This window comes from Pseudomonas sp. JC1203 (assembly GCF_056175065.1).
Genome location: NZ_JBWCAM010000017.1, coordinates 47872 through 104992, shown reverse-complemented (window position 1 = coordinate 104992; position 57121 = coordinate 47872). Strand labels below are relative to the sequence as shown.

Below are 57121 nucleotides of genomic sequence, written 5' to 3'. Positions count from 1 at the left end.
GGCCTGGCCATTATCGGCGGGCTTATCTTCAGCCAGATCCTGACCCTGTACACCACCCCGGTGGTCTACCTCTACCTCGACCGCCTGCGCCACCGGGTCAACCGCTGGCGCGGCGTGTGTACCGATGCATCCCTGGAAACCCCGCTATGAACAAGCCGACCGTGCTGCTGCGCCCCTTGACCTGCCAGATGGCCACCGCCCGTGGCTCGCGCCTGCTCAACCTGGGCCTGAGCGCGCTGATGCTCACTGGCCTGCTGCTGGGCGGCTGCGCCGTGGGGCCTGACTATCAGCGCCCTGGCGTGGCCGCGCCGGCCCAGTTCAAGGAAGCCCAGGGCTGGCGCCAGGCGCAGCCCAGCGATGCCCTGGCGCGCGGTGCCTGGTGGGAACTGTACGGGGACACCCAATTGAATGGCCTGGTGGAACGCCTGAACCACTCCAACCAGACCGTGGCCCAGTACGAGGCCCAATACCGCCAGGCCCAGGCCTTGGTGAAAAGTTCGCGCGGCGCGTTCTTCCCCACCGTCGACCTCAGTGCCAGCAAGACCCGTTCGGCCCAGGGCGCCGGCAGCAGCAGTTCCAGCCTGAGCAGCGCCAGCAGCGGCATCCGCAATACCTACAGCACCCAGGCCAGCGTCAGCTGGGAGGCCGATGTGTGGGGCAAGCTGCGCCGCGGTCTGGAAGCCGACAAGGGCAGCGCCCAGGCCAGCCTCGCCGACCTTGCCGCCATGCGCCTGAGCCTGCAATCGGAGCTGGTGCAGAACTACCTGCAACTGCGGGTCATCGACCAGCAGAAGCGCCTGCTGCAGGCCACGGTGGAAACCTACCAGCGCTCGCTCACCATGACCCAGAACCAGTACAGGGTCGGGGTCTCGGGCGCCGACGCCGTGGCCCAGGCGCAGACGCAGCTGCGCACCACCCAGGCCGACCTGGTGGACCTGGCGTGGCAGCGCGCACAGTTCGAGAACGCTATCGCGGTGCTGATGGGCGTGCCCCCGGCCGACTTCAACCTGGCCGAAAGCCAGGCCATCCCGGCGTTGCCGCAAATTCCCGTGCAGGTGCCATCGCAGTGGCTGGAACGGCGCCCCGACATCGCCGCCGCCGAGCGCTCGGTTATGGCCGCCAACGCCAACATCGGCGTGGCCAAGAGCGCCTACTACCCGGACCTGAGCCTGAGCCTGTCGGGCGGCTACAGCAGCAGCACGTTCGCCAACTGGCTGACCCTGCCCAACCGCTTCTGGTCGGTAGGCCCGCAACTGGCCGGCACCTTGTTCGACGGCGGCCAGCGCTCGGCGGAGGTGGACCGCACCGAGGCAGTCTACGACCAGACCGTGGCCCAGTACCGGCAGACCGTGCTGAACGGCTTCCAGGAGGTGGAAAACTACATGGTCCAGCTCAAGGTCTATGAAGACGAGGCCCAGGTGCGCCAGCAGGCGCTGGAGTCGGCGCGCGAATCCCTGCGCCTCACCACCAACCAGTACAAGGCCGGGCTTATCGCTTACCTGGACGTGGTCACCGTGCAGGCCACCGCTCTGAGCAACGAGCGCAGCGTGCTCAATGTGCTGCAGAGCCGGCTGGTGGCCAGCGTGCAACTGATCGCCGCCCTGGGCGGGGGCTGGGACGGGCAGATGGATTTGAGCCGTGCGCCTTGATGCCGTCCGTCTGAAAGGTTAAGGTCTGCGGCGGCCCTGTACAACGCTGTACAGGCGCCAGACCCTTGTAGAAGCTGGATTGGGTAGTGGCCACGCGATATCGCGTCAAGGCCCCGTAATCAGGCGCTCTTCGCAAGCAAACAAACGTTTAATTGCGTACAATCCCGCGCAGATTTTCCGCAGGGAACGCGTCGGATTTGCAGGTTTAGAGAGTCGCATGCTGATTGGTAGTTATTCCCCCTCCCTGGTTGTCATCTCACTGTGCGTGGCCATGCTGGCCTCTTATACGGCGCTGGATCTGGTCGGCCGCATCGCCACTGCCAAGGGGCGGGCGGTGTACTTCTGGATGGCCGGTGGCTCGCTGTCCATGGGCGTCGGCGTATGGTCGATGCACTTCATCGGCATGCTCGCCTTCAGCCTGCCCATCGCCCTGGGGTACGACCTCAAGCTCACCGCGCTGTCGCTGCTGATTGCCGTGCTGTCCTCGGGCTTTGCCATGTGGCTGGTGAGCCAGCCGCGCCTGCCGTTCAGGCAATTGGCCTTCGGCGCGCTGATCATGGGCAGCGGCATCGCCACCATGCACTACACCGGCATGGCCGCCATGCGCATGACCCCGGGCATTCAGTACGACCCCGTGCTGTTCATCGACTCCATCATCATTGCCATCGGCGCCTCGGCGGCGGCCCTGTACATAGCCTTCCGCCTGCGCCACGCCGCGCCCCACGTGGTGCTGGCGCGCGGCGTGGCCTCGGTGGTGATGGGCATTGCCATCGTCGGCATGCACTACACCGGCATGGCCGCGGCCATGTTCCCCGAGGGCAGCGTCTGCGGTGCAGCGGGCGGCCTGACCGGCAAGGGCCTGGACTACATGGTGCTGATCACCAGCCTGGCGGTGTTGGGCATCACCCTGCTGACCTCGGTGCTGGATGCGCGCATGGAGGCGCGCACCGCGGACCTGGCCAACTCGCTGCGCCTTGCCAACCGCGAGCTGACGCAACTGGCCCTGCACGACAACCTCACCGGGTTGCCCAACCGCGTGCTGCTGGCCGATCGGATCGAGCAGGCCATCCAGCGGGTGGACGAAAGCGGCGGCTGCTTTGCGCTGATGTTCATCGACCTGGACGGCTTCAAACCGGTAAACGACGCCTTTGGCCACTTCACCGGCGACGAACTGCTGCGCGCCGTGGCCCTGCGCCTGCGCGGCAATCTACATGGCCAGGAAACCCTGGCGCGCATCGGCGGCGACGAGTTCGTGCTGCTGGTGGCGCTTGGCGAGCCCAACGACGCCCCCACCGTGGCGGCGCGCCAGGTAGGCCTGATCGCCCAGCCGTTCCGTGTGGCCGAGCAGAACCTGCAGATCTCCGCCAGCATCGGCATCGCCATGTACCCCGGCAACGGCAGTGACCAGCACACCCTGCTGATGAGCGCCGACGCCGCCATGTACCACGCCAAGAGCGCCGGCAAGAACGGCTACAGCTTCTTCGACGGCTCGATGAACACCAACGCCCGCAAGCAGCTGCAACTGTTGCAGGACCTGCGCGTGGCGGTGGAGCGCGGCCAGATGCGCCTGCATTACCAGCCCAAGTTCGAGGCCAGTACCGGCCAGCCGGTGGGCGCCGAGGCGCTGCTGCGCTGGGAGCACCCGGAAATGGGCCTGCTGGCGCCCGACCGGTTCATTGACCTGGCGGAAAAGACCGGGCTGATCATCAGCATCGGCGACTGGGTGCTGGACGAGGCTTGCCGGCAAATGCGCGAATGGGCGTTGCAGGGCTACGGCCATTGGCGCATCGCGGTGAACCTGTCGGCGCTGCAGTTCTGCCACGTGGGCCTTGTGGCCAGCGTCGCGGCAGCGCTGGAACGGCACCAGCTGGCGGCCAACAACCTGACCCTGGAAATTACCGAGACCACCGCCATGAACGACGCCGACGCCAGCATGAGTGTGCTGCGCCAGCTGTCGGACATGGGCGTGGACCTGTCGATCGATGACTTCGGCACCGGCTATTCAAGCCTTATGTACCTCAAGCGCTTGCCGGCCAACGAGCTGAAGATAGACCGCGGCTTTGTCCGCGACCTGGAGCAGGACAGCGATGACGCCGCCATCGTCTCGGCCATCGTCGCCCTGGGGCAGGCCCTGGGCTTGCGCATCGTCGCCGAAGGGGTGGAAACCGATAACCAGCAAGACTTCCTGACCCGCCTGGGTTGTGACTCGTTGCAGGGTTTTCTGCTCGGTCACCCCTTGCCTGCGGAGCGTTTCATGGCGGATATTCACGCGGCCGAAAACGTGCAGCGCGCGTCGGGCACCTGAATTTCGTACAATAGCCAGCGTTCAACCCTGCAATCCCCATGAGGAGTGTACCGAGGTCCATGGATAAAGTTATCGTCATCACCGGCGGCAGCCGTGGCATCGGTGCCGCCACTGCGCGCCTGGCCGCCCGCCAGGGGTATAGCGTGTGCATCAACTACCTGTCCGATGAACAGGCGGCCCAGGCTACCCTTGCCGAGGTCCGCGAACTGGGCGCCCAGGCCATTGCCGTGCGCGCCGACGTCAGCGTCGAGGACGAGGTGGAGCACTTGTTCAGCCGTGTCGATGCCGAGCTGGGCAGGGTGACCGTGCTGGTGAACAACGCCGCGACCGTGGGGCACACTTCACGGGTGGACGAAATGTCCGAATTCCGCCTGTTGAAGCTGCTCAAGAACAACGTTGCCGGCCCCATCCTGTGCGCGAAGCACGCCATCCTGCGCATGTCCACGCGCCATGGCGGCCACGGCGGCAGCATCGTCAACGTCTCCTCGGTGGCCGCGCGCCTGGGTTCGCCCGGCGAGTACGTCGACTACGCAGCTTCCAAGGGCGCGCTCGACACCTTCACCGTGGGCCTGGCCAAGGAATTGGCTGGCGAAAGCGTGCGGGTCAATGCGGTGCGGCCTGGCTACATCTATACCGAGTTTCATGCCCTGAGCGGTGACCCGGACCGGGTGAGCAAGCTGGAGCCGGGGATACCGATGGGGCGGGGTGGGCAACCGCATGAAGTCGCCGAGGCGATTTTGTGGTTGGCGTCCGAGCAGGCGAGTTATACCACTGGTAGTTTCCTTGACCTGGGCGGCGGCCGTTAAGGTGCCGTTGTAGCCGCTGCCGCCAGGCTGCGCTGGCCGGTGCTGCCACCACAACACTCAAGCGAGGCAGCTGTTGCTTCCGTGCGGCCTTTGATCTTGATTGTGGGCCCCATAAAGCGCCAGGGCCGACTGGAGTAATGGATATGTTCGCGGATTCTGTATCCCGCTTCGGCGATTTCGAACATATCCATTTTCGCGGTGCGACCACCGACCGTTTCGGCCTTACGCCGACTCACTTTTTTTCAGACGCCAAAAAAAGTAAGCAAAAAACGCTTGCCCCTGCTTGGGCCCTACGCTGCGCTACGGGTCCCCTCCTTCCGGCATCGCTCAACGGGCAGACGGCACCCGCTATAGAAGCCTGCGGGTTATCGTCTCTTCGGCCTGCGGCCTCGGCCCTTCGGGCAGCCCGTTGATCGACGCCTCCAGTCGGCCCGGGCGCTTTACGGGGCATACAATCAAGATCACAAGCCAGATCAACAGCAGATCAACAGCCAGATCAACAGCTGGATCAAAAGCTGTTGGGTATGAAAAAGCCCCGGGTTCTCATCGAGCCCAGGGCTTTTTCTTGGAGCTTGAAGCTTAGAGCTTGAAGCTGCCCCTCACTTCACCGCTTGTGTACGCATCTGCAGGTAATCCTTCTTGTCCATTTCCTTCGCATCACGCTTGCCCAGATCAGCCATCGGAATCCGGTAGGTTTCCTTCGCCGCGTAAGCTGCAAGGGCGGCAACGATGGTGATGCTGAACGCCATCAGGCCAACGGTCATCGGGATGTTGTCCGAGCCTGGCGGGGCGATGGCGGCGAACAGGGCCGGCAGCAGCGCGGTGATCATGGTGCCGACGTTTTGCGAGATAGCCATGGCCGACACGCGGTAGCGGGTCTGGAACAGCTCTGGGTAGAAGCTTGGGAAGATGGCGTTGTAGCCCTGGTAGACCACGCCCCACATCAGCAGCGACATGGCGAAGGCCATGGGCACGCTATGGATGCTGATGGCGTACAGGTAACCGAAGGCCAGCAACCCTGAGCCCAGCGCGCCACCGATGATCATCGGGCGGCGGCCTACCTTGTCGGACCAGTTGCCCACGAACGGAATCACAGCCACGGCGACGATGTTGCCGATTACCGGGATCCACAGGTACACGCTCTTCGAGAAGCCGATGCCGTAGGCGGGTTGCACCGCATAGGCCGCACCGAAGATGGTGGCCACCACCGGGATCACGTTCATCAGCGCCATGCAGGTCACCAGGCACATGTTGCGCCAGTTGTTCTGGAAGGCTTCGACGATGGGCGCTTTCGGCAGTTCGGTGCTGGCTTCTTCCTTGACGAAGGCCGGGGTCTCGTGGACTTCTTTACGGATGATGTAGCCGGCAATCAGCACCACGGCGCTGAGCAGGAACGGAATCCGCCAGCCCCAGCTGTTGAAGGCCTCGTCAGGCATGAAGTAGGCCAGTGGCAGGAAGATCGCCGCGGCGAAGATCTGCCCGGCCTGCACACCTTGCAGGGTGTAGCTGGCGTAATAGCCCCTTCTGCCGAAGGGCGCATGCTCCATGATCATGGAGCTGGCCCCGGAAATTTCCCCGGCCACCGCGAAGCCCTGGATCAGGCGCAGGATAACCAGCAGAATCGGCGCCAGCATGCCCACTTGCCCGTAGGTAGGCAGCAGGCCAACGGCCATGGTGGCGAAGCCCATCAGGAACATGCACAACAGCAGCACGTTCTTGCGGCCGCGGGTGTCACCCCAGTGGCCGAGGAAGGCCGCGCCGATAGGACGGGCGATGTAACCCACGCCATAAGTTGCCAGCGAGGCGACAATAGCGATTTTCGGGTCTTGGGACGGGAAGAAGATTTGCGGGAATATCAGCGCCGCAGCCTGGGCGTAGATGAAGAAGTCATAGTATTCGAGCGCCGAGCCAATCCAGCCGCTGGCGGTCGCTTTTTTGGTCTGTTGTGAGCCTTGGGACTCGGTGGATACTTGATCCATGGGTGTCTCCGTTGTTTTTATTATAGAGCAATATCGTTTTTGGTAACGCTGGCCATCAGCTGGTCAAGACCAAAACTAACTGGATAGTTAACAAATATCAGCCGCCATGATCCGTGTCAATACGGCAACCCGCCGGGCAGTGCGAACCTGTGCGATTGCCGGTCATTATTATGGCACCTGTGAAATAATTTGTGCAGCGAAACGCACCAGTGGTGCGTCTGGCGCAAGGCTTGGCGCCCGGTTGGTCCGATGGCGCTTGCTTCCAGTAGTGGCACCGCGCTATATGTTCGCCCGGCCCTGCCGATAAAGTGGTTCTGCGACTGTCCGTTCTGTTGGAGCACCTTCTTGAACTTCCCTGTTTTGCCCGACGATTCACGCCTGCCGCCGGGCGAACAGACGGCCGCGTCCATAGAAGCAGTATTGGCCCGCGCCCGCGCCTGGCCCAAGGCGTGCGCCTGGGTGTGGTACCGCGATGGCGCGCCCTTGCACCGGGCGGCCCAGGGCGGCGCGTTCTGCCAGTGGCCGGCAAGCCTGGCCGCAGAGGATTTCGACGCGTTCTGCCGGGCCGAAGGCTTGCACCGCTGGCCCACAGGCCAGGGCGAGCATGCCTTGGGCTGGGTGTTGGCGGCGCGCAGCGAGGCGCACAACCCCAAGCTTGCCGAACTGGCCCGGGAGCTGGGCACCCGGGTGCAAAGCGAGGCGCTGGCGCGGGCGCAGATCACCCAACGCGTGCTGTATGAAATCACCTACCTGGCCAGCTCCACCCGCGACCGCGCGGCGTTCCTGGAGGGGGTGCACCGGCAGTTGGCGACGTTGATCGACGCCGAGAACTTCTACCTGGCGCTTTACGACGCCCAGAACGGCAAGGTGTCGTACCCGTATTACATCGATATCATCGACACTGACGCCATCGAGGCCGAGAGCCACGAATACCTCGACCCCGAGTGCCTGTCCCTGACCGGCTATGTGCTCATCAGTGGCCAGCCGCTGATGGTGGACGCCGCCGGCATGCGCCGCGCCGAGCAGGAAGGGCGCTTCGCGCCGCTGGGCCACCGCCCGGAATTCTGGATGGGCGCACCGCTGAAAAACGCCTCGGACGAGGTGTTCGGCATGCTCGCCATGCAGGTGTATGAAGTGTCGCGCATCTACAGCGCCGAGGACCGCGAGCTGTTCCTGGTGGTGGCCCGCCACGTGGCCATGGCCCTGGACCGCATCCTGCACCGCGCCGACCTTGAGGAAACCGTGTCGCGGCGCACCCAGGAGCTGTCCGAGCTCAACGACGCGCTGCGCCAGGAAGTGGTCGAGCGCGAGCGCGCCGAGCACCTGCACAGCGCACTGTTCCAGATCGCCGAGCTGTCCAGCCAGCCGGGGGACATGGCAGAGCTGTTCCAGAGCCTGCACAGCATCGTCGGCGACCTGCTGTTCGCGCGCAATTTCTATATCGCTCTGTTCGAAGTGTTCACCGGCGAGGTGACGTTCCCTTATTACATTGACGAACAGAGCGCCGCCATCCCGCCGCCGCGTCGTGGCCAACGCGGCCTGACCGAATACGTGATCCGCCAGCGGCGGCCGTGCCTGATCGACTACGACGACGCCAGCGCCCTCATGGCCAGTGGCGAGATCACCCACAACCCCGGGCCCATCCGCTCGCAGTCGTGGTTGGGCATCCCGCTGTTCGAAGGCACCCAGGTGCGCGGCGTGCTGGTGGTGCAGAGCTATTCGCCGGTCATCCGCTACAGCCAGCGCGATCAGGAGTTGCTGACCTTCGTTTCGCGCCACATCGACACCGCGCTGTCGCGGCGCAGCGCTGCCGAGGCGGTGCATGCCGCGAACCTGATGCTGGAGGCGCGGGTGCAGAGCCGCACCCGCGAACTGGACCACGCCAACGCCAAACTGCAGCACGAAAACGCCCACGACGCACTGACCGGGCTGCCCAACCGCAGCCAATTGCAGCAGCGCCTGCAACAGGCCTGGGGCGATTTCTGCGAGCAGCAGCAGCCGCTGGTGGTGATGTTCATCGACCTGGACCGCTTCAAGATGGTCAACGACAGCCTCGGCCACCATTTTGGCGACCTGCTGCTGACCCAGGCCGCCACGCGCCTGCGCAACTGCCTGCGCCAAGCCGACCTGCTGGCACGCCTGGGCGGCGACGAGTTCGCCGTGCTGGCGCCCAGCGCCGACCTGGACGTGGCGGTGGACATTGCCGAGCGCATCCTGCTGGCCTTCGACCTGCCGTTCAATATCGACGGGCACGGCGTGTTTTCCTCGTGCAGCATCGGCATCGTCAGCGCCGACGCGCAGTTCCACCATGAGCCGGCGGACCTGCTGCGCGACGCCGACACCGCCATGTACCGGGTGAAAAATGCCGGCCGTGACAGCTTCGCCGTGTTCAACCAGCAGGTGCGCCGCGAGGTCACCGACCAGATGGAACGCGAGGGTGCATTGCGCAACGCGCTCAAGCGCGATGATGAACTGCTGGCGTATTTCCAGCCCATAGTCAGCGTCGAGACCGGCGCGGTGGTGGCCCTGGAAGCCCTGATTCGCTGGCGCCAGACCGATGGCCGCATCACCGCCCCGGGGCATTTCCTGCCGGCGCTGGAAGGCCTGCGCCTGATTGGCCGGCTGGACCTGTACATGCTCAACCGCATCGCCGGCATCCTGGCGCAACCCGAGCATGCGCATTGGCCGCCGGTGCACGTCAACTGTTCAAGCTACAGCATCACCCGCCCCGAATTTGCCAGCGAAGTGTTGGCCCTGCTCCAGCGCCATGGCATCGCCGCCCACCGCCTGTGCCTGGAGCTGACCGAAGGCGGCCTGGTGGCCGAGCCCGAGCGCGCCCGCCAGACCATGCAGCAACTGGCCGAGCACGGCCTGAGCGTGATGCTCGACGACTTCGGCGCCGGCTTCTCCTCGCTCAGCTACGTGCACCAATACCGTTTCAGCGGCCTGAAGATCGACAAATCCTTCATCCTCGAATTGACCGCCAGCGAGCGCAGCCGCGCCATCGTCCGCGCCATCGTGCGCATGGCCGATTCGCTGGGGTTGCCGGTGGTGGCGGAAGGGGTCGAGGACGAGGCCACCTTGCAGTTGCTCAAGGAAATGGGCGCGTCGCAGGCACAGGGGTATTACTTTGCACGGCCGATGGCGATGGAGTTGCTGGAGTTGCCACGATGAGGCAGTTGCGGATGTTAGACTGATCATACCGAGCCGCCCAAAGGAACGTTTGCCATGCGCCCATCCGATGCCCTTCTCAACAAGGAAGCTGCCGTCCGCGAGGTCGTGGGGCGTTTCCGCACCGCCAATCCACGTGTTTTTGGCTCTGTGCTGCAAGGTACCGACCAGGACGGCAGTGACTTGGACCTGCTGGTAGATGCGTTGCCGGGTGCAACCCTGTTCGACCTGGGTGGCCTTCAGGCCGAATTGGAAGACTTGTTGGGGGTGGCGGTCGATGTGCTCACACCGGGTGATCTCCCGATCAAATTCAGGGAGCGAGTAGTCGCTCAGGCACGCCCGGTATGACCGAGCAACGGCTTGATGAATACCTCGGGCCGCCTGAATTCGTCGCCGCACACCCCCAGGTACCTTGGCGCAGTATGAGGACGATGCGCAACCGCATCGCCCACGGATACTTTGACATCAACCTTGAAATCGTCTGGCAGACGGTGAAGTCCGCGCTCCCGGATTTGCTTGACGTGCTGCCAGCGCAGGGCCACCACTGACGCCGCCTGCGGCAGCTGCTACAGGGGCGCGCGGAACCCGCCGGTCGCGTCGTCTGCATCGCGGCCAAGGCCGGCTCCTACCACGCACGCGGTAGGAGCCGACCTTGGTCGCGATGCAGGCATCGCGGTTTCCGTACCAGCAACTGTCTTGTGGGAGCTGGCTTGCCAGCGGTTTTTATGGCCCCAACAGCTCGCTGGCAAGCCAGCTCCCACAGGATGTAGCAGCGGCGGGGCGGCCATCCGCCGCAGGCCGCGTCACGGGCGACGGCAATCATTCCCATTAGACCGCAACCTTCGCGCGCGCGTAGCATCCGTGCGGCCACCGGCTAGGCTGAAAAGGCTTCCCCGTGTCGGCCCCTTCACCCAATCGGAATACGCCTAATGGAAGAGAACCGCCGGCCCATCAGCACCCGCTCTGCGGGTTGGGCCAAGCGCATCACCGAGGTGCTGGTGCGCAGCAATATTTCCCCCAACCAGATCTCCGTGGCCAGCATCGGCTTCGCGCTGCTGGGCGCGGTGGCGCTGCTGGTGGATCACGGGGTGCTCGGCTCGCTGCTGTGCATCGTTGGTATCCAATTGCGCCTGTTGTGCAACCTGTTCGACGGCATGGTGGCGATCGAGGGTGGCAAGAAGTCCGACATCGGCGTGCTGTACAACGAATTCCCCGACCGCATCGCCGACAGCCTGCTGATCGTTGCGCTGGGCTACGCCAGCGGTTACCCCGACCTGGGCTGGTTCGCAGCACTCGCTGCGGCGCTGACCGCCTACGTGCGGGTTTTCGGCGGTTCGCTGGGGCTGGCGCAAAGCTTCATCGGCCCCATGGCCAAGCAGCACCGCATGGCCACCATGACGGCCGGCCTGGCGGTGAACTTGCTTGAGCAGGTTTCCCTGGGCACGCGCTATGCGCTGGCCATCAGCCTGTGCCTGATCGCGGTGGGCGCCGTGGCCACCTGCGTGACGCGCACGCGGGTCATTGCCCGCCAGTTGCAGGAGACGCCCCATGTGGATCAGTAACGCCCTGATTGCTTTCCTGCGCCTGTTGATCGGCGCCAGCGCCCGCTGGGAAAGCCCGCCTGACCTCAGCCGGCAGCGCATCTATTACGCCAACCACACCAGCCATCTCGACACCCTGGCCATCATCGCCGCCTTGCCGCGTGAAGCGCGGGTCAACGTCAAGCCCGTGGCAGCGGCGGATTACTGGGGCAAGAATCGCTTCCTGGCCTACATCTCGCAAAAAGGCCTCAACGCGGTGCTGATCGACCGCCACCCCGAAACCGGCAAGAACGTGCTGGAGCCGATTTTCGAAGTGGTGCAGGCGGGCCACTCGATCATCTTCTTCCCTGAAGGCACGCGTTCGGCGCAGAGCCTGCCGGGTGAATTCAAATCCGGCCTGTACCGCATGGCCGAGCGTTTCCCCGACGTGGAACTGGTGCCGATCTACCTGGAAAACCTGCATCGTTCCATGCCCAAGGGCAAGCACGTGCCACTGCCTATCCTCTGCACCATCCGCATCGGCAACCCGCTGCCGCGCATCGCCGGTGAAGACAAACAGACCTTCCTTGCCCGCGCGCGGGACGCCATCGTGAGGCTTGCGGCATGACCGTTCAGGACAAATTCATGTGGTTCTTCGGGGCCATCGCCGGGTTGCTGGTGCTGGCGTCGCTGATTGGCTGGGTGTTGGCCAAGCGCGCCAGTTCGGATTCGTCGCGCGCCACCATCGATAACCTCAACCAGCGGGTCAATGCCTGGTGGGGCATGGTGGTGGTGTTTTTCGTTTCCTACCAGCTGGGTGGTAACGCCACCGTGGTGCTGTTCAGCTTCATCTCGCTGTTTGCGTTGCGCGAGTTCATCACCCTGACGCCCACCCGGCGGGGCGACCACAACGCCTTGTTCGCTGCGTTTTTCATCCTGATCCCCTTGCAGTACATCCTCATCGGCACCCACTGGTATTCGTTGTTCACGCTGCTGGTGCCGGTGTACGCCTTCCTGCTGCTGCCGGCCATCGCCGTGCTCAGCCAGGACACCGAGGCGTTCATGGAGCGTACGGCGAAGATCCAGTGGGGGGTGATGATCTGCGTGTACTGCATCAGCCATGCGCCGGCGCTGCTGCTGCTCGACCTTGAAGGCTTTCGGGGGCAGAACGCGTTGCTGCTGTTCTACCTGATGTTCGTGGTGCAGATGAGTGACGTGTTGCAGTACGTCTTCGGCAAGCTGTTCGGCAAACGCAAGGTGGCACCGCTGGTCAGCCCGTCGAAAACCGTCGAAGGCCTGGTGGGGGGCGGCCTGGCGGCGACACTGGTGGGTGGCTGCATGTTCTGGATGACGCCGTTCAGCTTCTGGCAATCGCTGCTGATGTCGCTGGTCATCGTGGTGATGGGTTTCATTGGCGGCCTGGTGATGTCGGCAATCAAGCGCAGCCTCAGTGCCAAGGACTGGGGCACCATGATCAAGGGCCATGGCGGCATGCTCGACCGCATGGACTCGGTGTGTTTCGCAGCTCCCATCTTCTTCCACCTCACGCGCTACTTCTTCTCGGCGTAGCAGCTGCCGAAGGCTGCGTCCGGCCGGGGACGCAGCCTTTGGCAGCTGCTACGGTGCTGGCTCAGATAAGCGAGCCGGGCACGCTGGCCTTGACGTGATGGCGGCCGTCCACCGCGCCGGCCACGGTCAAGGCATCGGCCTCGGCCTCGGTGATGGGCACGCGGTGGCCATTCAGCTCGGCGATGGACATGCGCAGCTGGTCGTCGGTGGTAATGCGCACGTCGGTCGCCAGGCCTTCGCAACGCATGTCGGCCTCGACCAGGGTGCAGCGTTGGGTCTGGGCGTTGATTTCCACGGACATGGCTCCTCTCCTTGTTCTGTTGGGCACTCAAGGGTTTGACAACTGCCTTGCAGCGCAGGCCCATCACGCTGATCAACGGTCAGGCCCGGCACTTCCATGACATTCGTGGGGTCAATAGCTCACCTCCCCCCGCAAAGGCTCACCCCATGAACGCCTGGTGGCACGAAGCCTGGAACACCCTGGTCGCCGAATTCGCCGACATCACCGATGCCTCGCAACTGACCCGCGTCGCCGTGCGCCTGCTGATGGCCGGCGTGTTGGGTGGCATTCTTGGTTTCGAGCGCGAACACAAGGGCAAGGCTGCCGGTGTGCGCACGCACATGCTGGTGTCCCTGGGCGCCGCGCTGTTCATCCTGGTGCCGCAAATGGCCGGCGCCGACCCGGCGGCCATCAGCCGGGTGGTGCAGGGGCTGGTCGCCGGTATCGGTTTCCTGGGGGCAGGGACGATTCTCAAGGGCCATGCCGAGGACGCCCATCACGTGAAGGGCCTGACCACTGCCGCGGGGCTATGGATGACGGCGGCCATCGGCGTGGCGGCCGGCATGGGCCGTGAGGCCACGGCGGTGCTGAGCACGGTGCTGGCGCTCGGCGTGCTGGGGCTCATGCCGATGGTGGTGGGGCGGTTCGAAGACAAGGATCCGCCACCCCGCGACCGGTAACGCGGGAAAAAAATCATGACCCAACGGTCACGCTTATTCCCTGCGCATCTATGCTCTCTAGTCGCTATCGCGAATAAATCCGTTCATAGCTGCGCGGGCGGCTCCTGGCTGGGTGGATCGCCCACGGTAGGCGGCACGGTAGGCTTCACCGGCAGTTCATCCGGGTCCACGTTAGGGTCGGGCGGCGGCAGGGTCGGGTCGTCGATATTGGGGTCCGGCGTTTCGGCGGGGATAGGGATATTCATGGGGTTCCTCGCAGTTTTGGGGGCACTCAAGGATCTGGACAGCAGGCAGCCGCCGATGACTCCCGGGCATCACTGCTGCTGAACTTTCAGAACCCCCATGGCTCGGAACTTAAGTCAGGCGTTGGCACCCCTGTGCCGGCGTTAACGGTAATGGATGAGCGTCCTTGGGGCGTGGAGGAGATGCTCGATGACCGCGGATCAACCCTTCGAAACCGGCCAGGCGGCCGAGCAGAGCAACGAGCAGGCGCTGAGCCTGTCCCAGGCCCTGCTGTTGCCACGAATCGTGATCGAAAACACCACGCCCGCCATCGACGGCGGCCACTTTGCGGTGAAGGCCGTCACCGGCCAGAGCCTGACGGTGAGTAGCAAGGTCTACGCCGACGGCCACGACAAGCTGGCCGTGGTGCTGCGTTGGCGCGCGCTGGGTTCGGACAGCTGGCACAGCGTGGGCATGAAGGACCTGGGCAACGACAGCTGGCAGGGCCAGTTCAGTGTCAGCCAGGTGGGCCGCCATGTGTTCAGCATCGAGGCCTGGATCGACCAGTTCGCCACCTACCGCTACGAGCTGGAAAAGAAGTACGCCGCCGGCGTGCCCATCGGCCTGGAGCTTGAAGAAGGCCGCCTGCACCTGGTGCACAGCGCCGAGAAAAGCGAAGAAGGCCTGCGCCGCCAGCTGATGCACATTCATGACCAGTTCCAGGCGCTGGACCAGGACGGCCAGGTGGCGCTGCTGCTGCAGAAGGACACCGCCGCGCTGATGAACCTCGCCGACCCCCGGGCCTACCTCAGCAAGAGCCAGCTGTTCCCGGTGGAAGTGGAACGCGAGCGCGCCCAGTTCGCCAGCTGGTACGAGCTGTTCCCGCGCTCGATCACCGACGACCCGGCCCGCCACGGCACCTTCGATGATGTGCATGGCCGCCTGCCGATGATCCGCGACATGGGCTTCGATGTGCTGTATTTCCCGCCCATACACCCCATTGGCCGCAAGCACCGCAAGGGCCGCAACAATTCCCTGGAGGCCGGCCCGGACGACCCCGGCAGCCCGTACGCCATCGGCAGCGCCGACGGCGGCCACGACGCCATTCACCCGCAGCTGGGCAGCCGCGAGGACTTCCGCCGGCTGGTGGCCGCTGCCGCCGACCACGGCCTGGAGATTGCCCTCGACTTCGCCATCCAGTGCTCCCAGGACCACCCGTGGCTGGTGGAGCACCCGGGCTGGTTCAGCTGGCGCCCGGACGGCACTATTCGCTACGCGGAAAACCCGCCGAAGAAATACCAGGACATCGTCAACGTCGACTTCTATGCCGCCGACGCCATCCCCAGCCTGTGGCTGGCCCTGCGCGACGTGGTGGTGGGCTGGGTGGAAGAGGGCGTGAAGATTTTCCGCGTCGACAACCCGCACACCAAGCCGCTGCCATTCTGGCAGTGGCTGATCGAGGACGTGCGCCGCGAATACCCCGACGTGATGTTCCTCGCCGAGGCCTTCACCAAGCCGGCGATGATGGCGCGGCTGGGCAAGGTCGGTTACTCGCAGAGCTACACCTATTTCACCTGGCGCAACACCAAGGCCGAGCTCACCGAGTATTTCACCCAGCTCAACCAGCCGCCGTGGTCCGACTGCTACCGGCCGAATTTCTTCGTCAACACGCCGGACATAAACCCCTTCTTCCTGCATGAGTCCGGGCGTGCCGGCTTCCTCATCCGTGCCGCCCTGGCCACCATGGGCTCGGGGCTGTGGGGCATGTATTCGGGCTTCGAGCTGTGCGAGTCGGCGCCCATTCCCGGCAAGGAAGAGTACCTGGACTCGGAGAAGTACGAGATACGCCCGCGCGACTACAACGCGCCGGGCAACATCATCGCCGAGATCGCCCAGCTCAACCGTATCCGCCGGCAGAACCCGGCGCTGCAGACGCACCTGGGCCTGGAAATCTTCCAGTGCTTCAACGACAACATCCTCTACTTCGCCAAGCGCACCGCCGACCGCCGCAACTACATTCTGGTGGCCGTCAGCCTTGACCCGCACAACGTGCAGGAAGCGCATTTCGAGCTGCCGTTGTGGGAGCTGGGCCTGGACGACAGCGCCGCCACCGCCGGTGAAGACCTGATGACCGGCCACCGCTGGACCTGGTACGGCAAGACCCAGTGGATGCGCCTCGACCCCGGCTACCAGCCATTCGGCATCTGGCGCATCAGCGCGGCGCTCTGAAAAGGACCTGACCCATGGCGAAGAAACCCCGCACGGCCGCGTTCATCAACGACCCCCTGTGGTACAAGGACGCGGTCATCTACCAGGTGCACGTTAAGTCGTTCTTCGACTCCAATAACGACGGTATCGGCGATTTTCCCGGGCTGATCGAAAAGCTCGACTACATTGCCGAGCTGGGTGTGAACACCATCTGGCTGCTGCCGTTCTACCCCTCGCCGCGCCGTGACGACGGCTACGACATCGCTGAGTACAAGGCCGTAAGCCCCGACTACGGGACCATGGCAGACGCCCGGCGCTTCATCGCCGAGGCCCATGAGCGCGGCCTGCGGGTGATCACCGAGCTGGTCATCAACCACACCTCCGACCAGCACCCCTGGTTCCAGCGCGCCCGCCACGCCAAGCCCGGGTCGCGGGCACGGGACTTCTACGTGTGGTCGGACACCGACGACAAGTACGACGGCACCCGGATCATTTTCCTCGACACCGAAAAGTCCAACTGGACCTGGGACCCGGTGGCCGGCCAATACTTCTGGCACCGTTTCTACTCGCACCAGCCGGACCTCAACTTCGACAACCCGCAGGTGATGAAAGCGGTGCTGGGGGTGATGCGCTATTGGCTGGACATGGGCATCGACGGCCTGCGCCTGGACGCCATTCCGTACCTGATAGAGCGCGACGGCACCAACAACGAGAACCTGCCCGAGACCCACCAGGTGCTCAAGCAGATCCGCGCCGAGATCGACGCCCACTACCCCGACCGCATGCTGCTGGCCGAGGCCAACCAGTGGCCCGAGGACACCCAGCTGTACTTCGGCGACGTCAAAGGCGACGACGGCGACGAGTGCCACATGGCTTTCCACTTTCCGCTGATGCCGCGCATGTACATGGCCGTGGCCCAGGAAGACCGCTTCCCCATCACCGACATCCTGCGCCAGACCCCGGAAATTCCGCGCAACTGCCAGTGGGCGATTTTCCTGCGCAACCACGATGAACTGACCCTGGAAATGGTCACCGACCGCGAGCGTGATTACCTGTGGAACTATTACGCCGCCGACCGCCGCGCACGCATCAACCTGGGCATCCGCCGGCGCCTGGCGCCACTGCTTGAGCGGGACCGGCGGCGCATCGAACTGCTCAACAGCCTGCTGCTGTCCATGCCGGGCACGCCCACCCTGTATTACGGCGACGAAATCGGCATGGGCGACAACATCTACCTGGGCGACCGCGACGGGGTGCGCACGCCCATGCAATGGTCCATCGACCGCAACGGCGGTTTCTCCCGCGCCGACCCGGCCAGCCTGGTGCTGCCGCCGATCATGGACCCGCTGTACGGCTACCAGTCGGTGAACGTCGAGACCCAGTCCAACGACCCTCACTCGCTGCTGAACTGGCACCGCCGGCTGCTGGCCGTGCGCAAGCAGCAGAAGGCCTTCGGCCGCGGCACGTTGAAGATGCTTTCGCCCAGCAACCGCCGCATCCTGGCCTATATCCGCGAATACACCGGGCCCGATGGCAAGACCGAGCTGATTCTGTGCGTGGCCAACGTGTCGCGCGCAGCCCAGGCCGCCGAGCTGGACCTGTCGCAGTACGCCGGCATGGTGCCGGTGGAAATGCTCGGCGGCAGCGCGTTCCCGCCCATAGGCCAACTGAACTTTCTACTGACGCTGCCACCTTATGGTTTCTACTGGTTTTTGCTGGCGTCCGCCGCGCAAATGCCCAGCTGGCACGTGGAGCCGGCGCAGCCGTTGCCCGATTTCCTCACCCTGGTGTTGAAGAAACGTATGGAAGAGCTCCTGGAAGAACCGTCGCGCAGCAGCCTGGAGAACAGCGCGCTGCCCCAATACCTGCCTAAACGCCGCTGGTTCGCCGGCAAGGACAGCGCCATCGAACAGGTTCGCATTGCCTACGGCGTGCGCTTCGGCACGCCCACCGCCCCGGTGTTGCTCAGCGAAATTGAAGTGCGCAGTGGTGGCACCGTCAGCCGTTACCAATTCCCCTTTGGCCTGCTGGGCGAAGACCAGCCCAGCAGTGCGCTGCCGCACCAGCTGGCGCTGTCACGGGTGCGGCGCAACCGCCAGGTGGGGCTGATCACCGATGCCTTCGTGCTGGAAAGCTTCATTCGCGCGGTGGTGCAGGGCCTCAAGGCCAACACCGTGCTTACCTGCGACGAAGGCGAAATCCGCTTCGTGCCCACGCCAGAGCTGGAGCGCCTGAACCTTGCGGACGAGCCGGAGATTCGCTATTTGTCGGCCGAGCAGTCCAACAGCTCGGTGGTGGTCGGTGGCAGCATGGTGCTGAAAATGATCCGCAAGGTCAGCGGCGGCATCCACCCGGAGCTGGAAATGGGCGCCTACCTGACCGCCGCCGGTTTCGCCAACATCTCGCCGCTGCTGGGCTCGGTGAGCCGCGTGGACGCCGAGGGCCTGCCGCACCTGCTGATGATTGCCCAGGGCTACCTGAGCAACCAGGGCGACGCCTGGGCCTGGACCCAGAACAACCTGGAACGGGCGGTGCGCGATGAAATGGCCATGGCCCGTTCCGACCAGGAAAAACACTACAACGCCCTGGGCGAGCTGGCCGATTTCGCCAGCCTGCTGGGCCAGCGCCTGGGCGAGATGCACCAGGTACTGGCAGCGCCCACCGACAACCCCGACTTCAAGGCCAGCCCCAGTGGCAAGGCCGACGGCCAGGCCTGGAACGCCAGCGTCAGCGGCCAGTTGAAGCGCGCGCTGCAGCTGCTGGAACAGCACTACGACGAATTGGTGGAGGACGACCGCGGGCTGGTGGACGAGTTGCTGCAGCAGCGCGAATCGCTGCTGGCGCACATCAATACCCTCAGCCAGCAGGCCGTGGGTGGGTTGATCATGCGCGTGCATGGCGACCTGCACCTGGGCCAGGTGCTGGTGGTGCAGGGCGACGCCTACCTGATCGACTTCGAGGGCGAACCGGCACGGCCGCTGGACGAACGTCGGGGCAAATACAGCCCGTACAAGGACGTCAGTGGCGTGCTGCGTTCCTTCGACTACGCTGCCGCCATGGCCATGCGCGGCGCCGAGGAAGTGGACGACTCGGTGGAAGCCGAACAGGCCCGCCAGCGCGTCGCCAAACGCTATTTGCATGAAGCCCGGCACGCCTTTATCGAGGCCTACGGGTTGGCCACGGCCAGCCTGGCCCACGCCTGGCAGCACAGCGACGGCGAACGCGCCGCGCTGGAGCTGTTCAGCCTGGAGAAGGCCTGCTACGAAATCGCATACGAAGCCGAGAATCGCCCGGGTTGGCTGGCCGTGCCTTTGCATGGGCTATTCGGGTTACTGAGTACCAGGGGAGAGTAGTCAATGAACGCGCACAAGGAACAGGGCAAGGTCGGGGCTTTTCCGCACAAGGCGGACATCGAGGCGCTGATCCGTGCCGACCACCGCGACCCGTTCGCGGTACTGGGCCCGCACCCGGACGGTGCGGGCGGGCAATATATTCGTGCCTACCTACCTAATGCCCTTAGCGTGCAAGTGCTCGACAAGGACAGTCAGCAGGAACGTGGCGCGTTGGAACAGGGCGAGGTGCCCGGTTTCTTCGTCGGCCATTTCCACGATCAACGTCCGTACCTGTTGAAGGTGCAATGGGCGGGCGGCGAGCAGGTCAGCGAGGACCCCTACAGCTTTGGCGAGCTGCTGGGGGAGATGGACCTCTACCTGTTTGCCGAGGGCAACCACCGTGACCTCAGCAGCGCGCTGGGCGCGCAGTGCGTGACCGTCGACGGCGTCGAAGGCGTGCGCTTCTCGGTGTGGGCGCCCAATGCCCGGCGGGTGTCGGTCGTGGGTGACTTCAACATCTGGGACGGCCGCCGCCACCCCATGCGCCTGCGCCATCCTTCGGGGGTGTGGGAGATTTTCGTGCCGCGCCTGCAGCCGGGCGAGACCTACAAGTATGAGGTGCTGGGCCAGGAAGGGGTGCTGCCGCTCAAGGCCGACCCGCTGGCGCTGAGCACCGAGCTGCCGCCGTCCACCGCCTCCAAGGTGGCGCGGCCGCTCAGCTACCAGTGGGGCGATGACGACTGGATGCAGCGCCGCGGCGAACACCATGGCATCGACAAACCGCTGTCGATCTACGAGCTGCACGCCGGTTCGTGGCAGTGCGAAGTCAACGAAGAAGGCGGTATCCGCGCCTACAACTGGCACGAACTGGCCGAGCGCCTGGTGCCTTATGTGCAGCAGTTGGGCTTCACCCACATCGAGCTGATGCCGATCATGGAGCACCCGTTCGGCGGCTCGTGGGGCTACCAGCCGCTGTCACAGTTCGCACCGTCCTCGCGCTACGGCTCGCCGGAAGATTTTGCCGCCTTCATCGACGCCTGCCACAAGGGCGGCATTGGCGTGATCCTCGACTGGGTGCCGGCGCATTTCCCTACCGACACCCACGGCCTGGCGCGCTTCGATGGCACCGCGCTGTACGAATACGACAACCCGCTGGAAGGCTTCCACCAGGACTGGGATACGCTGATCTACAACCTGGGCCGCACCGAGGTGCACGGCTTCATGCTGGCTTCGGCGTTGCACTGGCTCAAGCATTTCCACGTTGATGGGCTGCGCGTGGATGCGGTGGCCTCAATGCTGTACCGCGACTATTCGCGCAAGGCCGGGGAGTGGATTCCGAACCGCTACGGCGGCCGCGAGAACCTGGAGGCCATCGACTTCCTGCGCCACCTGAACGACGTGGTGGCCCTGGAAGCCCCCGGCGCGCTGGTGATCGCCGAGGAATCCACGGCCTGGCCGGGCGTGAGCCAACCTACTCAGCAGGGCGGCCTGGGCTTTGCCTACAAATGGAACATGGGCTGGATGCACGACACGCTGCACTACATCCAGAACGACCCGATCCACCGTACCCATCACCACAATGAAATGAGTTTCGGGCTGATCTACGCCTATTCCGAGCATTTCATCCTGCCCATTTCCCATGATGAGGTGGTGCACGGCAAGCATTCGCTGATCGACAAGATGCCCGGCGACCGCTGGCAGAAGTTCGCCAACCTGCGCGCCTACCTGACGTTCATGTGGGCGCACCCGGGCAAGAAACTGCTGTTCATGGGCTGCGAGTTCGGCCAGTGGCGCGAGTGGAACCACGACAGCGAGCTGGACTGGTACCTGCTCAAATACACCGAACACTTGGGTGTGCAGAAGCTGGTCAGCGACCTCAACCGGCTGTACCGCGAGTACCCGGCCCTGCACCAGCAGGACTGCGTGCCGCAGGGTTTCCAATGGCTGATCGGTGACGACGCGGCCAACAGCGTGTTCGCCTGGTTGCGCTGGAGCAAGGCGGGCGAGCCGCTGCTGGTGGTGGCCAACTTCACCCCGGTGCCGCGCAACGGTTACCGCATCGGCGTGCCGTTTGCCGAGCGTTGGGAAGAGGTGCTCAACAGCGACGCCGAGATCTATGCCGGTTCCAACGTTGGCAACGGTGGCGCGGTGACTACCGAGGCGGTGCACAGCCATGGGCAGCCGCTGTCGCTGTCGCTGGATTTGCCGCCGCTGGCGGTGCTGATCCTGCGGCCGGTGTAACCTCGGACGCAGCCTTGAACCCGCGTAGCAGCTGCCGCCAGGCGGCGTCCGGCTGCGGCGCGGTATGCCTGGGAATGCGCGGCGCTTGCGGACGCGGCCTTCGGCCGCTGCTACGGCTACGGGTGCGGAGGGGGCGACTGCTGTGGCCGCTGCCGCCAAGCTGCGCAGGGCCTGGCGTGCACTGAAGATTTTCAGCGTGGAAAAGGGCCAGCGCAGCCTGCGGCAGCGGCTACACCGAACCCGCGTAGCAGCTGCCGCCAGGCGGCGTCCGGCTGCGGCGCGGTATGCTGGGGAATGCGCGGCGCCTGCGGACGCGGCCTACGGCCGCTGCTACGGGGGCGGTGGGCGCGACTGCTGTAGCCGCTGCCGCCAGGCTGCGCTGGCCCCGGCGTGCACTGGAAATTTTCAGCGTGGAGAAGGACCAGCGCAGCCTGCGGCAGCGGCTATACCGAACCCGCGTAGCAGCTGCCGCCAGGCGGCGTCCGGCTGCGACGCGGTATGCTGGGGAATGCGCGGCGCCTGCGGACGCGGCCTACGGCCGCTGCTACGGGACCCCGTGTACCTCGTCGATCGCGGCGCCTGCATCGCGGCCAAGGCCGGCTCCTACCACGAACGGCGTAGGAGCCGACTTTAGTCGCGATGCAGACGACGCCGTTTCAAAACAGTTGCTGCTACGCAGGCCGCGTCACGGCTCACCAGCGTACCCGCACACCCAAGTCGCCAATCAACCCATTCAGGTCATTCTGGTCGCTGGGGCTGCTGTAGTCGGCCGTCACGAAGAAACTCACCGTGGGCGTCATGCGCGCCACCAGGCCCAGTCCTACTTCGATAGAGGATGAGTTGCGGCTGCTGCTGATCTTGTCCACTTGCGCCAGGGCGATAGTGTTGTCGTTGTTGAAGGTGTACGTCAGGCTGGTGCGCAGGAAGGGCTCGACGGTGGTGCTGCCCAATTGGTAATGCCCTGCCAGCCGAGCCCCTACGCGGCCGCTCCAGCTGGGTTCGCTGTCACTGCCTTGCAGGCGTGGGCCCTGGCCGGCGGCGCCGGGCACCAGTTGCTGGTTGATCAACTGCGCCTGGGGTTCGAACGACCAGTTTTCCCCCAGCACGAACGCCACTGTGCCGCCCATGGCCACGGCCATGGAGCGGGCGTTATCCGGGCGGCCGCTGTCCTGCACCTGTGAACTGACGCTCCAGGCCACGCCCATGCCCTTGGCGAACACGGTGAATAGCCCGGCGTTGCTGGCCGGGTTCGACACGCCGGTGCTGGTCAGGGTGCGGTTGCTAAGGTCCAGCGGGCCGAGGGGATCCTCCCGTGGCTCGGCGGCCACTGCCGGGGTGGGGGCGGCCAACAGCAGGGAGGTGCAGGCGGCATAGAAAAAGCGTGCTTGAACAGTGTGCATGGCGTGGCTCCTGTGTCGTGGGCCTGGCAGGGGAGTCGCCGTGTGCGTCGCATCAGGGGCAGGGCAGCCGAAGCCAGCGCCCCAGGCCCTGCCGGGCGCGCTGAAAGGCGCGGAGCAGAGGCCTGGGCCGGTGTTTTATTGTTGTGTTGTGTTACCTGTAGCTAAGGAGAGGAGGGGGGTTGCGTCAAGAAAGTGGACGGTTTCGTTAGGTTGCTAATCAGGGCTGGCAAGTGGTTGAAAAACAGCCGCTAATGCAATCTTTAAGCACAGGCGTATCTATCGCGCGGGCCGCGCTATTCCAAAACAATCCCTACAGGTGCACTTCCACCGTCAGCGGCAGATGATCGGACAGGTGCGTCCACGGCTTGTTGCCGAGGATCACCGGTTCATGACTGGTGGCGTTGCGTAAATACACCCGGTCCAGGCGCAGCAGCGGGAAGCGTGCGGGGTAGGTGCGGGCCAGGGCGCCGTGGTGCTGTTCGAACGCCTCGTGCAGGTCCTGGGCGCGGGTCAGGGTGGCATTGCCGCGCAGTTTCCAGTCGTTGAAGTCGCCGGCAATGATCACTGGCGCGTCGTCGGCCAGCGAGTCGAGCAGTTGGCGCAACAGCGCGAGTTGCTGTTGGCGGTGGCTTTCCAGCAGCGACAAGTGCACGCAGATGGCGTGTACCTCATCGTGCCCCGGCACTTGCAACACGCAGTGCAGCAGGCCACGGCGCTCGGGGCCGGTGATGGACACATCGAGATTGCGGTAGCGCAGGATCGGGTATTTCGACAGCAGCGCGTTGCCATGGTGGCCGTCGGGGTACACCGCGTTACGGCCGTAGGCGTAGTCACTCCACATGCTGTCGGCGAGGAATTCGTACTGCGAGGTCTGCGGCCAGTTGTGGTGCCGTTCGGCGTGGCCATCGTGCTCGCCCAGCACCTCCTGCAGAAACACCAGGTCGGCGCCGGTGCTGCGCACCGCTTCGCGCAACTCGGGCAGGATGAAGCGGCGGTTGAAGGCGGTAAAACCCTTGTGGGTGTTGACGGTCAGGATGCGCATGCGATGCACCGCCAGCGGGTGCTCGGGAGGGCGGTTGCGGTGGGCCTGGCCGGTGGGTTCGGCGGTCACGGTCACTCCTTGAATCGGTTGGGCTTACTGGTTGGGACCGGTGCAGTTCGTCCTCGGTTCCCCGCGCGTCACCGCCGTAGCAGCTGCCGAAGGCTGCGTCCGGGCGCCGCCGCAGTGGTTCGGGCGAACGCGGCGCCTGTGGACGCGGCCTGGCGGCCGCTGCTACGCGATTACCGCAGGCTTTCGTGCTCGGCCACTGACAACGGGTCGCGGCTCCACAGCTGCAGCACGAAATCCTTTTCGCGGTGCGCCAACAGCTCGGTCATGCCCAGGCCTTCGCTCAGTTGCCGGTGCACGGCATCGCCGTCCAGGCTGCAGCCGTCGATGGCGGCGCGCCAGTGGCAGGCCAGCACCTGGCCGTCGGCGGTGAGGCTGTGGCGGCAGGCCTGGATCAGCGCAGCCAGCGCTGCACCGTCCAGGTAATAGCACAGCTCGTTGAGCACGATCAGGTCGAAGCGCTGGACCGGCCACTGGGCCGGCAGGCGCCATTGCTCGACGCGAGCGTGGGGGGCGTCGGCCAGTTGCTGGCGGGTCAGGGCCACGGCGCGCTCGGCGGTGTCGCAGCACAGCAGGCGGTCGCAGCGGGCGGCCAGCACTGCGCTGGTGGCGCCGTTGGCGCAGCCGGGTTCGAACACGCTGGCGTAGCGGGCGCGCGGCAGGCAGGCAGCCAGCAGGGCGCGCTTGCGCTGTTCGTACCAGCGCTGGTGCATGGCCCAGGGGTCGTCGTTGCCGGCGAACAGTTGGTCGAATACCGCGTCGTCGACACTCACAGGAACACCACTTCGTAGGGTTGCAGCAGGCGTTCCAGCACGTCCGGCGGCAGCACCGGCGCCAGGCCCACGTCGGCGTCGCCCACCAGCTGGCTGGTGAACGCCTGCGCGGCATGGCGCTTGCGCGCGACCATGGCCGGGCTCAGGGCGATTTTGCGCGCGCGCTGCCAGGGCACCCGCGGGTCCTGGGGGCGCGCCCAGTGCCAGGTCCAGATCGGCACTTCGTGGCAGCAGGCGCCCACGGCCTCGGCGGCGGCGCGGCTGGCCTGGCCCACGGCTTCGTGGTCACAGTGGCCGTCGTGGCTCCAGGTGGCGAACACCACGTCGTCGGCGTGCAACTGCGCTTGCAGCACTGCCTGCAACTGCGCCCGTGCGGCAGGCACCTGGCTGTCGGCCAGGCCCAGGCGCAGCCAGCTCAATTGCTCCGCGTCGGCGCCCAGGCGCCGCAGGGCTTCGGCGCTTTCCAGCGGGCGTTCGGCACTCAGGCGGGCCACCGGCCAGCGCCGCGAACCGGGGTGGCTGGCGGTGCCGTCGGTGACGGCGATCAGCAGCACCGGCCGTCCCAGGGCAATCAGATGTTGCAACAGGCCGCCGCTGCCCAGCACTTCGTCGTCGGGGTGCGGCGCGACAATCACTGCCCGCGCGCCTTGCGGCACCAGGCGGTCCACTTCGATGCGTGGCAGCTGCGCCAGTAGCGGGCAGGCCTGCCAGGCCGCCAGCGGCGTGCCGTTGCCGACAATGGGGTTGGCGTTCATAGGTTCCACTCACTGGAAAGGGCGTGGCGGGTCAGGTCGCCCAGCACTGCCAAATCACGTTCGGCGTGGCTCTGGCGCAGGAACACCGGCAGGTCGGCGGCCAGGCGGGCGAAGTGGCCGTCCTTGCAGTAAGGGCCGGCGCCCAGGGCGCGGCCGACGTGGCTGAGCACCTGTTCACAGCCGTGTTCAACCACTGCCCGCGCGCGGCGTGCCAGCCATTGGCAATCGTCGGTTGGGGCCGCGTCGATGGCGTCGCTGGCCTGCTGCAGCACCGCCCGCATGGCCGCCAGGGCCGTGTCCACCGCACCCAGGTGCGCCAGCGCATGCGGGTCATCGCGTTGCAGGCAGTGGCCGTGCAGGCGCTGGGCCAATTGCTGGGCAGCGCCGTACCAGCAGGCGGCAATGCCGATGCCGCCCTGCCAGAAGCCCGGCCGGGCGATGTATTGGCCGGGCGCGCCGACCGGGGTGCCCTCGGCCTGTTCGAACAGCACCTCGACGCTGCCGGTGGCGGCCATGCCCACGGCGTCCCAGCCCAAGTCGGTGACGATCACTCCCGGTTGCCTGAGCGCCACGGCCACCAGTTGCTGCTCACCGCCTTCATCCCAGGCGGTCAGCAGCGCGTGGCTGACGGTGCCGGCGCCCGAACACCAGGCCTTGCGCCCGTCCAGCCAATAGCGCCCTTGGTGATGACGCACACTGAGGCGCGCATTCGGCGGCTCGGCCGCCCACATGCCCCAAGTAGTAGTGGGCGCCGGCTGCAGCGCCGCCAACTCGGCCATGATCGCCAGGGCGTCGGTGTGCCCTTCGTACAGTTTACACAGGCCCAGGTCCTGCCCGGCTACCCACGCCAGGCAGCGCCAACGCTCCAGCGTGCGGCCACTGCCGGGGCGCGGCAACTGGTCGAGGCCCTCGGCCACCAGGGCGGCGAGGGCGTCGTGCAGGGCACTGGCGTCGGGGTAGCCCCCGGGCGGACGCTTGAGCGTCGCCGCCAGCACCCGGTTCATTCCTCCACGTCCCGGTGCAGTTCGAACAGCAGCAGCGAGCGGCCGGTAACCAGGAAGTCACTGCCGAACGGCAGCTGTTCGCGGTCGCGCAGTTCGGGGCGGTTGGTGTCGATCAGGCAGGTCCAGTATTGCCCCTCCGGCACCTCGGGCAGCACGAAATTGACCACGTCGTGGTGGGCATTGACGATCAGCAGCAGGGTGGCATCGGCCCCAGGCTTGCGGATGCCGCTGGGTTGCGCGCGGCCGTCGAGCAGCATGCCCAGGCAGCGGCCGTGGCTGTCGTGCCATTGCTCGGTGGTCATCTCGCTGGCGTCGGGGGCCAGCCAGGTGACATCCTTGACGCCGATGTCCTCGTTGTAGGTGCCCACCAGGAAGCGGTTGCGGCGCAGGATGGGGTAGGACATGCGCAGGCGGATCAGCCGGCGCACAAAGCGCAGCAGGCCCTTGCCGTCCTCGTCCAGGTCCCAGTTCACCCAGCCGATCTCGCTGTCCTGGCAATAGGCGTTGTTGTTGCCGTTCTGGGTGCGGGCGAACTCGTCGCCGGCGACGATCATCGGCGTGCCCTGGGAGAACAGCAGGGTGGCGAAGAAGTTGCGCATCTGCCGCAGGCGCAGCTCGACGATCTCGCGGTCGTCGGTGGGGCCTTCGACGCCGTGGTTCCAGGACAGGTTGTTGTTGCTGCCGTCCTGGTTGTTCTCGTCGTTGTCTTCGTTGTGCTTGTCGTTGTACGACACCAGGTCGCGCAGGGTGAAGCCGTCGTGGGCGGTGATGAAGTTCACCGAGGTGTAGGGGCGCCGGCCGCGCTGATTGAACAGCTCGCCGGAACCGGTCAGGCGCCCGGCAAAATCGGCCAGCTGGCCGTCGTCGCCTTTCCAGAAGGCGCGGGCGGTGTCGCGGAAACGGTCGTTCCATTCTGCCCAGCCGGGGGCAAAACCGCCCACCTGGTAGCCGCCGGGGCCGCAGTCCCAGGGCTCGGCGATCAGTTTGACCTGGCGCAGCACCGGGTCCTGGCGGCAGGCCACGAGGAAGCTGTGACGCTCGTCGAAGCCTTCGTGGTAGCGGCCCAGAATGGTTGCCAGGTCGAAGCGGAACCCGTCCACGTGCATTTCCGTGGCCCAGTAGCGCAACGAGTCGGTGACCATCTGCAGCACGCAGGGGTGGCTCAGGTCGAGGGTATTGCCGGTGCCGGAATCGTTGATGTAGAACCGCTTGTTGTCGGGCATCAGCCGGTAGTAGCTGGCGTTGTCGATGCCGCGCATGGACAGCGTGGGGCCCTGCTCGTTGCCTTCGGCGGTGTGGTTGTAGACCACGTCGAGGATCACCTCCAGGCCGGCGTCGTGCAGGTGCGCGACCATCTCCTTGAACTCGGCGATCTTGCCGTTGGCCAGGTAGCGCGGGTGCGGGGCAAAGAAGGTGATGGTGTTGTAGCCCCAGTAGTTGTTCAAGCCCTTCTGCAGCAGGTGCTGGTCGTTGACGAAACCGTGAATGGGCAACAGTTCGATGGAGGTCACCCCAAGCTTTTTGATGTGCTCCACCACGTCGGGCACCATCAGGCCTGCGAAGGTGCCGCGCACGTCTTCGGGCACCGAAGGGTGGCGCATGCTGATGCCGCGGGTGTGGGTCTCGTAGAAGATGGTCTTGTCCCATGGCACGTTGACGCGCTGGTCGCGGCCCCAGGTATAGGCGGGGTCGATGACCCGGCACTTGGGCACGAAGGGCGCGCTGTCGCGTTCGTCGAAGCTGAGGTCGCCGTCGGGGTGGCCGATGGTGTAGCCGAACAACGATTCCGACCACTTCAGCTCGCCTACCATCTGCTTGGCGTAGGGGTCGATCAGCAGCTTGTTGTGGTTGAAACGGTGGCCGTTCTCGGGGTCGTAGGGGCCATACACACGGTAGCCGTAGGTCAGGCCCGGATGGGCGTCGGGCAGGTAGCCGTGGAAGATCTCGTCGGTGTATTCAGGCAGCTCGATGCGCTCCAGCTCGGTCTCGCCGCTGGAGTCGAACAGGCACAGCTCGACCTTGGTGGCGTTGGCCGAGAACAGCGCGAAATTGACCCCCAGGCCGTCCCAGGTGGCGCCGAGCGGGAAGGGCAAGCCTTCACGAATGCGGGTCGGGTCGGTACCTGGGGCGGGGGTAAATGCTTTTTGGCGGGCCATGAGAAGTTCCTTGCACTGCAAATTCAGGGCGATAGCGGGCCGTTCCGGCGCAATGCCCGGTGAACGGGGGCGTTGAAGAGGTACTGCACACGGGCACCCCGGGCAGCGCGTGGGCGCGAGCCGGGGGCCGGGAGCGTTGGCTGGATCAGCTGGCTGGCGGCTTTTTCGCCGTGGCCCGGGGCTTTTTCTCGGCCGCAGGCTTGTCGGCGGCGGCCTTCACCGCAGGTGCCGGCTTGGCCTTGGGCGCGGCAGCAGCGGCGGGTTTCGCCGCCGCAGGCTTGGCCGCAGCAGTCGGCTTGGCCTTGGCTTCGGTGGCACTGCCAGCCTTGGGCTTGGCGCTTGCCGCCTTGGCCTTGCCCGGCTTGGTGGGGGCTAGCGCTTCGGCTTCGGCGAGCTTGCGCGCCATTTCCCAATGGCGGTCTTCATGCCCTTCGGGTTTGCCTTCCGATTCCCATATCTGGTAGGCGAATTCACGTATACGTTTGTCGTCAGCACTCATTTCAACGCTCCTGATCACAAGTCACTTTGTACTAAGAGATTGACCGGAAAATCCTTCAGCGCAGCGTTCAGCCACACTTCCTTATTGGGTGTGACTGCCACGTCTGAAAAAAGTCCCTTAAATGTAGGCAGAGTGTAGTTAGTCGGTAGCACCACGCGGGTATCTCCCCACTTGGGTGCCTCTATCAGCGGCTGGGTGCTGTCGCCCAGCAGTTCGCTGGCCAGGCGTGGCACGATGACGATGGCCAGCTCGTCAGCGTGTATCCGGGCGAAGGCCAACACGCGGTCGGCCTGTTCGCCCTGCACGGGCAAGGGTTGGTAACGGCCGCGGGCAAACAGTGCGGCATGCTCGGCACGGCGGCGCAGGGTGCGGGCGATCAGCTGTTGCTTGATATGCCCGCTGGCCCAGTCCTGCACCAGTTCGGCGGGGCTGCGCGTGGCCTGCAGGGCCTGCTCACGGGCAGCGTAGTCCACCGGGCGGCGGTTGTCCGGGTCCACCAGGCTCAGGTCCCAGAATTCGGCGCCCTGGTACAGGTCGGGGATGCCCGGCACGGTCATGCGCAGCAGGGTCTGCACCAGGCTGTTCAAGGCGCCGGCGGGGCTGATGCGCTGCACCGCGGCCACCAGCGAGGCGCGCAGCTGCTGGCATTGCGGGTCGAGCAGGAGCTTTTCCAGGTACGCCTTGCAAGCCTGTTCATAAGGCTCGTTGGGGGCGCTCCAGCTGCTGGCCAGCTTGGCCTCGCGCAGGGCCTTTTGCTGCCACTGGTACAGGCGTTCGGCGTAGGCGGCCAGGCCCTCGCTGTCGTCGGCGGTCAGCCCCAGCGGCCAGCTGCCGAGCAGGGCCTGGAACAGGATAAGTTCATCGCCCGGCCCAGGCGCGGGATTGTCGCCGACGCTGCCACGCAACGGTTCGGCCAGCTCCAGCCAGTGGTTGACGCGGCCGGGGTACCAGCTGCTGCGCTCGCTGAGCACGGCCAGGCGCGCGCGGGTGTCTTCGCCGCGCTTGTGGTCGTGGGTAGCGGTGGCCAGCAGGTTGTCGGGGAAGTGCGCCAGGCGCTGCTCGCAAGCCTGGTGGAACACTGCGGGCGGGGCGCTGAAGTGTTCGGCATCGAAGCCCACGTCGTTGCGCGACAGCAGCACGGCGGAGCGGTAGAAGGCGGTGTCTTCCACCGCCTTGGCGGCAGTGGGCGAGGTCAGTTGCTGGAAGCGCACGCAGGCATGGCGCAGCAGCTTGCGCGGGCGCCCTGGAGGCAGATCACGCCAGCGCTCGCCGCCCAGCCAGCGTGCGAGGTAGTCCAGCACCGGCCAGTCGGCCTCGCTGAGGCTGGCGCGCGCACCTTCCAGCGCCTGCTGGAAGAAACCCTCGTCTTCGGCGGGGCGCCCGCAGGCATTGATGTAGGTGCGGTACACCGGGTAGTGCACCACCAGCGCCTGCAGGGCGCGGCGGATTGCGCCCAGGGTCAGGTCGCGGCTCATCAGGTCGCCACGGGCCACCTGCAGCAGCGCCTGGGCCACCGACTCGCAGTCGCCGGCCAGGGTGCCATTGATCACCAGGTGGCGGGCGGCGTGGGCCTCTTCCTCGAACACCGCCGGGCGGCCGCTGAGGCTGCTCCACAGCTCGGCCAGCGGCTCGGCGCCGGCCGGGTCGTGTTGCAGGCGCGACACCTGGTTCATGAATTCGTAGCCGGTGGTGCCGTCCACCTGCCAGTCGCGGTGCAGTTGCTCGTCGGCGCCCAGAATCTTCTCCACGTAGATGGGAAAGTGCGCCAGGGCGGCCTCCGGCGGGCGCGTTGCCAGCAGCCCATCGACCCGCCGGCGCAGTTTGCGGCAATAACCGCGCGGGTCGGCCAAGCCGTCCACATGGTCAATGCGCAGGCCGTCGATCAGGCCCTGCGCCACCAGTTCGAAGATCTTCGCGTGGGTGGCTTCGAACACCGCCGCGCGTTCCACGCGCAGGCCGCCCAGTTCGTTGACATCGAAGAAGCGCCGCCAGTTGATGTCGTCGGCGGCGGTGCGCCAGCTGGCCAGGCGGTAGTGCTGTTTTTCCAGCAGCCGGTGCAGGCGCTTGAAGCCGTCTTCGGTGGTCGAGTCAAAGCGCTGCAGCAGGGCGTCCAGCGCAGCTTTGTGGCTGTGGCTCAAGGCCGCCAGCTCGGCGCGCAGTTCGCCCGCCTTTTCATAGGCGTGCGGGTCTTGCTCGAGGGCACCGAAGCGGCCGCCCAGGCGGCTAAGCACCGGGTCGTCGGCGGGGCTGAGCAGGTCGGCGTAGTCAGGCGGCGACACCGGGAAGCGGTGCTCGTAATGCTCGATGTAGAACTGGCCTGCGCTGGCGTCCAGGCGTACCGGAATGTCGCCGGCCTGCAGGCAGGCGCCGTAGTCGTTGCCCAGGAACGGCAGCAGCAGCTGGCCTTCCAGCAGTGGGTCGGGGGAGTGCCACTGAATGTCGAAGAATTCTGCGTAAGGGCTGCGCCGCCCCCACTCCAGCAGGTCCAGCCACCAGGGGTTGTGGCCGCCGCCCACGGCCATGTGGTTGGAGACAATGTCCAGCACCAGGCCCATGTCGTGGGCGCGCAGGGTTTGCACCAGCCGCCGCAGCGCCGCCTCGCCACCCAGTTCGGGGTTGATGCGGGTGGGGTCGACCACGTCGTAGCCGTGCATGGAGCCGGGCCGCGCCTTGAGGATGGGCGAGGCGTAGACGTGGCTGATGCCCAGCTGCTTGAAATACGGCACCCGTGCGGCGGCGTCGTCCAGGGTGAAGTCCTTGTGAAACTGCAGGCGGATACTGCCGGTCATGGCCTTCATCGGTCACGCTCGCTGGCTTGTTGGCGGGCGCAGGCCAGCAGCTCCAGGCGCCGGGCCGCGTCTTCGTCGTCCAGCAGTGCCTGGCTGTCACCGTTGAAGCGGCGGCGCCAGTTGGGGTGGCTGTCGATGGTGCCGGGCAGGTTGGGCTGCTCTTCAACGCCCAGGGCGTCCTCCACCGGCAGCAATACCAGCGGCGCGCGGGTGTGGCCGAGGAAGCGCACGCAGGCGTCGATGACCTGGTCGGTTTCTTCGCCGTCACCGACGAAGTTCTGGCTGTCCTGGCCCAGCACGTGGCGCAGGCCGCGGCGCTCGTGCTCGCGGGTTTCGCGCCAGTGGCGCTCGGTGTGCTCGTCGATCAGGCTGAGCTTGTGGTTCCAGTCGATGTCGCGGGCCTTCCACCAGCCGTGCAGGGTGGGCAAGTCGTGGGTGGTGCTGGTGGCCAGGGCGTTGTCGGGCCAGTTCAGTACCGGGTGGAAGTGCCCCGGGTGGGCCTGTTCGAACAGCAGCACGCGCATGCCCAGCATGTGCCGGGCGCTGAGTTTTTCGCGCAGGCCATCGGGTACGGTGCCCAGGTCTTCGCCGAGGACGATGGCCTGGTGGCGGTGTGACTCCAGCGTCAGCAGGCGCAGCATGTCGTCGATGGGGTAGTGCAGGTAGGCGCCCTCGCTGGGCAGCGAGCCCATGGGTATCACCCACAAGCGCTGCAGGCCCATGACGTGGTCGATGCGCAGGCCGCCGGCATGGGCGAAATTGGCCCGCAGCATTTCGATGAAGGCGCGGAAGCCGTTGCGCACCAGGCCTTCGGGGCTGAAGGCGGAAATGCCCCAGCCCTGGCCGGAGCGGTTGAGGATATCCGGTGGTGCGCCCACGGTGAGGTCGGCCAGCAATTCGTCCTGGCGGCTCCAGGCCTGGCTGCCAGCACCGTCTGCGCCCACTGCCAGGTCGGCTATGAGGCCGATGCGCATGCCGCTGGCCTTGGCGGCGTTCTGCGCGCGCTCCAGGCTGCGCGCCACCAGCCATTGGCAGAAGGCGTAGAAGCTGACCTGGTCGCTGTGGTCGCGGGCAAACTCGGCGACTGCCGGGCTGTAAGGGTCGTGCCACTCGGCGGGCCACTGGCGCCAGTCCTGGCTGGCACCGCGTGCGGCGCAGTCGGCTTGCAGGGCCTCGAAGCGGCAATGGTTTTCCAGCGCTTCGCCGCCGGCATGGCGGAAGCTGGCGAAGTCGGCGGTCAGTGGGTGGTCGCCGTGGCTGAAGCCGTTGTACAGCGACTGCAACAATGCGAACTTGGCGTCGGCGGCGGCTGGCCAGTCCACCAGCGGCAGCTGTTCGAGGTGGCTCAGGGTTTCTGTCAGGCCGGCGTCATCCAGGGCCACGCGCAGCGCACGCTCGCCCAGAATGGCGCCGGGGGCTGCGTACAGGCAGTTGAGGAACAGCCGGCTGGACGGTGAATAGGGGCTATAGCGGTGGGCGTCGCTGCTGAACATGGCGTGCATGGGGCTGATGGCCAGGGCATCGCAGCCGCGCTCGCCGGCGCTGCGGGCGAAGGCTTCCAGCGCCTGGGTATCGCCGAAACCGCCGTCGCCGCTGCGGCGCAGGCTGTACAGTTGCACGCTCAGGCCCCAGGCCCGGGGTGCCGCTTCGCCCAGGGCGTCGCCGACGCTGTAGCAGCGCGGCGGGGCCACGGCCAGGGTAAATTGCTGGCCTTCGATGCGCACGTCCTGGTAGCCCGCCGGCAGCAGGCCGGGCAGGGCCGCGTGGGCGTCCAGGCGCAGGTCCAGGGTGGCGCCGTCTTCCAGGAACACCTGGCACGGGGTGTGGGCCGGGAAATAGCGCCCCAGGTCCAGGGGCTGGCCGTGGTCGACGGTCAGCAGCGGCGGCAGGTGGGTGTCGCGCCGCACGCGGTTCAAGTCTTCAAGGCTGGCCTCCACCGCCTCGGCGGTGTCGGCGGGGTGGCCAAGGCCGGCCAGCACCTTGCGCAACACCGGGTCGGCCACGGTCTGTGGCCGACCGTTGGCGTCGGTCCAGTGCACGGCCAGGCCGGCATGCTGCGCTAACGTCCGCAGTCGCTCATCACTCATGCATCATCTCCGGCAGGGGTCAGGCTGACCAGGGCGCTATAGGGGGGAAGGCTGTCGGCTGGCGCCTGTTCGGCCGCCAGGCGGCTGTCGAACAGGCGATGGCGTGCATCGGGCAGGTCGGCGGCCACGGGCTGGGCGCTGAGGTTGAGGTCAATGCGCAGTTCGCTGCCGTCGTTGAGCTGCCAGCGCGCGCTGACCGCACCTTCGGCCAGCACCTGCGCGCCCAGCGAGCGGCTGCCGGGCAGGTGCTCGGTGAGGTATTCGCGGCGCAGGCCCAGCAGGGTCTGGTACAGCACGGCCCACGGCGCCTCGGCATCAGGGAAGCGTGGGCGCGAGGCGGCAAAGGTCTGTTCAGCGTTGGGGTCGGGGATGTGTTCGCGTTTTTCTTCGTCGGCGAACACCGCGAAGCTGGCGAACTCGTTGCGCCGCCCTTCGCGCACGGCCTTGGCCAGTTCGCCATGGTGGTCGGTGAAAAACAGGAACGGCTCGCTGGCCGCGCCTTCATCGCCCATGAACAGCAGCGGCACCATGGGTGACAGCACCAGCAGGGTGGTGGCCGCGCGCAGGGCGTCGGTGCTGCACAGCTGCGACAGGCGTTCGCCAAAGGCGCGGTTGCCGACCTGGTCGTGGTTCTGCAGGAACAGCACGAAGGCATTGGGCGGCAGGTGGCCACTGGGTTCGCCGCGCGGTTCGCCGTGGCGGTTGCGTTCGCCCTGGTAGATGAAGCCCTCGCTGAGGCAGCGCGCCAGTTTCTGCGTGGGTTGCTCGGCGAAATCGCCGTAATAGGCCTCGGTCTCGCCGGTCAGCAGCACGTGCAAGGCGTTGTGGCCGTCGTCGTTCCACTGCGCGTCGTAGCCTTCCTCCAGCAAATGCGCCTGGTTCAGCTCGTTTTCCAGGGTCAGCCACACGTGGCGCGGGGCATCCACCTGCTGGCGGATGCGCGCGGCCATCTGCTTGAGGAAATCGGGGTCTTCGATGGCGTGCACGGCGTCGAAGCGCAAGCCGTCGAAGCGGTACTCCAGCAGCCACATCAACGCGTTGTCGATGAAGAAATCACGCACCTGCGGGCGGCGGAAATCGATGGCGTCGCCCCACGGGGTCTTCTGGTCGTGGCGGAAGAAACCCTTGGCGTAGCGCCCCAGGTAGTTGCCGTCAGGGCCGAAGTGGTTGTAGACCACGTCGAGGATCACCATCAGGCCGTGGCCGTGGGCGCTGTCAATCAGGTGCTTGAGCTGCTCGGGCGTGCCGTAGGAGGACTGCGGCGCATACGGCAGCACGCCGTCGTAGCCCCAGTTGCGCTGGCCGGGGAACTGCGCCAGGGGCATCAGTTCGATGGCCGTCACGCCCAATTCGGCCAGCCGCGCCAGGTGTTTCTCGACGCCGCCAAAGCCGCCCAGGGCGCCCACGTGCAGTTCGTAGATGACGGCTTCGTGCCAGGGGCGGCCGGCCCATTCGGGGAACTGCCAGTGGTAGGCGTTGGGGTCGACCACCAGGCTTGCGCCGTGCACGTCGCCCTGCTGGGCGCGGGACGCGGGGTCGGGCACGCGCAGCTCGCCGTCGATCTGGTATTGGTAGGCCGTGCCGGGCGGGCAGTGCGCCTTGATCACGAACCAGCCGTCGTCCTGGGGCAGCATGGGAAGTGACTGCCCATCCCCCAGTTCAACGCTGACGTGGAAGGCGTCGGGCGCCCACAGCGCGAAGCGTGTGAGGCCCGAATCCAGAAGCAGTGCACCGTGTGACCAGGTTTCAGGAGTCGGTAGCGGCATCGATGAAACCTCTTCCGTTAGTGTCTACCTGATACGGCCACCGATTTGTGCACGAGTTCCGAGTAAAGTTTGGCGTAGGGTTCCACCGCCTGGCTCCAGTTGAACGGCTGGGTCATGGACAGGCAGCGCATGGCGTTGAGCAGGTCGGGCTTGCTGTACACGTAGAAGGCCCGGCTCAGGGCTTCCTCGTAGCTGGCCACGGTGGATTCGTTGAACAGGAAGCCGGTGACGCCGTCCTCGATGGTGTCGGCCAGGCCGCCGGTGTTGCGCGCCACCGGCAGCGAGCCGTAGCGCTGGGCGTACATCTGGCTCAGGCCGCAGGGCTCGTAGCGCGACGGCATCAGCAGGAAGTCGCTGCCGGCGAACATGCGGCGCGCATCGGTTTCGTTGAAGCCGATGCGCACGCTGATCTTGCCGGGGAAGCGTTGGGCCAGCTCGCGCATGGCCTGTTCCTCTTCCGGTTCGCCACGGCCGATGATCGCGATCTGGCCGCCCTTGTTGACGATGTACTCGGCCACACCCTGGGTCAGGTCCAGGCCTTTCTGGTACACCAGGCGCGAAACCACGGCAAACAGCGGGCCTTCGGACTCGTCCAGCTCGAACAGTTCACGCACGTGGTCGGCGTTCACCTGTTTGCCTTCCCAGTCATTGAGGCTGAACGGGCACACCAGGTGCGGGTCGGTGGCCGAGTCCCAGCTGTCGTCGATGCCGTTGGGAATGCCGCCCAGCAGGCCCTGGTAGGCCTTGCTGCTGAGGAACCCGTCCAGGCCGCAGCCAAACTCGGGGGTGGTGATTTCCTCGGCGTAGGTGGCGCTGACGGTGGTGATGTGGCTGGAGTAGGCCATGCCGGCCTTGAGGAACGAGAGCTTGCCGTAGAACTCCATGCCTTCCTGCTGCAGCGCATGCTCGGGCACGCCCAGCTCGGGGCAGCAGGCACGGCTGACCACACCCTGGTAGGCCAGGTTGTGGATGGTGAACAGGGTAGGGGTGCTCAGGCCGCGCCAGTGCATATAGGCAGGGGCCATGCCGGCGGGCCAGTCGTGGGCGTGCACCAGGTCAGGCTTCCAGTGCACCATGCCCAGGCCGGCGGCAATGTCGGCGGCGGCCAGGCCCAGGCGGGCGAAGCGGATATGGTTGTCTGGCCAGTCGCGGCCATTGTTGGCGCCGTAGGGGGTGCCGTCGCGCTCGTACAGCTCGGGGCAGATCAGCACGTAGATGACCAGGCCATCGGCCAGGTCCATGCGGCCGATCTTGCACGGGGGCAGGGCCGCGTGGCCGCCCAGTTCACCCACCAGGTGGATGGGGTTGTCACTGTTGAGCACCTGCGGGTAGCCGGGGATCAACACCCTTACGTCGTGCAGCGGGCTCATCGCCCGGGGCAGGGCCTGCGACACGTCGCCCAGGCCACCGGTCTTGACCAGATCGGCGATTTCCGACGTTACGAACAGTACTTTCTGACGCTGAGAATCGCGACGCGCCTCGGTGTTGAGTGCCTTGCCCGTCGATGTGATCTGCGCCAGTTCAGTCGGCTCGCTTTCCTGCTGTGTAAAACGCTCTCCATGGATTTCGACAGCGGCACTGATCATTGTTCTCTCCCGTGCATTAATGCATGTGTGGCAAGCACCTGATTTGATTCAGCGACCCCACGGCCAAGCGCACAAGCGCGACGCGCGCCGGCGATCCTGCCGGTGGCGAATTGACTGGGTGGGGTGGGTCAGCCGCTGAAATGAACTTCACATCCGCGGCCTACCTTTAACCTGACCTGCCGCTATTGCGGAAGTTTCGACTTTTTACAGTCGAGCCTCCCGAGCGGTGTGCGGGCTGAGTTTTGAGTGTAGGAAAATTTTCAGACTTCGTGGTCACGGCACGACTGACGGAAGGTCGGGATGCGGTGGTGGGTTGGACCGGTTGGGGGCGGGGCCTTGAAATACGCGGGTTTGGCGGGGTGGCGGGGTTAGAATGAAATTTCTAGAAACACATCGGAACGTTGGGTTGTACGACGTTGTTGTGGGAGCTGGCTTGCCCCCCAGGCGGTTTTGGCACGAAAACAAACCTGGCAACACACACCCACCACAACTGTGTTGTGGGAGCTGGCTTGCCAGCGAGCTGTTGCGGCCCTAAAAACTCGCGGGCAAGCCAGCTCCCACAAAGTACAGTTGTTTCTCCGGAGCGTTCAGGCCGCGTCCGGAATGGGTCAGCCCTGCGGCATCAGCGACGAGTGATGGCTGCCGATCAGCCACTGCTTGCCATCCCAATCCCACGTATAGCTGTAGCGCGCCTGCACGGTTTCGCCGGTGGCGGCGAAGGTGAACTCATACACCCCGGCATCCAGAACCGTGTCGCACTGGCTGCGCACGCTGCGGCTGACGATGCGGCCTGTGGGGCGCTTGTCCAGAAAGTGCTGGAAATACTCCAGCCGTTCGGTGGGCGTCAGGCGTACCTGGTTGGACAACGTCGGCAGCAGCACCGCATCAACGTGGTAGGTAGCTGCAACCACGCCTGGGTCGCCGCTTTGCAGGGCGCTGTTCCAGCGGTCGAACAGTTCGCCCACTTGCGTTTCACTGGCGGTTTGGCACGCCTGGGCGGCGAAGGGGGATAACAGCAGGGCCAACAGGGTAAATCCTTTCATGCCAATCTCCACGGGAGGCCACCGCTGGATGCGACGCGCTCGGGCCAGGCACTCTAGGAGCCAGGCAAGTGGGGTGGTATCGGGAAAGAATTCCGGCGTTGGCCGGCAGGGCGAACCCCTGCCGGTACGGGGAGGGACAGAATCAGGCGATCTTGGCCTGGGCGCCACCGGCAATGCCGGTGTCCTGCTGGGACTGCAAGAGCATCATGGTTAGATGGGCGACCTTCTTCTGCAACCGGTCGCGTTCTTCTTTCAATTCGCGCAGTTCGTCACGGCGCACCGTGACATAGAGGGTTTGGGGGGGTGTTGCTGGCAGTAAAGTTCCCATTGCTCACCTCGCAAATGGCATGTCTCACAGTGAGGATAGCCGACCTTGAGCGTTTGCCAGGTCTGTCTGTACCTCTGTCGGCGCGGATTTTGATTTCTTTCGGGCGCCAAGGGAACTTTTTTATTTTTCATGGTCACCGTGTCTTTTTCTTCATGTGGCGGCAAGTGCCCGCAGGCGTTGAAGAAGGCTTGATGACAGAGGGTTTGAAGAAAAAAGTGCACCGACGAACGGCTAAAGTCGAAACTAACTCTGGCAACCCTGTACTAAGCTTTGAGACCATTAGCGCTTTGAAGGTGTGACACACCTATTTACGCATCAGTGGAGCACCGGCATGCAATTGGGAATCGTGGGACTGGGCCGCATGGGCGGCAATATTTCGAGAAGGCTGATGCGCGGAGGCCACCAGACCGTGGTCTGGGACCGTGATCAGTCTTCCGTGGCAAAACTGGGTGAAGAAGGCGCCGTAACAGCGACTGACCTGGCAGACCTGGTGCGTCAGATGGACGCACCCCGTGCTGTCTGGGTGATGCTGCCTGCGGGCGCGCCAACCGAAGACACTATCCAGCAACTGGCTGGCCTGCTGGAACCCGACGATGTGATCATCGACGGCGGCAACACCTTCTACAAGGATGACATTCGTCGCGCCAAGGAACTCGCCGAGCGCCAGATCCACTACGTCGACGTCGGCACTTCCGGCGGCGTGTGGGGCCTGGACCGCGGTTTCTGCATGATGATCGGCGGCGAAACCGCGATCTTCAACCGCCTCGACCCGCTGCTGGCCTGCCTGGCCCCTGGCGTGGGCGACATCCCGCGCACCAAGGGCCGCGAAGGTGAGCACAACAACGCCGAAAATGGTTACATCCACGCAGGCCCGGCCGGTTCCGGCCACTTCGTGAAGATGATCCACAACGGCATCGAATACGGCATGATGCAGGCCTTCGCCGAAGGCTTCGACATTCTGAAGACCAAGAACAGCACCGCGCTGCCGGAAGACCAGCGCTTTGACCTGAACCTGGCCGAGATCGCCGAAGTATGGCGCCGCGGCAGCGTGGTGTCCTCCTGGCTGCTGGACCTGACCGCCGACGCGCTGGTCGGTGACCCGGCGCTGGACGGCTACTCGGGCTCGGTGTCGGACAGCGGTGAAGGTCGCTGGACCATTGACGCGGCAGTGGAGCAGGCAGTACCGGTACCGGTGCTGGCAGGTTCGCTGTTCGCACGTTTCCGTTCCCGCCAGGAAAGCACCTACGGCGACAAGCTGCTGTCGGCGATGCGCTTTGGTTTCGGCGGCCATATCGAGGTTCCTAAATGACACGGGCAAAGTCCAAGGTAGACGCAGCACCCCCCACTACGCTGTTTCTCTTTGGCGCCCATGGCGACCTGGTAAAGCGCCTGCTCATGCCGGCGCTGTACAACCTGAGTCGTGACGGTCTGCTGGACAATGGCCTGCATATCGTCGGTGTCGACCACAACGAGGTCAGCGATGCTGACTTCGCTGCCAAGCTGCACGATTTCATCATCGAGCAGGCGCGCGCGAAAAACCCGGAGGGGGCCGAAAAGGCCCTCGACCCGGCGCTGTGGGCCAAGCTTGCCAAGCGCATCAGCTACATCAGTGGCGATTTTCTCGACGATGGCACCTACCAGGCGATTGGCGAGCGCATAGCCGCCAACCGCACCGGCAATGCCGTGTTCTACCTGGCCACTTCGCCGCGCTTCTTCAGTGAAGTGGCGCAGCGGCTGGGCCACGCCGGGTTGCTCCAGGAGCAGCCCGACGCCTTCCGCCGCGTAGTGATCGAAAAACCCTTCGGTTCCGATCTGCCTACCGCCGAGGCCCTCAACGCCTGTTTGTTGAGCGTCATGAGCGAAAAGCAGATCTACCGGATCGACCACTACCTGGGCAAGGAAACCGTCCAGAACATCCTCATCAGCCGTTTTTCCAACGGCATTTTCGAGGCTTTCTGGAACAATCACTATATTGACCACGTGCAGATCACCGCGGCGGAAACCGTCGGGGTGGAAACACGGGGCAATTTCTACGACAGCACCGGCGCCCTGCGCGACATGGTGCCCAACCACCTGTTCCAGCTGCTGGCCATGGTCGCCATGGAACCGCCGGCCGCCTTCGGTGCCGACGCGGTACGTGGCGAGAAGGCCAAGGTGGTCGGGGCTATCCGCCCCTGGTCCAAGGCCGACGCGCTGAAGAACTCGGTGCGTGGCCAGTACACGGCGGGCGAGGGCGGCAAGCCCGGCTACCGCCAGGAACCCAAGGTCGACCCGGAAAGCCGCACCGAGACGTTCGTGGCACTGAAGGTGATGATCGACAACTGGCGGTGGGTGGGCGTGCCGTTCTACCTGCGCACCGGCAAGCGCATGAGCGTGCGTGACACCGAGATCGCCATCTGCTTCAAGCAGGCGCCCTATGCGCAGTTCCGCGACACCGAGGTGGAGCGCCTGGCGCCCAACTATCTGCGCATCCAGATCCAGCCCAACGAGGGCATGTGGTTCGACCTGATGGCCAAGCGGCCGGGGCCGGCACTGGTGATGGAGAACGTCGAGCTGGGCTTCGCCTACAAGGATTTCTTCCAGATGCAGCCGTCCACCGGTTACGAGACGCTGATCTACGACTGCCTCACCGGTGACCAGACGCTGTTCCAGCGTGCCGACAACATCGAGAACGGCTGGCGTGCGGTGCAGCCATTCCTCGATGCCTGGCGTGACGGTGGCAAGATTGACACCTACGCCGCCGGCGAGGATGGCCCGGAGTCGGCCGAGGAACTGTTGGCCCGTGACGGCCGCTCCTGGCACAGCCTGGGATGAGTGAACCGTCGAACGACCTCATCCGTTTGGTGCTCAGCGACATGGACGGCACCTTGCTGCTGCCCGACCACACCGTGGGCGACCGTGTGCTGGCAGCCATCAGGCAACTGCGCGAGGCGGGCATCGCTTTCAGCCTGGCCAGCGCGCGCCCGCCCCGGGCGATGCTGGCGATCGTTGAACAGTTGGGCATCGACGTGCCGTTCGCGGCGTTCAACGGCGGCACCCTGGCCAACCCCGACGGCAGCGTGGTGGCACGCCACTGCGTCGACCGGCGTGCGGTGGAGACCAGCCTGGCGCTGTTCGCCCGGCACCCGGTGGCGGTGTGGCTGTTCGCTGACGACGAGTGGTACCTGACCAACCCCGACACTCAGTACCTGGGCAAGGAGCTAGACGCCCTGGGTTACGGCTACGTGCAGGTCGACGACTTCACCCCGTACCTGGACCGTGTCGACAAGATCGTCGCCACCTGCGCCGACTTCGACTTGCTGGCGCGGCTGGAGCACGAGCTCAGCGGCCTGATCGAGGGCCAGGCCCTGGCGGCCCGCTCGCAGAACTACTACCTGGACATCACCGCGCTGCTGGCCAACAAGGGCGAGGCCCTGGCTGAGCTGGCCGAGCACCTCAAGGTGCCGCTGGCGCAGACGGCAGTGCTGGGCGATGGCGGCAACGACGTGGCGATGTTCAACCGCGCCGGGCTGTCCATTGCCATGGGCCAGGCTGAGGACGGGGTCAAGGCGCACGCCGACCACGTCACCGGCAGCAACCGCGAGCAGGGCGTGGCCGATGCCATCCGCGACCTGATCCTGCCGAGGGCGCCGCACACCCGCTGAATTTTCCCGCACAAGGTTGACCCCACCATGGCCGCATTGATTGAAGACTATGCCTTGCTCGGCAATTGCAGGACTGCCGCGCTGGTCGACAAGCAGGGCTCGCTGGACTGGCTGTGTTTCCCCCGTTTCGACGCACCCGCCTGCTTCGCCGCCCTGCTGGGCGACGAGCATAATGGCCGCTGGCGCCTGGCACCCAGCGAGCCGTTCGAGGTCAGCCGCGCCTACCGTGACGGCACTCTGGTGCTGGAAACCACGTTCACCACTGCCAGCGGCCAGGCGCGGTTGATCGACTTCATGCCGCCAGGTGAGCACAGCAGCGTGGTGCGCATTGTCGAAGGCGTCAGCGGCACGGTGGCGTTCGACATGGAGCTGATCATCCGCTTCGACTACGGCAGCAGCGTGCCCTGGGTAGAGCAGGCCCATGCGCAGGTGCTCACCGCCGTGGCCGGCCCGGAGATGCTGGTGCTGCACAGCGCCACGCCGCTTGAGGCAGTGGACCACGCCACCGGCAGCCGTTTCAGCGTGGCCGCTGGCGAGCGGCGGGTGTTCGTGCTGACTTACCAGGACTCCATCCTGCCGCTGCGCGAGGCATTCGACGGCGAGGCGGCGTTGGCGGAAACCGAAAGCTTCTGGCGTACGTTCACCGACCGCTGCCCGGACGTGGGGCCTTACACCGAACAGGTCAAGCGTTCGCTGATCGTGCTCAAGGCCCTGACCTACGAACCCACCGGCGGCATCGTCGCCGCGGTGACCACCTCGCTGCCGGAATTCCTCGGTGGCGAGCGCAACTGGGACTACCGTTTCTGCTGGCTGCGCGACGCCACCATGACCCTGCTGGCGTTCATGAACCTGGGCTACTTCGAGGAAGCCAGCGCCTGGCGCGAATGGCTGATGCGCTCGGTGGCTGGCAACCCGGAACAGATGCAGATCATGTATGGCCTGGGCGGCGAGCGGCGCCTGCCCGAATATACCCTGCCGTGGCTGAGCGGCTACGAAGGCTCGCAGCCGGTGCGCATCGGCAATGCCGCCGCCACCCAATTGCAGCTGGACGTGTACGGCGAGGTGGCCGACGCCATGACCCAGGCGATTCGCGGCGGGCTGCCGCGCCACCCGCGCAGCCGGGCGATCTTCGGGGTGATCATGCCGTACCTGGAAAGCATCTGGCGCAAGCCCGACGAAGGCCTGTGGGAGATCCGTGGCGAGCCGCGGCACTTTGTGCACTCCAAGGTGATGGCGTGGGTGGCGTTCGACCGCTCTGCGAAGCTGCAGGCCGGTGAGGGTGGTGACGCCGAGCGAGGCCGGCATTACCGCGCGGTGGCCGACCTGATTCATGCCGACGTCTGCGCCCACGGCGTCGACCCTCGGCACGGCGGCTTCGTGCAGGCCTACGGCTCGGCGCAGACCGACGCCAGCCTGTTGCAGATCGCCCTCACCGGCTTCCTGCCGGTGGACGACCCGCGTTTCCTGGCCACCCTGGGGCAGATCGAGCAACGCCTGATGCGCGATGGCCTGCTGCTGCGCTACGACACCGAGACCGGTTGCGACGGCCTTGAGCCGGGGGAGGGGACGTTCCTGGTGTGTTCGTTCTGGCTGGCCGACGTCTACGCCATGCTGGGCCGCATGGACGACGCCCAGGCGCTGTTCGGGCGCTTGAGCGGCCTGTGCAATGACGTCGGCCTGCTGGCCGAGCAATACGACCCGCGCGGCGGGCGCATGCTGGGCAACTTCCCGCAGGCGTTCAGCCACATCGGCATCATCAACACCGCCCTCAACCTGCACCGCGCCCAGTGCCCGGCGCAAGAGCGCGCGAAGGCCTCATGACGCGGCCTGCGGCCGCTGCTACACACCTTCTGTAGCAGCGGCCACAGGCCGCGTCCCGGCACACAGGGCATTTCGGCCAACCTGTGGAGCACGCTTTTCCTGGCGCATTGTCTTGGTATAGTCCTTCCCATCAATAACAAAGGACGCCCGCCATGACCGAGTACCAGGCCTTCCACGTCGAACTCAAGGGCCATGTCGCCCACGTGCAGATCAACCGCCCCGACAAGGTCAACGCCATGAACGCGGCGTTCTGGCGCGAGATTATCGAGATCTTCCAGTGGGTGGACGACACCGAGGCCGTGCGCGTGGTGGTGCTCAGCGGCGCTGGCAAGCACTTCTCCGCCGGCATCGACCTGAGCCTGCTGGCCTCGGTAGCCAGCGAACTGGGCAAGGACACCGGCCGCAACGCCCGCGCCCTGCGGCGCAAGATCCTCGAGATGCAGGCCTCGTTCAACGCCGTCGACAGCTGCCGCAAACCGGTGCTGGCAGCGGTGCAGGGCTACTGCATCGGCGGTGCCATCGACCTGATCGCCGCCTGCGACATGCGCTACGCTGCCGCCGACGCGCACTTCTCGATCAAGGAGGTGGACATGGGCATGGCTGCCGACGTCGGCACGCTGCAACGTTTGCCACGCATCATCGGTGATGGCATCCTCAGGGAATTGGCCTACACCGGGCGCAAGGTCGATGCCGAGGAAGCGCGCAGCATCGGCCTGGTCAACCGCGTTTACCCCGACACCGCGAGCCTGCTCGATGGCGTATTTGCCATCGCCGCCGACATCGCCGGCAAGTCGCCAATCGCCATCGCCGGCACCAAGACCATGATCGGCTACATGCGCGACCACAGCGTTGCCGACGGCCTGGAATACATCGCCACCTGGAACGCGGCGATGCTGCAGAGCGCTGACCTGCGCGTGGCCATGGCCGCGAGCATGAGCAAACAGACACCGCAGTTCGATGACTGACATTCGATAAGGAGCCCCTGATGTCTCAACGCTGGACCACCGCCGTACTGGATACCAGCCTGCCCGGGGGCTGGGCCGTGGCCCGCTGCGCCCAGGGCTTTGCCTTCGACGCCAATGGCGTGCTGTTTCCCCGCGAATGGCTGAAGAAGCAGGGGCTGGACGTGCTGGCCGAACACGGCATCGGCCACTTCGACGGTGAGCCGGTGTACCTGCTGGAACTGCACGGCCCCGCCGATATCGACGGCGTGCAGTGGCAGGGCCTGCGCCAGTTCATGCTGCAGGGCGACTTCGACACCTACAAGCTGCTGGCCTACGCCGCGCAGATCGGCACCTGGGCCCGCGAGCACCGTTTCTGCGGCAGCTGCGGCCAGCCCATGAGCCAGATCCACTGGGAGCGCGCCATGTATTGCCAGGCGTGCGACCTGCGCAGCTACCCGCGCATCTCGCCGAGCATGATCGTGCTCATCACCCGTGGCGACGAGATCCTGCTGGCGCGCTCACCGCGCTTTGTCACCGGCGTCTACAGCACCCTGGCAGGCTTCGCCGAGCCGGGTGAGTCGGCCGAGGATTGCGTGCGCCGCGAGGTGATGGAAGAGGTGCAGGTCAAGGTTCGCAATATCCGCTACCTGGGCAGCCAGTGCTGGCCGTTCCCGCACTCGATGATGCTGGGTTTCCACGCCGAGTATGAAAGCGGCGAGATTGTGCCCCAGGCCGACGAGATCGAGGACGCGCAGTGGTTCAACGTGCATGAACTGCCGCCGCTGCCGGCGTCGCGGTCGATCGCGCGGTATTTGATCGACCACTACGCGGCGCAGCGCTTAGGGTTGGCTGAACCAGTGCTGCCAGGCTAGCCGCACGGTCAGCCCCAGCACCACGGTGATGAACACCGGGCGAATGAACTTCGCCCCACCACTGATGGCGCTGCGCGCGCCGAAGAAGGCGCCTACCATCAGGCAGGTGCCCATGCTCAGGCCGATCAGCCAGTCCACGCTGCCATTGATGATGAACACCGCCAGCGCCGCTGCGTTGCTGACGAAGTTCATGGTGCGCGCCACGCCGCTGGCGCGGACCAGGTCGATGGGGTACATCAGCATCGAACTGACCGTCCAGAACGCACCCGTGCCCGGGCCGGCCACGCCGTCGTAGAAGCCCAATGCCAGGCCCTGGGGGATCTGGCGTTTCTGCTTGATTGGCGCGTGGCTGTCCACCGGGCCCTTCGGCGTGCCGCCGAACAGCAGGTACAGGCCGCAGGCGAAGACGATCACCGGCAACATCTTGTTCAGCCATTCCGAGGGCATGTAGTGCGCCGCCACGGCGCCCAGCAGCGAGCCCACCAGCGTGAAGATGATGGCGGGCCACCATTCCTTCGGGTGGAACAGCTTGCGGCGGATGAAGGTGAAGCTGGCGGTGGCCGAGCCGAAGGTGGAGCTCAGCTTGTTGGTGCCCAGCACCAGGTGCGGCGGCAGGCCGGCGGTGAGCAGCGCAGGCGTGGTCAGCAGCCCGCCGCCACCGGCGATGGCATCGATGAAACCGGCCACGAAGGCGACGACGGCAAGAATGAGGAGGGTAGTGGGGTCGGTGCTCAGTTCGAAAGGCATGGCGCAGATCGTTGTTTTTGGCAGGGCGCGTATTTTAGCCCTTTGAGTCCCAAAAAGCTCGCTGGCAAGCCAGCTCCCACCTTTGTGGGAGCTGGCTTGCCAGCGAGCTTTAACAATCTGAAGCACAACCGATGTTTCCCGCACCGGGCACCTGTGGTTACCGTTGCCATTTTTCCCAAGGAGGCAATGGAATGCCTTGTTCAGTGATATTGCGCAAAGGCCGCTTTTCAGGAGAAGGGCAAATCTACGTCTTGACTACCAATACCTTTGACCGCGAAGCGTTCTTTACCGACTGGCGCGTGGGGCGACTGGTAGTGCGTGAACTGATGCGAACCGAGGAACAAGGCTGGCTGGATTCTTTGGCATGGGTGGTGATGCCGGACCATTTTCATTGGCTGGTTCAATTGCGTACGGGCAGTTTGGCGGCAGTCATGCGCAGGACCAAGTCACGATCAAGCCAGGCTGTAAATCGATTGCTGGGTCGCTCTGGGCAACTTTGGCAGCAGGGATTTCATGATCGGGCTATTCGCAAGGAGGAGGATTTGCTGGCTGTGGCACGGTACATCGTCCGAAATCCAGTGCGGGCGGGACTGGTCGGTCACGTTGGGGATTACCCCCTGTGGGATGCGGTGTGGGTTTAAGAGCTCGCTGGCAAGCCAGCTCCCACAAGGGTCAGTGCAATCCGCTGGTCTGTTGTGAATGGCTGGCTGACAGGATAGCTCTCTTACCAAGGGCCAGTGCAGCCTGCCAGTTTGATGTGAAGCGCTCGCTGGCAGTGCAGTCTGCCCATGTGGGAGCTAGCTTGCCAGCGAGCTGTTGGGGTCAGGACAGGAAACCGCCGTCCACGTTCAGCGCCACGCCGGTGGTGTAGCTGGAGGCGTCGCTGGCCAGGTACAGCACGGTGCCGGCCATCTCGCTGGGGGCGGCCACGCGCTTGAGCGGGATTTGCGCCAGGGCGGTGTTGAGGATGGCGTCGTTCTTCACTAGCGCCGAGGCGAACTTGGTGTCGGTGAGGCCCGGCAGCAGGGCGTTGCAGCGGATGCCGAACTGCGCGCACTCCTTGGCGAACACCTTGGTCATGTTGATGACCGCCGCCTTGGTGACCGAGTAGATGCCCTGGAACACGCCCGGCGACACGCCGTTGATGGACGCGACGTTGATGATGCTGCCGCCGCCGTGCTCGCGCATCAGCTTGCCGGCTTCCACCGACATGAAGAAGTAGCCGCGGATGTTCACGTCCACGGTCTTCTGGAACGCGCCCAGGTCGGTGTCCAGCACGTTGCAGAACTGCGGGTTGGTGGCGGCGTTGTTGACCAGGATGTCCAACCGGCCAAACTCTTCGCGGATGCGGCTGAACACCTGGCTGATCTGCTCCATTTCGCCGATGTGGCAGGCGATGGCAGTGGCCTTGCCGCCGTCGGCAACGATGGCGTCGGCCACCTGCTGGCAGCCGTCCAGCTTGCGGCTGGACACGATGACGTGGGCGCCCTGTTGGGCCAGCAGTTTGGCGATGGCCTCGCCGATGCCGCGGCTGGCGCCGGAAACGAAGGCGATCTTGCCGTCGAGGTCGAACAATTGCGTCTTGGACATCTCGGTTTCCTTACAGGGTGGAGTGCTTGATGACGTTCAGGCTCATCTGTTCCAGCAGCTTGTTCATGTGGATGAACTGGGCGAAGCGCTTGTCCTGGGTCTGGCCGTGGAAGAAGCGGTAGTAGATCTGCTGCACGATGCCGGCCAGGCGGAACAGGCCGTAGGTGTAGTAGAAATCGAAGTTGTCGATGCGGATGCCCGCGCGCTCGGCGTAATAGTCCACGAACTCGCGGCGGGTGAGCATGCCTGGCGCATGGCTGGGTTGGCGGCGCATCAGTTGCACCGGCGCCGGGTCGTCGGCCTGCACCCAGTAGGCCAGGGTGTTGCCCAGGTCCATCAGCGGGTCACCGAGGGTGGTCAGCTCCCAGTCCAGCACGCCGATGATCTGCATCGGGTCGCGGGCGTCGAGGATCACGTTGTCGAAGCGGTAGTCGTTGTGGACGATGGCCGGCTTGGCGTGGTCGGCCGGCTGCTTGTCGGCCAGCCAGGCTTTCACCGTGTCCCAGGCTGGCGCGTCGGGGGTGCGGGCCTTGTCGTAGCGGTCGCTCCAGCCGCTGATCTGCCGGGCCACGTAGCCCTCGGGCTTGCCCAGGTCGCCCAGGCCGCAGGCCTGGTAGTCCACCTGGTGCAGGTCGACGAACTTGTCGATGAAGCTGTGGCACAGGGCGCGGGTGCTGGTGGCGTCCAGGCCCAGCTCGGGCGGGATTTCCGAGCGCAGGATGATGCCTTCCACCCGCTCCATCACATAGAACTCGGCGCCGATCACCGACTCGTCGGTGCAATGCACGTAGGCCTTGGGGCAGTACGGGAACCCGGCGTTGAGCTGATTGAGGATGCGGTACTCGCGGCCCATGTCGTGGGCCGACTTGGCCTTGTGGCCGAAGGGTGGCCGGCGCAACACGAATTCCTGCCCGGGGTATTTCACCAGGTAGGTGAGGTTCGACGCGCCACCGGGGAACTGGCTGATCACGGGCGTGCCGGCAAGGCCGGGAATATGCGCCTTGAGGTAGGGGTCGATACGCGCGGCATCGAGCTCTTCGCCGCTGCGCACGGCAGTGGACTGGTCAGTTAGCGCCATGGTTATCCCTTTTGCTTATTCTGGAGGCGTCAGATCATTGAACAATCTAATGCGCGACAGGGCAGGGGACAAGGGGAGGACGGTGTTATAGGCGGGGGTGTTGCAGGGGGATCAACAGCGCGGATTGTAGATCCCCTGTAGCAGCGGCCGCCAGGCCGCGTCCAGCCTTCACGCGGTACATCAGCTGTACCGCGGAGCCTGGGACGCGGCCTGGCGGCCGCTGCTACGGGGAGCGTCTTAGTTCAGGCCCAGCTTGCCACGCAGGGTGGACAGGTCTTCGGCCAGGGTGTTGACCGGGCCGATCAGCGCCTTGCGGTCAGCATCCTTGACCTTGTCGTAGGTTTCGAAACCGCCATCCTTGGTCTTGTACTTGGCCAGGATCTTGTCCACGGTGGCGAAGTTCTTGTCGACCTTGCCCACGAAGGCTGCGTCTTTCTTGGAGACTTGCGGGCGGAACAGGTCGAAGATTTTCTTCGCGCCGTCAACGTTGCCCTGGAAGTCATACAGGTCGGTGTGGCTGTAACGGTCTTCCTCACCGGACACCTTGGTGGCGGCCACTTCTTCCATCAGTGCGGCAGCGCCGCCCACGACTTTCTCAGGCGGGAAGGTCAGGCCGGCGACGCGGGTCTGCAGGTCCTTGACGTCGGTGTTCAGCTTGTCAGCCAGGGCTTCCAGGCCTTTGGTGGTCTTTTCCGAGTACAGGCTGTACTCCAGGCGGTGGAAGCCGGTGAAGTCTTCGGCGGTCACGCCTTTCTCGTGGTCGTCGACACGGGAGTCGATCGAGGCGTCGAGGTCGCTGAACAGCTCGGCGATCGGCTCGATGGACTCATAGTGGACGCGAGTCGGGGCATACAGCTTCTTGGCTGTTTCCAGGTCGCCTTTCTTGATGGCGTCGGTGAACTTCTGGGTTTCGGCGCCCAGTTTGTCCAGCTCTTCGGTCACGTAGATCTTGTAGTCCGAGATCGGCTGAACCAGGTCCAGCGGGGAGTTGTCGGCGGCGAAGGCCGATACCGGTGCGTGGAGCAGGCCAAGGGACAGCAGCAAAGCGAGTGGCGACTTCTTCATGAAAGGATCCCCGATGGTGTCAAAGACTTAAGCGTTTTTGGTTTTGGTGGCTTGCAGCAGCGAACGACCGATGTAGTCCTGATCGTTTTTAACCCCCGGCAGGGTGAAGAAATAACCACCGCCCATAGGCTTGAGGTATTCCTCCAGAGGCTCGCCATTGAGGCGGGTCTGCACGGTGATGAAACCTTTTTCCAGGTTGGCCTGGTAGCAGATGAACAGCAGGCCCATGTCCAGCTGGCCGTTCTTGTTCACGCCGTTGGAATAGTTGAACGGGCGGCGCAGGATCAGGTTGGCCTGGGACTCGGGCGTGCGCGGGTTGGCCAGGCGAATGTGCGAGTCCAGGCGCGTGAGCTTGCCTTCCGGGTCCTTGTGGTAGTCGGGCACGTCGTGCTCGGTGGCGCCATCGAACGGCGCACCGGTGATTTTCTTGCGGCCGAAGATGCTTTCCTGTTCCTGCAGCGGAGTACGGTCCCAGCGCTCGACGAAGTTGCGGATCAGGCGCACGGCCTGGTAGCTGCCGTTGGCGGCCCAGGCCGGCTCTTCGCTGCCCGGTTGTACCCAGACAATGGCGTCCATGGCCTTGTTGTCGTTGGAATCGGGGTTGGCCGAGCCGTCACGGAAACCAAGGAAGTTGCGCGCGCTCTCGGCGGGGGCGTCAGCCTTCTTCGGTGCTTGTGCAGGCACGGTGCCTTCCTGCTTCCAGCGCACCAGCAGCAGGTCGGGCATGTTCTTGACGATGTCACGCAGGGCGTGGATGTTGGTGTCCGGCGTGTTGGAGCAGAACTGCAGGGTCAGGTCGCCGTGGCACAGGGCCGGCTCCAGGGCGTCGTTGGGGAAACCGACCATCTGGCTCAGGTGCTTGGGCTTGGCGTGTTCCAGGCCGAAGCGCTCGTCGAACAGCGAGGCACCCACCGAAACGGTGATGGTCAGGTTGTCCGGCGTCACCACCGGGCCGAGGATGCCCGAGTCCACGGGTGGCAGCTTGGCGTCCACCTGCTCGACTTCGCCGCCGGTCATCAGGAACTTGATGCGCGTGTCCAACAGCTTGAACAGGCGCTCCAGGTCCTTGTGGTCGCTGGCCAGCACGTCGAAGGCGACCATCATGCCGGCCGCCGGGCGCGGCGTGACGATGCCGCTCTGGTGCTGGCCATGGTAGTCGTGGCGGTCCTGGGTCTTGTCGCTTTTCGGCGCTTCGGCCACTTGCGCCTCGGCGGCCATGGCCGGGCAGCTCAGGGCGCTGCCGGCCAGGGCGACGCCAGCGGCGCCCATACCCATCAGGACGCGACGGCGTTGCGCGTCGACCGGGTTGTTGCTGTTCTTGATATCGCTCATCAGTGTCGTCGTCTGTTTTTACAGGGCCGAGAGGCCGAGGGCTGGATCGATTCCGTCGAGTGCGTCGGCCAGTGCCTTGGCCTTGTCGGCGATCTGCTTGCGCTGATCCGGGCCGACCTTGTCATACGAGAGGTAGCTGTCGCCGTCGCGCAGGCTGCCCAGCTGGCTGTCGAGGTCGGCTGCGGCTGCGTCGATCTTCACCAGCAGGTCGGCGGCGGACTTGGCCAGCACCGGGCGCAGCAGGTCGACCACTTTGCGCGCGCCGGCAAGGTTTGCCGCGAAACCGTTCAGGTCAGCGTGGCTGTAGCGCTCTTCCTCGCCGTTGGTGCGCACGTCGGCCAGGCTGTGCAGGTTGCGCGCAACAATCCCGACAAGCTGCTCTGGCGGCAGGTTCTGCGCCAGCAGTTGGGTTTTCAGCGCGGCGACGTCGGTGGCCAGTTTCTGTGCCACGGGCGCCAGGCCGTCGAGATTCTGCTGCTGGAACAGGCCGTATTCGATGCGGTGGAAACCGCCGAAGCCTGGGTCCTGCTCGCGTTTTTCGTAGTAGTCGGCGCGGGCGTTGATCGCGTTGTCCAGCTCGGAGAAGCGCTGGGCAGCGGCGGCCAGGCCTTGGTAGGCAACGCGTGCGGGCACATAGGCGGCGCGGGCGGCGGCCAGGTCACCGGCGCTGATGGCCTGGTTCAGGGCGTCGACGGCGCGTACCAGGGCGCTGCCTTGCAGGCTCAGGTACACGCGGAATTCGGACAGCGGGCCGACGAAGGCGACCATCGACGGCCGCGCCTTGGCGTTGGCCTCGGATTCGGCGGTAGGGGTGACCTTCAAGGTGCCGCGCGGGTTGCTCAACAGGCCGCAGGTAATGGCGTAGTCGCCGGGCGCCAGGTTGGCGTTGATCACCTGGCTCATGCCCGGGGTGATGTTCTCGCGTTCTTCCACCACCAGTACGCCGTCGAGGATTTCCCACTCCACCGCGCGCTCGGATTTGTTGACGATGCGGAAACTGGCGCGGCCGGCCGGAATGGTCAGGGCGTTCGGTTCGCAGCTGTGCGGGTGGATGTTGACGACGATTTCATCGTGGTTCGCCTGGCGCTTGCTGGAGGCCATTTGCGAGGCGTAGTAGAACAGTGCACCGGCGGCGACCATCACCACCACGGAGCCGGCCACGGCCGCGCGCAGGACGCGCGGCGACAGGCCTGGAGCTTGATTGGACATTGACTGGGTAAGCCTTAGGAGTGAGTAGCGGGGGCAGGCTTGCGAGCCACGGGGGCGCCAGCCGGCAGGAAGAACAGCACCAGGGCGAAGGCCAGGTAGATCAGGTAGGCGCCCAGGGTGCTCACGGTAGGAGCGTCCTGGTAGCCGAACATGCCGGCCAGTACCGAACCGACAGGGCCGTCCATCGGCAGGATGGCGCTGATGTCGAACACCACTTCCTGCAGCGAGTTCCACAGGCCGGCTTCATGCAGCGCCTGCACGGAGTTGGCCAGGATGCCGGCGGCCACCACCAGGATGAACAGGCCGGTCCAGCGGAAGAACGCCGACAGGTTCAGGCGCATGCTGCCGGTATAAATGCCGAAACCGATGGCCACGGCCAGGATCAGGCCCAGCAGCGCGCCCAGCGGTGCGCCGGGGCCTTCGCTTTGCTGGAACACGGCCAGCAGGAAGAATACGGTTTCCAGGCCTTCACGGGCGACGGCGAAGAACACCATGGCAATCAGGGCAATGACCTGGTTGTTGGAGTTGGCCAGGGCGCGGTCCATGGATTCATGCAGGGAATGCTTGATGGAGCGGGCCACCTTGCGCATCCAGAACACCATGGAGCTGAGGATGACTACGGCCACCAGGCCTACGGCGCCTTCGAACAGCTCTTGCTGCTTCTGCGGGAATTCGGCACTGACCAGTTCCAGGCCGCCGCCCACCAGCAGGGCGATGGCTGCTGCCAGGAACACGCCGATCCACACGGCAGGCATCCACTGACCGCGACCGGTCTGTTTCAGGTAACTGGCAATGATGCCAACGATGAGCGCGGCTTCAATCCCTTCGCGCAGCATGATCAAAAATGGAACCAGCACTTCGCACCACAATCTTAAGAAGGATGCTAACTTGTAACATAATGAGACTTATTATTGAATACAGGGGCCATCATTTTGGATAGTTTTCCCCGAAAATTTATCTCCGCAATTGGCAAAGCCCTTGCATTGAAATGCGCCCCGTAGCAGCTGCCGCGAGGCTGCGTCCGCTCTTTGTCGCGCCCTGAATATCGGGGTGAGGCGCTGGAGGGCGACGCAGCCTGCGGCAGCTGCTACGCGATTGTGGCAGGCAAAAAGAACCCGGCTATTGAGCCGGGTGCTTTTTTGTTACCAGAGATGTATCAGCCTGGAAACAGTTCGCTCAGCTTCATCGCCAGCATCATGTCGCCTTCGGCGCGCAGCTTGCCGCCCATGAATGCCTGCATGCCGTCGGTCTCGCCGCTGACGATGCCCTTCAGGGTTTCCTCGTCCATCACCAGGGTCACCTGGGCGTCAGGGTTTTCGCCCTGCAGCAGTTCGCAGGTCTTGTCCTTCACCACCAGCGAGAAGTTCTTGGTGTCGTCGATGCGGAAGCCGAAGACCAGGTCCAGGCCAGCGGCGGCGGACGGGTCGAATTTGGCCTGCATTGCTTCTTGGGCTTTCTCTAGGGTGCTCATGCTTCGATCCTTTTTCTCAATGGGGCTAACGACAGGTATTGCAGTGGGCCGGGCTCATCGGTAGGTGATGAACTCCGGCGCCTTCAGCAGTTGCAGGTGAGTGTGACTGTTGAAGGAAGCCAGGGCTACCTCGCGGCCGCGGAATTTCAGCTGGCTGAGCGAGGTGTTGACGATCTGCCAGTTCAGCTCGAAAGCCTGGGCGGCAGAGACGCCGGTAATCAGGTGCAGCAGGGCGGCGATGGTGCCGCCCGAGGTGAACACGGCGATGTTGGTGCCGCTGCCCGCCTGCTCCAGCAGGCGCTGCAGGCCCGCCTCGACGCGGGCGACGAAGGCGGCCCAGCTTTCGGTTTCCGGGGTGGGGTGCTGGCCGCCGTGCCAGCGGCCCATCAGCAACGCGAACAGGCGCTGGAATTCGCTGCGGTTGTGCGCCGCGTTGCGCAATATATGCAGCGCCTCGGGCTCGTCGGGCAGCAGGTCGGGCAGCAACGCGCGTATGACCGCCTCGGCGTCGAATTCGTTGAAGGCGGGGTCGGTTTCCACCGCCAGGTCGGCCACGCCCATGGCTTCCAGCGCCAGGTGCGCGGTGGCCTGCTGGCGCCGCAGGCTGCCGGCCACGCAGCGGTCCAGGTGCAGGCCGAGGTCGGCCAGGTGCGCGCCCAGGACCTGCGCCTGGCGCATGCCCAGCGGCGACAGCACGTCGTAGTCATCGGCGCCGAAGCTGGCCTGGCCATGTCGAATCAGATAGATGCTGCCCACGTCCGCGTCGTCCCGGTACGTTGAAAGTGCCTTGGAGGTTATGAGGATGCCGGGGGCCTGTCAATGAAAAAACATACGCTTGTTTGAATTGCCTGACATGACCTGTAAGTCACGCAGGCTGGTAGCCGCAGGGGCGCACCGGTATGCTGGAAGTCTGTCCTGGCCCTTCACTCACGAAGGGCGCAATGCACGTAAGGAGTCACCGTGGAGTTTCTCTCCGAGTACGCGAGTTTTCTCGCCAAGACCGTCACCCTGGTCCTGGCGATCATCGTGGTGTTGACCGCCATCGCCGCCCAGCGCGGCAAAGGGCGCCGCAAGACTGCCGGCCAGTTGCAGGTGAGCAAGCTCAACGATTTCTACAAGGGCCTGCGCGAGCGCCTGGAATCGACCCTGCTGGACAAGGACCAGCTCAAGGCCCTGCGCAAGCAGGAAGCCAAGGCTGAAAAGAAAGGCAAGAAGAAGGCCGAGGCCAGGCCGCGGGTGTTCGTGCTGGACTTCGACGGCGACATCAAGGCGTCGGCCACCGAGAGCCTGCGCCACGAGATCACCGCGCTGCTGACCCTGGCCACGGCCAAGGACGAAGTGGTGCTGCGCCTGGAAAGCGGCGGCGGCATGGTGCACAGCTATGGCTTGGCCAGCTCGCAGCTGGCGCGCATTCGCCAGGCCGGCGTGCCGCTGACCGTGTGCATCGACAAGGTCGCGGCCAGCGGCGGCTACATGATGGCGTGCATCGGCGAGAAGATCATCAGCGCGCCGTTCGCCATCCTCGGCTCGATTGGCGTGGTGGCGCAGTTGCCCAACGTCAACAAGCTGCTGAAGAAGCATGACATCGACTTTGAAGTGCTGACCGCCGGCGAGTACAAGCGCACCCTGACCGTGTTTGGCGAAAACACCGAGAAGGGCCGCGAGAAGTTCCAGGAAGACCTGGACATCACTCACCGCCTGTTCAAGAACTTCGTCGCCCGTTACCGCCCGCAGTTGCCGATTGACGAAGTGGCCACCGGCGAAGTCTGGCTGGGCGTGGCGGCGCTGGAAAAGCAACTGGTGGACGAGTTGAAGACCAGCGACGAATACCTGGCCGAACGCGCCAAGCAGGCCGAGGTGTTCCACCTGCACTACGCCGAGCGCAAAAGCCTGCAGGAACGCGTAGGCCTGGCGGCGAGCCATTCGGTAGAGCACGTGGCAGGGAAGGTGTGGGAGAAGGTCAGCCAGCAGCGGTTCTGGTAAGAGTCCGCTTGTGGTAAAGCCGGCCTTGGCCGCGATGTGCGCTTGCGGGCGTCATCGCGGCCAAGGCCGGCTCCTACCGGGGGTGTTTGAGGTGAGCCGCGACGGTACA

General features: G+C 65.1%; 47 protein-coding genes (1 of these 47 cut by a window edge). 22 read left to right on the top strand and 25 right to left on the bottom strand.

Translation table 11 applies throughout. The annotated features are described in order from the left end of the window. From AC0SZ7_RS23465 to AC0SZ7_RS23450, 4 genes are all read left to right on the top strand, one after another. Positions 1–150, top strand: the 3' end of a protein-coding gene (locus tag AC0SZ7_RS23465) for an efflux RND transporter permease subunit (protein WP_475506609.1). It extends 2958 nt beyond the left edge of the window; 150 of the gene's 3108 nt are visible here — the last part of the coding sequence; its start codon lies beyond the left edge, outside the window; the stop codon is at positions 148–150. Next, the gene (locus AC0SZ7_RS23460) at positions 147–1649 is read left to right on the top strand and encodes an efflux transporter outer membrane subunit (protein WP_475506608.1); all 1503 of its coding nucleotides are present in this window, start codon (positions 147–149) and stop codon (positions 1647–1649) included. Before AC0SZ7_RS23465 ends, AC0SZ7_RS23460 begins: the two co-directional genes overlap by 4 nt. A gap of 217 nt (positions 1650–1866) precedes the next feature. Further along, entirely contained in the window at positions 1867–3954 is a 2088-nt protein-coding gene (locus tag AC0SZ7_RS23455; protein ID WP_475506607.1) for a putative bifunctional diguanylate cyclase/phosphodiesterase, read from the top strand. A 59-nt stretch (positions 3955–4013) separates the two neighbouring features. Beyond that, positions 4014–4760 (top strand): SDR family oxidoreductase, encoded by a 747-nt coding sequence (locus tag AC0SZ7_RS23450; protein ID WP_475506606.1) that lies wholly within the window; start codon positions 4014–4016, stop codon positions 4758–4760. A 599-nt stretch (positions 4761–5359) separates the two neighbouring features. On the opposite strand, the gene AC0SZ7_RS23445 is transcribed toward AC0SZ7_RS23450, so the two are convergent. Next, on the bottom strand, positions 5360–6739 hold the full coding sequence (locus tag AC0SZ7_RS23445; RefSeq protein WP_475506605.1) for an MFS transporter: 1380 nt from the start codon (positions 6737–6739) through the stop codon (positions 5360–5362). Positions 6740–7084: 345 nt separating this feature from the next. On the opposite strand from AC0SZ7_RS23445, the gene AC0SZ7_RS23440 reads away from it, so the two are divergent. The 6 genes from AC0SZ7_RS23440 (at position 7085) to AC0SZ7_RS23415 (ending at position 12999) form a co-directional block, all read left to right on the top strand. Further along, positions 7085–9913 carry a bifunctional diguanylate cyclase/phosphodiesterase gene (locus tag AC0SZ7_RS23440; protein ID WP_475506604.1) on the top strand — a complete coding sequence of 943 codons (2829 nt, stop codon included), beginning with the start codon at positions 7085–7087 and terminating at the stop codon, positions 9911–9913. A 54-nt stretch (positions 9914–9967) separates the two neighbouring features. After that, a complete protein-coding gene (locus AC0SZ7_RS23435; protein ID WP_475506603.1) occupies positions 9968–10258 on the top strand; it encodes a nucleotidyltransferase family protein in 291 nt (96 codons plus the stop codon). Next, positions 10255–10458: a HepT-like ribonuclease domain-containing protein gene (locus AC0SZ7_RS23430; RefSeq protein WP_475506602.1), complete on the top strand. Its 204-nt coding sequence runs from the start codon at positions 10255–10257 to the stop codon at positions 10456–10458. Before AC0SZ7_RS23435 ends, AC0SZ7_RS23430 begins: the two co-directional genes overlap by 4 nt. A gap of 381 nt (positions 10459–10839) precedes the next feature. After that, positions 10840–11472, top strand: a complete 633-nt coding sequence (locus AC0SZ7_RS23425) for a CDP-alcohol phosphatidyltransferase family protein (protein ID WP_475506601.1) — start codon at positions 10840–10842, stop codon at positions 11470–11472. Beyond that, positions 11459–12058, top strand: a complete 600-nt coding sequence (locus tag AC0SZ7_RS23420; RefSeq protein ID WP_475506600.1) for a lysophospholipid acyltransferase family protein — start codon at positions 11459–11461, stop codon at positions 12056–12058. The genes AC0SZ7_RS23425 and AC0SZ7_RS23420 overlap by 14 nt, the downstream gene beginning before the upstream one ends. Then, complete coding sequence (locus tag AC0SZ7_RS23415; protein ID WP_475506599.1) at positions 12055–12999, top strand: phosphatidate cytidylyltransferase; 945 nt, start codon at positions 12055–12057, stop codon at positions 12997–12999. The genes AC0SZ7_RS23420 and AC0SZ7_RS23415 overlap by 4 nt, the downstream gene beginning before the upstream one ends. A 61-nt stretch (positions 13000–13060) precedes the next feature. Here the strand turns inward: AC0SZ7_RS23415 and AC0SZ7_RS23410 are convergent, their stop codons facing one another. Continuing rightward, positions 13061–13300, bottom strand: coding sequence for a DUF3203 family protein (locus AC0SZ7_RS23410; protein WP_475506598.1), 240 nt, complete (start codon positions 13298–13300; stop codon positions 13061–13063). Between the two features lie 146 nt (positions 13301–13446). Between AC0SZ7_RS23410 and AC0SZ7_RS23405 the strand changes: the two genes are divergently transcribed. After that, positions 13447–13959, top strand: coding sequence for an MgtC/SapB family protein (locus tag AC0SZ7_RS23405; RefSeq protein ID WP_475506597.1), 513 nt, complete (start codon positions 13447–13449; stop codon positions 13957–13959). An 83-nt stretch (positions 13960–14042) separates the two neighbouring features. On the opposite strand, the gene AC0SZ7_RS23400 is transcribed toward AC0SZ7_RS23405, so the two are convergent. Continuing rightward, entirely contained in the window at positions 14043–14204 is a 162-nt protein-coding gene (locus AC0SZ7_RS23400; protein ID WP_416425451.1) for a hypothetical protein, read from the bottom strand. 187 nt (positions 14205–14391) lie between these two features. Here AC0SZ7_RS23400 and AC0SZ7_RS23395 point away from each other — a divergent pair, with 187 nt between their 5' ends. From AC0SZ7_RS23395 to glgB, 3 genes are read left to right on the top strand one after another with little or no spacing between them, the layout of a single operon-like run. Beyond that, the gene (locus tag AC0SZ7_RS23395) at positions 14392–16410 is read left to right on the top strand and encodes an alpha-1,4-glucan--maltose-1-phosphate maltosyltransferase (protein ID WP_475506596.1); all 2019 of its coding nucleotides are present in this window, start codon (positions 14392–14394) and stop codon (positions 16408–16410) included. A gap of 14 nt (positions 16411–16424) precedes the next feature. After that, the gene (gene treS, locus AC0SZ7_RS23390; protein WP_475506595.1) at positions 16425–19742 is read left to right on the top strand and encodes a maltose alpha-D-glucosyltransferase; all 3318 of its coding nucleotides are present in this window, start codon (positions 16425–16427) and stop codon (positions 19740–19742) included. 3 nt (positions 19743–19745) lie between these two features. Continuing rightward, entirely contained in the window at positions 19746–21962 is a 2217-nt protein-coding gene (gene glgB / locus AC0SZ7_RS23385; protein WP_475506594.1) for a 1,4-alpha-glucan branching protein GlgB, read from the top strand. A gap of 692 nt (positions 21963–22654) precedes the next feature. Here the strand turns inward: glgB and AC0SZ7_RS23380 are convergent. The 13 genes from AC0SZ7_RS23380 to AC0SZ7_RS23320 all read right to left on the bottom strand — a co-directional run bounded on the left by AC0SZ7_RS23380 (position 22655) and on the right by AC0SZ7_RS23320 (position 39256). Further along, entirely contained in the window at positions 22655–23362 is a 708-nt protein-coding gene (locus AC0SZ7_RS23380) for an autotransporter domain-containing protein (protein WP_475506593.1), read from the bottom strand. 310 nt (positions 23363–23672) lie between these two features. Further along, positions 23673–24404, bottom strand: coding sequence for an endonuclease/exonuclease/phosphatase family protein (locus AC0SZ7_RS23375; protein WP_475506650.1), 732 nt, complete (start codon positions 24402–24404; stop codon positions 23673–23675). A 239-nt stretch (positions 24405–24643) separates the two neighbouring features. Beyond that, positions 24644–25243: an SAM-dependent methyltransferase gene (locus tag AC0SZ7_RS23370; RefSeq protein WP_475506592.1), complete on the bottom strand. Its 600-nt coding sequence runs from the start codon at positions 25241–25243 to the stop codon at positions 24644–24646. Further along, complete coding sequence (locus AC0SZ7_RS23365; protein ID WP_475506591.1) at positions 25240–25998, bottom strand: PIG-L deacetylase family protein; 759 nt, start codon at positions 25996–25998, stop codon at positions 25240–25242. Before AC0SZ7_RS23365 ends, AC0SZ7_RS23370 begins: the two co-directional genes overlap by 4 nt. Then, positions 25995–27002: an acyl-CoA dehydrogenase gene (locus tag AC0SZ7_RS23360; RefSeq protein WP_475506590.1), complete on the bottom strand. Its 1008-nt coding sequence runs from the start codon at positions 27000–27002 to the stop codon at positions 25995–25997. Before AC0SZ7_RS23360 ends, AC0SZ7_RS23365 begins: the two co-directional genes overlap by 4 nt. Further along, complete coding sequence (gene glgX / locus AC0SZ7_RS23355; RefSeq protein WP_475506589.1) at positions 26999–29158, bottom strand: glycogen debranching protein GlgX; 2160 nt, start codon at positions 29156–29158, stop codon at positions 26999–27001. The genes AC0SZ7_RS23360 and glgX overlap by 4 nt, the downstream gene beginning before the upstream one ends. Positions 29159–29303: 145 nt before the next feature. After that, complete coding sequence (locus AC0SZ7_RS23350; RefSeq protein WP_475506588.1) at positions 29304–29657, bottom strand: DUF2934 domain-containing protein; 354 nt, start codon at positions 29655–29657, stop codon at positions 29304–29306. A 14-nt stretch (positions 29658–29671) separates the two neighbouring features. Beyond that, positions 29672–32455 (bottom strand): malto-oligosyltrehalose synthase, encoded by a 2784-nt coding sequence (locus AC0SZ7_RS23345; RefSeq protein WP_475506587.1) that lies wholly within the window; start codon positions 32453–32455, stop codon positions 29672–29674. Next, complete coding sequence (gene malQ / locus AC0SZ7_RS23340) at positions 32452–34533, bottom strand: 4-alpha-glucanotransferase (protein WP_475506586.1); 2082 nt, start codon at positions 34531–34533, stop codon at positions 32452–32454. Before malQ ends, AC0SZ7_RS23345 begins: the two co-directional genes overlap by 4 nt. After that, positions 34530–36299 carry a malto-oligosyltrehalose trehalohydrolase gene (gene treZ, locus AC0SZ7_RS23335; RefSeq protein WP_475506585.1) on the bottom strand — a complete coding sequence of 590 codons (1770 nt, stop codon included), beginning with the start codon at positions 36297–36299 and terminating at the stop codon, positions 34530–34532. The genes malQ and treZ overlap by 4 nt, the downstream gene beginning before the upstream one ends. Positions 36300–36316: 17 nt before the next feature. Further along, a complete protein-coding gene (glgA, locus tag AC0SZ7_RS23330) occupies positions 36317–37885 on the bottom strand; it encodes a glycogen synthase GlgA (protein WP_475506584.1) in 1569 nt (522 codons plus the stop codon). Between the two features lie 608 nt (positions 37886–38493). Beyond that, positions 38494–38928, bottom strand: a complete 435-nt coding sequence (locus AC0SZ7_RS23325) for a DUF4440 domain-containing protein (RefSeq protein ID WP_475506583.1) — start codon at positions 38926–38928, stop codon at positions 38494–38496. Positions 38929–39070: 142 nt separating this feature from the next. Next, positions 39071–39256: a DUF6026 family protein gene (locus AC0SZ7_RS23320; RefSeq protein WP_475506582.1), complete on the bottom strand. Its 186-nt coding sequence runs from the start codon at positions 39254–39256 to the stop codon at positions 39071–39073. Positions 39257–39551: 295 nt separating this feature from the next. Between AC0SZ7_RS23320 and gnd the strand changes: the two genes are divergently transcribed. The 6 genes from gnd to nudC all read left to right on the top strand — a co-directional run bounded on the left by gnd (position 39552) and on the right by nudC (position 46537). Next, on the top strand, positions 39552–40565 hold the full coding sequence (gene gnd / locus AC0SZ7_RS23315) for a phosphogluconate dehydrogenase (NAD(+)-dependent, decarboxylating) (RefSeq protein ID WP_475506581.1): 1014 nt from the start codon (positions 39552–39554) through the stop codon (positions 40563–40565). Further along, on the top strand, positions 40562–42070 hold the full coding sequence (gene zwf, locus AC0SZ7_RS23310; RefSeq protein WP_475506580.1) for a glucose-6-phosphate dehydrogenase: 1509 nt from the start codon (positions 40562–40564) through the stop codon (positions 42068–42070). The genes gnd and zwf overlap by 4 nt, the downstream gene beginning before the upstream one ends. Beyond that, entirely contained in the window at positions 42067–42900 is an 834-nt protein-coding gene (locus AC0SZ7_RS23305; RefSeq protein ID WP_475506579.1) for an HAD family hydrolase, read from the top strand. Before zwf ends, AC0SZ7_RS23305 begins: the two co-directional genes overlap by 4 nt. Before the next feature lie 27 nt (positions 42901–42927). Continuing rightward, a complete protein-coding gene (locus AC0SZ7_RS23300) occupies positions 42928–44721 on the top strand; it encodes a glycoside hydrolase family 15 protein (protein WP_475506578.1) in 1794 nt (597 codons plus the stop codon). A 152-nt stretch (positions 44722–44873) separates the two neighbouring features. Further along, complete coding sequence (locus tag AC0SZ7_RS23295; protein WP_475506577.1) at positions 44874–45686, top strand: crotonase/enoyl-CoA hydratase family protein; 813 nt, start codon at positions 44874–44876, stop codon at positions 45684–45686. A 20-nt stretch (positions 45687–45706) separates the two neighbouring features. Then, positions 45707–46537, top strand: coding sequence for an NAD(+) diphosphatase (nudC, locus tag AC0SZ7_RS23290; RefSeq protein ID WP_475506576.1), 831 nt, complete (start codon positions 45707–45709; stop codon positions 46535–46537). Here the strand turns inward: nudC and AC0SZ7_RS23285 are convergent. Beyond that, positions 46505–47284 carry a TSUP family transporter gene (locus tag AC0SZ7_RS23285; RefSeq protein ID WP_475506575.1) on the bottom strand — a complete coding sequence of 260 codons (780 nt, stop codon included), beginning with the start codon at positions 47282–47284 and terminating at the stop codon, positions 46505–46507. The genes nudC and AC0SZ7_RS23285 overlap by 33 nt on opposite strands. A 191-nt stretch (positions 47285–47475) precedes the next feature. Here AC0SZ7_RS23285 and AC0SZ7_RS23280 point away from each other — a divergent pair, with 191 nt between their 5' ends. Then, on the top strand, positions 47476–47925 hold the full coding sequence (locus tag AC0SZ7_RS23280; RefSeq protein ID WP_475506574.1) for an REP-associated tyrosine transposase: 450 nt from the start codon (positions 47476–47478) through the stop codon (positions 47923–47925). 181 nt (positions 47926–48106) lie between these two features. Here AC0SZ7_RS23280 and AC0SZ7_RS23275 read toward each other — a convergent pair whose 3' ends face one another. From AC0SZ7_RS23275 to AC0SZ7_RS23240, 8 genes are all read right to left on the bottom strand, one after another. Next, positions 48107–48874 (bottom strand): SDR family oxidoreductase, encoded by a 768-nt coding sequence (locus AC0SZ7_RS23275; protein WP_475506573.1) that lies wholly within the window; start codon positions 48872–48874, stop codon positions 48107–48109. A 10-nt stretch (positions 48875–48884) separates the two neighbouring features. After that, positions 48885–49952, bottom strand: a complete 1068-nt coding sequence (locus AC0SZ7_RS23270; protein WP_475506572.1) for a phosphotransferase family protein — start codon at positions 49950–49952, stop codon at positions 48885–48887. Positions 49953–50189: 237 nt separating this feature from the next. Further along, entirely contained in the window at positions 50190–51017 is an 828-nt protein-coding gene (efeO, locus tag AC0SZ7_RS23265) for an iron uptake system protein EfeO (protein ID WP_475506571.1), read from the bottom strand. Positions 51018–51044: 27 nt separating this feature from the next. Continuing rightward, complete coding sequence (efeB, locus tag AC0SZ7_RS23260; protein WP_475506570.1) at positions 51045–52349, bottom strand: iron uptake transporter deferrochelatase/peroxidase subunit; 1305 nt, start codon at positions 52347–52349, stop codon at positions 51045–51047. Between the two features lie 18 nt (positions 52350–52367). Beyond that, the gene (efeO, locus tag AC0SZ7_RS23255) at positions 52368–53558 is read right to left on the bottom strand and encodes an iron uptake system protein EfeO (protein ID WP_475506569.1); all 1191 of its coding nucleotides are present in this window, start codon (positions 53556–53558) and stop codon (positions 52368–52370) included. A gap of 14 nt (positions 53559–53572) precedes the next feature. Continuing rightward, positions 53573–54415, bottom strand: a complete 843-nt coding sequence (gene efeU, locus AC0SZ7_RS23250) for an iron uptake transporter permease EfeU (RefSeq protein WP_475506568.1) — start codon at positions 54413–54415, stop codon at positions 53573–53575. A gap of 299 nt (positions 54416–54714) precedes the next feature. Next, positions 54715–55029: an SCP2 sterol-binding domain-containing protein gene (locus tag AC0SZ7_RS23245; RefSeq protein ID WP_475506567.1), complete on the bottom strand. Its 315-nt coding sequence runs from the start codon at positions 55027–55029 to the stop codon at positions 54715–54717. A 54-nt stretch (positions 55030–55083) separates the two neighbouring features. After that, the gene (locus AC0SZ7_RS23240) at positions 55084–55785 is read right to left on the bottom strand and encodes a histidine phosphatase family protein (RefSeq protein ID WP_475506566.1); all 702 of its coding nucleotides are present in this window, start codon (positions 55783–55785) and stop codon (positions 55084–55086) included. 204 nt (positions 55786–55989) lie between these two features. Here AC0SZ7_RS23240 and sohB point away from each other — a divergent pair, with 204 nt between their 5' ends. Then, complete coding sequence (gene sohB / locus AC0SZ7_RS23235; protein ID WP_475506565.1) at positions 55990–57012, top strand: protease SohB; 1023 nt, start codon at positions 55990–55992, stop codon at positions 57010–57012. The last annotated feature ends 109 nt before the right edge of the window (positions 57013–57121 follow it).

What these genes read in the sequence shown, in the direction of transcription:
- AC0SZ7_RS23445 (WP_475506605.1), bottom strand. Translation starts at nt 6,739, where the DNA reads ATGGATCAAGTATCCACCGAGTCCCAAGGCTCACAACAGACCAAAAAA.
- AC0SZ7_RS23425 (WP_475506601.1), top strand. Translation starts at nt 10,840, where the DNA reads ATGGAAGAGAACCGCCGGCCCATCAGCACCCGCTCTGCGGGTTGGGCC.
- AC0SZ7_RS23375 (WP_475506650.1), bottom strand. Translation starts at nt 24,404, where the DNA reads ATGCGCATCCTGACCGTCAACACCCACAAGGGTTTTACCGCCTTCAAC.
- efeB (WP_475506570.1), bottom strand. Translation starts at nt 52,349, where the DNA reads ATGAGCGATATCAAGAACAGCAACAACCCGGTCGACGCGCAACGCCGT.
- AC0SZ7_RS23455 (WP_475506607.1), top strand. Translation starts at nt 1,867, where the DNA reads ATGCTGATTGGTAGTTATTCCCCCTCCCTGGTTGTCATCTCACTGTGC.
- efeO (WP_475506569.1), bottom strand. Translation starts at nt 53,558, where the DNA reads ATGTCCAATCAAGCTCCAGGCCTGTCGCCGCGCGTCCTGCGCGCGGCC.
- AC0SZ7_RS23380 (WP_475506593.1), bottom strand. Translation starts at nt 23,362, where the DNA reads ATGCACACTGTTCAAGCACGCTTTTTCTATGCCGCCTGCACCTCCCTG.
- AC0SZ7_RS23420 (WP_475506600.1), top strand. Translation starts at nt 11,459, where the DNA reads ATGTGGATCAGTAACGCCCTGATTGCTTTCCTGCGCCTGTTGATCGGC.
- AC0SZ7_RS23275 (WP_475506573.1), bottom strand. Translation starts at nt 48,874, where the DNA reads ATGTCCAAGACGCAATTGTTCGACCTCGACGGCAAGATCGCCTTCGTT.
- AC0SZ7_RS23460 (WP_475506608.1), top strand. Translation starts at nt 147, where the DNA reads ATGAACAAGCCGACCGTGCTGCTGCGCCCCTTGACCTGCCAGATGGCC.
- AC0SZ7_RS23450 (WP_475506606.1), top strand. Translation starts at nt 4,014, where the DNA reads ATGGATAAAGTTATCGTCATCACCGGCGGCAGCCGTGGCATCGGTGCC.
- treZ (WP_475506585.1), bottom strand. Translation starts at nt 36,299, where the DNA reads ATGCCGCTACCGACTCCTGAAACCTGGTCACACGGTGCACTGCTTCTG.
- AC0SZ7_RS23270 (WP_475506572.1), bottom strand. Translation starts at nt 49,952, where the DNA reads ATGGCGCTAACTGACCAGTCCACTGCCGTGCGCAGCGGCGAAGAGCTC.
- nudC (WP_475506576.1), top strand. Translation starts at nt 45,707, where the DNA reads ATGTCTCAACGCTGGACCACCGCCGTACTGGATACCAGCCTGCCCGGG.
- AC0SZ7_RS23350 (WP_475506588.1), bottom strand. Translation starts at nt 29,657, where the DNA reads ATGAGTGCTGACGACAAACGTATACGTGAATTCGCCTACCAGATATGG.
- treS (WP_475506595.1), top strand. Translation starts at nt 16,425, where the DNA reads ATGGCGAAGAAACCCCGCACGGCCGCGTTCATCAACGACCCCCTGTGG.
- AC0SZ7_RS23430 (WP_475506602.1), top strand. Translation starts at nt 10,255, where the DNA reads ATGACCGAGCAACGGCTTGATGAATACCTCGGGCCGCCTGAATTCGTC.
- glgX (WP_475506589.1), bottom strand. Translation starts at nt 29,158, where the DNA reads ATGGCCCGCCAAAAAGCATTTACCCCCGCCCCAGGTACCGACCCGACC.
- glgA (WP_475506584.1), bottom strand. Translation starts at nt 37,885, where the DNA reads ATGATCAGTGCCGCTGTCGAAATCCATGGAGAGCGTTTTACACAGCAG.
- zwf (WP_475506580.1), top strand. Translation starts at nt 40,562, where the DNA reads ATGACACGGGCAAAGTCCAAGGTAGACGCAGCACCCCCCACTACGCTG.
- efeO (WP_475506571.1), bottom strand. Translation starts at nt 51,017, where the DNA reads ATGAAGAAGTCGCCACTCGCTTTGCTGCTGTCCCTTGGCCTGCTCCAC.
- glgB (WP_475506594.1), top strand. Translation starts at nt 19,746, where the DNA reads ATGAACGCGCACAAGGAACAGGGCAAGGTCGGGGCTTTTCCGCACAAG.
- AC0SZ7_RS23245 (WP_475506567.1), bottom strand. Translation starts at nt 55,029, where the DNA reads ATGAGCACCCTAGAGAAAGCCCAAGAAGCAATGCAGGCCAAATTCGAC.
- AC0SZ7_RS23410 (WP_475506598.1), bottom strand. Translation starts at nt 13,300, where the DNA reads ATGTCCGTGGAAATCAACGCCCAGACCCAACGCTGCACCCTGGTCGAG.
- AC0SZ7_RS23360 (WP_475506590.1), bottom strand. Translation starts at nt 27,002, where the DNA reads ATGAACCGGGTGCTGGCGGCGACGCTCAAGCGTCCGCCCGGGGGCTAC.
- AC0SZ7_RS23300 (WP_475506578.1), top strand. Translation starts at nt 42,928, where the DNA reads ATGGCCGCATTGATTGAAGACTATGCCTTGCTCGGCAATTGCAGGACT.
- AC0SZ7_RS23280 (WP_475506574.1), top strand. Translation starts at nt 47,476, where the DNA reads ATGCCTTGTTCAGTGATATTGCGCAAAGGCCGCTTTTCAGGAGAAGGG.
- AC0SZ7_RS23320 (WP_475506582.1), bottom strand. Translation starts at nt 39,256, where the DNA reads ATGGGAACTTTACTGCCAGCAACACCCCCCCAAACCCTCTATGTCACG.
- AC0SZ7_RS23405 (WP_475506597.1), top strand. Translation starts at nt 13,447, where the DNA reads ATGAACGCCTGGTGGCACGAAGCCTGGAACACCCTGGTCGCCGAATTC.
- malQ (WP_475506586.1), bottom strand. Translation starts at nt 34,533, where the DNA reads ATGAGTGATGAGCGACTGCGGACGTTAGCGCAGCATGCCGGCCTGGCC.
- AC0SZ7_RS23295 (WP_475506577.1), top strand. Translation starts at nt 44,874, where the DNA reads ATGACCGAGTACCAGGCCTTCCACGTCGAACTCAAGGGCCATGTCGCC.
- AC0SZ7_RS23415 (WP_475506599.1), top strand. Translation starts at nt 12,055, where the DNA reads ATGACCGTTCAGGACAAATTCATGTGGTTCTTCGGGGCCATCGCCGGG.
- AC0SZ7_RS23305 (WP_475506579.1), top strand. Translation starts at nt 42,067, where the DNA reads ATGAGTGAACCGTCGAACGACCTCATCCGTTTGGTGCTCAGCGACATG.
- AC0SZ7_RS23365 (WP_475506591.1), bottom strand. Translation starts at nt 25,998, where the DNA reads ATGAACGCCAACCCCATTGTCGGCAACGGCACGCCGCTGGCGGCCTGG.
- AC0SZ7_RS23395 (WP_475506596.1), top strand. Translation starts at nt 14,392, where the DNA reads ATGACCGCGGATCAACCCTTCGAAACCGGCCAGGCGGCCGAGCAGAGC.
- AC0SZ7_RS23325 (WP_475506583.1), bottom strand. Translation starts at nt 38,928, where the DNA reads ATGAAAGGATTTACCCTGTTGGCCCTGCTGTTATCCCCCTTCGCCGCC.
- AC0SZ7_RS23435 (WP_475506603.1), top strand. Translation starts at nt 9,968, where the DNA reads ATGCGCCCATCCGATGCCCTTCTCAACAAGGAAGCTGCCGTCCGCGAG.
- AC0SZ7_RS23345 (WP_475506587.1), bottom strand. Translation starts at nt 32,455, where the DNA reads ATGAAGGCCATGACCGGCAGTATCCGCCTGCAGTTTCACAAGGACTTC.
- AC0SZ7_RS23400 (WP_416425451.1), bottom strand. Translation starts at nt 14,204, where the DNA reads ATGAATATCCCTATCCCCGCCGAAACGCCGGACCCCAATATCGACGAC.
- AC0SZ7_RS23285 (WP_475506575.1), bottom strand. Translation starts at nt 47,284, where the DNA reads ATGCCTTTCGAACTGAGCACCGACCCCACTACCCTCCTCATTCTTGCC.